Genomic DNA, 57,671 nt, shown 5'->3' with positions numbered 1-57,671 from the left:
GGGCACGGGCTCAGGGTCGAGTGCCGGGGCAGGGGCAGGGGCTGGCACCTCCTCCGCTGCGGGAATGTCCTCCGAAGCCGCTGCCGGCGCGGGCCCGGAGCCGGCCTCCCCGTCGGGCGACGCCTGCTCTCCTCCCCCGGGTGCGACGCTGCCCCCCGGCTCCACGGCCGGGCCGAGGCCTGCGTCCGGGGCCACCGTCGTGCCGGTGTCGCCCACCACGGCCGCAGTCGGCCCGGGGGCGGGCTCGGGGGTGGGCTCAGGGACGGGAGGGGAAGCGGGGCGTTCCCCGGGCTCTCCGCCGAAGACCCCCATCGTGGCCATGGGGACCGGTACGGCCACCGGATCCGTCTCGATCCCGGCCTCCGTCTCCGTCTCCGTCCCAATCCCGGCCTCGGCCTCAGCCGAGGCCTCTGTCCCGGTCTCCGCCCCGGTCCCGACCTCCGTCTCGATCTCGAACACCGGACCGGTCACGGCCACCGGACCGGTCGCGGCCACCGGCTCCGGCGCCCCGGGCTCGGTCGACACCGGTAGCGGCGCCGGGTCCGCCTCCGCCGACGCTCCGAGCTCCACCGACGCGGGCTCAGGTACCGCTACGGGCTCCGCCGCAACCGCGGGCGCCGCCTCCGGGCCGGGCGCCGCCACGGCAGCCGACGCAGCGGCGGGTCCGACCCAGTCGAGCCCGTACAGCCGCGCGCAAAAACGCCCGACCGCCCCGGATTCGACGTCCAGCGTCCCGGCGACGGTGAGGGCGAGGCGCGCGGGCGCCGGCGGGAGCGAGCCGAGGACGGCCCCGAGGTGGTCCCAGAGTGTCTCGGGGACGGGGCGTCCCGGGGACCCGACGACCAGGGCGGGGCCGGCCGGGTCGGGCCGCCTAAGTCGGGGGCCGCGGTCCCCGGTGGCAGCCGGGCGGAGCCAGAGTCCGGCCGCGACGGCTTCCAGTTCCCAGCCGGGGAAGGCCGGGTAGCGCGCGGGCCCGGGGGCGGCGGGCAGGTCGGGCCGGCTGCGCCAGCCGACGGCCGTGACGGTGCGCTCGGTCGGGCAGGCGACCAGTTCGGTGAGGTAGGGCTCCCACCCTTCGGTGCCGTCCGTGGCGAGGTGGACGTGGCGCAGCCCGGCCGCGCCCCGTACCGGCAGGCCGACCGCCGCCCGGACCTCCCGCCCCAGCGAGGCCGCCGCGACCGCAGCGAGTTCGATCAGCTCGACCGGCGCGGCCCACGGCGCGCTCAGGGTGAGGCGCGCGTCCTCCGCGACCGTCCCGAGCAGCAGCGAGGCGGCGTTGGCGAGTTGCGCCCCGGTGGGCAGCCGCCCGGCCGGTTCGCCGAGGACGAGCAGCAGTCCGCCGTCGGTCGCGGCCGCGTGGTCCAGCGCCGCGGGCCGCGCCCGGCCCGCGATTTCGGTGACCCAGTACGCATCGCGCGTCAGCGGGGTGATGGCGGCCGCGGCGGGCCACCGCGCGCCGAGCGGTTCGGCCCGGAGCTGGGCGCCGCCCGGCGGGCAGCGCCACCAGGAGCCGTCCGGGGCCGACAGCGTTCCGTCCGGCTCGATGCTGACCATCGCGTCGGGCGCGACGATCGTCAGCCCGGAGCGGGCGGCGAGCAGTTCGGCGGGCCGCCTTCCGTCCGGCCCGATCGCGGCGAGTCCCGAGGCGGCGAGCACCAGCACGTCGGCGTCGCGCTCACCCGCCGCCCGTACGAGGTCGTCGAGCGAGGCGAGCAGGACGGGCGCGGCGTCCGCGGCGGCGGCCAGCAGCAGCAGCGAGCGGGGTTCGGCCCGGACGGGCGCGAGGGCTTCGGCCAGTCCGGCGGCCTCCGCGCCGGGCGGCGCGATGACGTAGTGCGGGCCGAGCGCCCGCAGCGTGGAGGCGGTCACCGGCCGGCCTCCGGTTCGTCCGCCACGTGCCCGGTCTGCACCTGGACGGTGCGTCGCCGGGTGATGTAGAGGCCGCGCCCGGCGGGGAACTGCCGGGGCTTGACGTTGCCGAACAGGTACCCCTCCGAGGGCGGGCAGGAGAGCAGCAGGGAGGGCGAGTTGACCTCCTGGAGCTTGCGCATCAGCGGGTCGCCGAGGGCTCGCCCGACACCGTTGGCGCCGCGCGCGACGACCAGGTGCAGGCCGATCTCGGCACCCTGGGCGAGGTCTTCGAGCAGGGCCGCGAAGGGGTGGGCGCCGCTGGTGGAGCCGACCAGGTCGTAGTCGTCGACGAGGATGAACAGTTCGGGCCCGGTCCACCAGTCGCGCAGCCTGAGCCGGGCGGGGGTGATGTCCGCGGGCGGGATGCGGTTCTTCATGGCGCGCGAGGCGCCGTCGACGATCTGACGGAGCTTGTCGACGGCCACCGCGTAACCGAGCTGGTACTCCTGGGGCACCGCGTCGAACAGGCCGCGCCGGTAGTCGACCAGCATGATCCGCGCCTCGGCGGGGGTGTAGGCGGAGGTGATGGCGTTGATCATGAGCCGCAGCAGGTTGGTCTTGCCGGATTCGCTGTCGCCGACGACCAGCAAGTGCGGGTTCTCCTCGAAGTCGTGCCACAGCGGCGAGACCTCGGTGTCCTCCAGGCCGATCGGGACGCGCAGCCGGCCCTCGGGGGCGGGGAGTCCGGCGGCGTCGAGGGTGAGCGGGAGCATCCGGACCTCGGGGGCCCGTGGGCCGGTCCAGTGGGCGGCGACCGCGTCGACCAGGTCGGCGACACCGTCGCCGAGGTCGTCGGTGTTGCCGGAGCCGTCGATCCGGGGCAGGGCGGTGAGGAAGTGCAGCTGCTCGTCGGTGAGGCCGCGGCCGGGCAGCTTGGGGACCTTGGCGGCCGCGCGCATGTTGATGACGGAGTCGACGGAGTCGCCGAGCCGCAGTTCGAAGCGGGTCTGGAGCTGGTCGCGCAGGCCGCCGCTGATCTCGCCCCAGCGGGTGGTGGCGACGACCAGGTGGACGCCGTAGTTGAGGCCGCGCTGGGAGATCAGGGTGAGCGGCTGGAGGAGGTCGCTGAACTCCTGGCGCAGGGTGTTCCAGCCGTCGATGACGAGGAAGACGTCGCCGTGCGGGTCGTCGGGCAGTTCCCCGGCGGCCTTGCGGCGGCGGAAGGACCCGATGGAGTCGATGCCGAGTTCGGCGAAGTACTGCTCGCGGCGGGTGATGATGCCGTTGACCTCGGCGACGGTGCGCAGCACCCGTTCGCCGTCGTGCCGACCGGTGACGCCGCCGAGGTGCGGCAGCCCGCGCAGGGCGGAGAGCGTGCCGCCGCCGAAGTCCAGGCAGTAGAACTGGACTTCGCGCGGGGTGTGGGTGAGGGCGAGGCCGGTGATCAGGGTGCGCAGCATGGTGCTCTTGCCGCTCTGCGGGGCACCGGCGATGCCGACGTGCCCGCCGGCGCCGGCCAGGTCGGCGGTGAGCAGGTCGCGCAGTTGCTGGAAGGGGCGGTCGACGATGCCGACCGGCAGGCCGAGCGAGCCGTGGGAGCGCTCGTCCTCGGTGGTGAGGCCGCGGTCGGGGTGCGGGACGAGCGGCGGCAGCAACTCGTCGAGGGTGGGCGGGACGTCCAGGGGCGGCAGCCAGACCCGGTGGGCGGGCGGTCCGGCGTCGCGCAGCCGGCCGGCGGCGACCTCCAGCAGCGAGCCGTCGGACGCCTGCTCCTCCTCGGGCTCGGCCGCGGCCACCGGGAGGTGACGCGGCAGCACGTAGTCGGTGCCGTAGGAGACGACCTGCCCGGCGAGGGCGGCCTGCTGGGAGGACCGGCGCTTGGGCCGGTACGGCCCGGAGACGTAGGCGGCCTTGAACCGGGTGAGGGTGGAGATGTCGCTGCGCAGGAAGCCGTTGCCGGGCTGGGAGGGCAGCTGGTAGGCGTCGGGGACGCCGAGGACGCCGCGGCTCTCCATCGCGGAGAAGGTGCGCAGGCCGATCCGGTAGGACAGGTGGGACTCCAGCGCGCTCATCCGGCCCTCGTCGAGGCGCTGGGAGGCGAGCAGCAGGTGGACGCCGAGCGAGCGGCCGAGCCGGCCGATCATCACGAAGAGTTCCATGAAGTCCCGGTGCGCGGACAGCAGTTCGCTGAACTCGTCGACGACGACGAAGAGCGTGGGCATCGGGCGCAGCGCGGCGCCGCCGGCGCGCGCCGTCTCGTAGTCCAGCAGCGAGGCGTAGCCGGCCTCGCGCAGCAGCTCCTGGCGGCGGATGAGTTCGCCGTGCAGGGCGTCGCGCATGCGGTCGACCAGCGCGGCCTCGTCGGCCAGGTTGGTGATCACGGCGGATGTGTGCGGCAGGCCGTCCAGGCCGAGGAAGGTCGCGCCGCCCTTGAAGTCGACCAGGACGAAGTTGAGCACCTCGGAGGAGTGGGTGACGGCGAGCGCCATCACCAGGGTGCGCAGCAGTTCGGACTTGCCGGAGCCGGTGGCGCCGATCAGCATGCCGTGCGGGCCCATGCCGCCCTGCGCGGACTCCTTCAGGTCGAGGTCGACCGGGCGGCCGTCCGGGCCGAGCCCGAGCGGGACGCGCAGCCGCTGGGCGATGCCGCGCTGGCCCCAGAGCGCCTCGACGTCCAGGGTGTTCAGGTCGGGGATGCCGAGCAGGGCGGTCAGGTCGAAGTCCGTGGCGAGCGGCTCGGCGACGTCCACGCCGTCGGCGATGCGGTAGCGGGCGAGCAACGCGGCGAGGCGGGTCGCGGCGGGCACGGCGAGCGAGTCGGGGCGGCCGAGGTCGGTGACGACGTCCTTGCGGTTGCGGTCGGCGCCGATCATCGCGAGCCGTCCGTCGTCGATCCGCAGCCGCAGGGTGGTGCGGGCGGCGCGCCACTCCAGGCTGTCGGACAGGTCGATCAGGACGGCGTTGCGGTAGCCGGTGAGCGCGGCACGGCTGCCGGTGTGGGCGCCGGGGCCGTCGAGCACCAGGACGGTGAAGGGCTCGTCCCGGTTGGGCACGGCGTCCGGTTCGAAGCCCGGGCGGCTGGTGAACTCCTCGCCCAGCAGCTGCTCGACCTCGCCGAGGCTGCCGGCGACCAGCCGGACCGGACCGGCGCCGTCGGTGTCGGTCGGGTGCAGGGCGTGCGGCAGCCACTTGGCCCAGTCCCAGGAGGTGCGCCGCTCGGCGTCGGTGACGACGGCGATGCGCAGCTCGTCCGGGCCGTGCACGACGGCGAGTTGGGCGAGCACGGCCCGCACCAGGGCGCGGGCGGCCTCCGGGTCCTCGGCCCGCAGCAGCAGTTGGGCGAAGCCGCGCAGGTGGATCGCCATCGGCTGGTCGGCGACGGTTCCGTAGGCGTGGATGAAGCGGCGCAGCGCGTGCGCGCACAGCGGCTCCAGGTCCTCGACCGGCTTGGTGGCCAGCGGGGCGAGCGGGGTGGCCAGGCGCTGGGCGCCGACCGCGATCCGGACGTCGCTGAAGTCCGGGTGGGCGGCCCGTCGCTCCCACAGCCGGGTGGTGCCCACCAGCGACCACAGCTCGTCCGGGGCCGGGTGCCGCCAGGCCAGCGCCTGCCGCTGGGCGTCGACCGAACGCCGCACCTGGCGGCGCACCTGGGAGAGGTAGCGCAGGTAGTCGCGGCGCTCGCCGCGCAGCTGCTGCTTGCGGTCGCTGGAGCCGCGGATCAGCTGGGTGACCAGCATGCCGACGGCGGACAGCGCCATCATCCCCATCGCGAGGTAGCTGAGCGCGCCACCGCCGCCCTCACCGCCGCCCGGGTGCAGGAACATGAAGACCATCGACAGCGAGCCGAGCGCCATCGGGGCCATGCTGATCACGCTCGCCATGCCGCTCTGCTTCTCCGGCAGACCCGGCGGCTCCTGCAACTGGATCTCGCCGTCCGGCATCTCGGGCCCCGGGCGCCGGGGCGTCCGGGTGACCAGCACAACGCTCACTCAGGGCTCCTCACTGTGACGGGCTCCTCACTGCGACAGCCGTCCCTCTGGCTCACGGACGGCGTGGCACCCGGGGTTCAACCGCGGTTGAACGCGGCGCGCCGAGCCGCCCGTTCAACCGAGCGGAGAACACCACCGAGCCGGAGGACTGGCGTGAGCAGCAGTGTCGTCGCAGGACTGTGCCGATTGAGGTTCCACGCGCCGGAGGTGGTCTTCGAGCTGGCCGTCCCGGCCGACGTACCGCTCGGCGACCTGCTTCCCGCCATCCTCGGCCACGCCGGCCCGGACCTCGCCGAGACCGGGCTGGAGCACGGCGGCTGGGTGCTGCAACGGCTCGGTGAGGACCCGCTCGACGAGGAGCAGAGCACCGAGGCGCTGAAGCTGCACGACGGCGACGCGGTCCACCTGCGCCCGCGCCACCAGGCCCTGCCGCCGGTCCACTTCGACGACCTGGTCGACGGCGTGGCCACCGGCATGAACGAGCGCGGCGACACCTGGCGCCCCGCCCTCACCCGCCGCCTCGCCCTCGCCGTCACCCTCACGGCCCTCGCCGCCGCCTGGGTGCTGCTCGCCCTGCCCGGCCCGGCCGGCCCGCGCCAGGCCGCCGCGGCGGCCGTCGCGGCCCTGCTGCTCCTCGGCGCCGCCAGCGCCTCCCGCGCCATGGCCGACGCCGGCGCGGGCGCCGCGCTCGGCGCCGCCGCCGTCCCGTACCTGGGCCTCGCCGCCCTGCTGCTGCCCAGCGGCCCGGGCGGGGACGACCTGCTCGGCGCCCGGGTGCTGGCGACCGCCTCCGCCGGGGCCGGCGCGGCGGTGCTGGCCCTGGCGGCGGTGGGCGGGGCCGCCCCGCTCTTCCTCGGGCTGGTGCTGGTCGCCGTGCTCGGGGTGCTGGCCGGGGTGCTGGTGCTGGCGGGGCTGACGCTCGGCAAGCTGCTCGCCGTGGTCGCGGTGGTGGCCGTCCTGATCGGCGCCTTCGTGCCGTCCTTCGCCTTCCGGCTCTCCGGGCTGCGGCTGCCGATGCTCCCGCGCAACGCCGAGGAACTGCAGGAGAACATCGAGCCCGTCCCGGCCGCCGCCGTGCTGCCGCGCGCCCTGATCGCCGACGACTACCTGATGGCCCTCTACACGGCGATCGGCGCCGTCTGCGCGGCCTGCCTGACCGTCCTCGCCTTCACCGACGGATGGGCGGGCCCGGCCGAGGCCACGGCGCTCAGCCTGCTGCTCCTGCTGCACGGCCGGGCCGTCGGCAGCATCCGCCAGCGGCTGAGCATCCTGCTGCCCGGGGTCTACGGCGGCCTGGTGCTGGTCTCCCGGGCCGCGGAATCGGCCTCGCCCACCGAGCGGCTAGGCCTGCTGGGCGGCCTGCTGGCGGTGGCCGTCGCCCTGCTGGTCGTCGCCTGGACGGTCCCCGGCCGGCGCCTGCTCCCCTACTGGGGCCGGATCGCCGACATCCTGCACACCCTCAGCGCCCTCTCCCTGCTCCCGCTCGCCCTCCAGGCCTGCGGCGTCTACCACACCCTGCGGGGCCTCGGCGGCTGAGCCGCCAAGACCCCGGGGGCGGGCCCCGACCGGTTCATCCGGTCGGGGCCTCGTCGTCTTCGGCCGGCGTGGGGACGTACCGCTCACGGCAGATCTGGTAGATCCGTCGCAGCTCGAGATCGTTCAACCTACCGACCACAAGACTGGCTTCGGCGATGAGCCTCCCGCGCATCTGCTTGATGGTCTTCCGGCTCGTGATGCCGGGATTCCTGTCTTTCACCATCTGCTCGGCAAGGGCCTCCGCGAGCCCGGTCCTGACCGCCGTGAGGGAGTTCCTGAGGGCGCTCTCCTGGCTGGGGGTCATGACGGCGAGAGGCTCGCCCTCAAGAATCGCCCGCTCGTTGTCGGCCGCCCAGGTGATCCCGAGCGCCTTCAGCTCGAGTTCAAGGAATCGGGGCACCTGCTCCGCACACGCGGCGGCAGCGTCCAACTCGATCTGGTCCGCGCGCTCTTCCGCCGCGGTCAGCCTCTCCTCGACCAACCGCCACACGGCAGGATCGAGCTTTTCCTGGAACTCGCCGAGTTCGCGCAGGTACGGCATGGTCCGCCGGGCCATCTCGAAGCCGGTCATCTGCTCGAGGGGTTTCATCCCCTCCAACGCCGCCTGCACGGACTCCAGCTGGTGCGGATGGGACGCGTGCCTGATTCCCCGGGGCTCGTCGTGTTCCCCGAAATAGAATTCGATCGCACTGCGGATCGCCGCCTCGTCCCGCACGTGGAATTCGCCCTGGAATTCTCCGCTCATCTCCGTGTCCCGGCCTCTCGGCCAAGTGACGAACGCCCGCCCGTAGTTCCGCCCGAAAGCGTTCTCCAGCAGCAGTCCGCGCGTCCACCCCTTCGACTGCTTGATGTTCGGCAGTTGCCCGGAACCGTTGCGGTGCAGGCTGATGTCAATCGAGATGATCTTGATTCCGGCGAAGGAGAGCTCATCCATCACGCCACTGCGCATGCCGACCGCACCGGCGACGTTGTACGTGTCCGAGAGGTATTTGAGGAGCGCGAGCTCCTTGCGGCGATTCCCGACCGACGGCCAGTTCCAGTACTCCCGCAGGGCCGGACCGGCCACGTGCGCAGGCTCCTCGCCCATCGGAACGATGACGACATCGGGCCCGAGCGCGGCCCGGGCCTGCTCGATGATCTGCACCACACCACGGGTACCGGTGTCCAGCGCCGGCGCGTTGGCGCCGGCCCGACCACTGTGTCCGCTGGCACGGTACACCACGAACAAGTGCTTCGGCCCCCCCTGCCGGTCCGCCGGGGCCGGCCCGAAGCCCCCGTACTCCGGGCTCTCCAGGTCCCGCCTGAAGGCCTCGCCCTCTTCCTGGGTGTAGTGCCCGTAGCCGGCGGCGAAGTCCGACACCCGGGCGGCCGCCAAAGTGTGCTCGTCCGCCGGATCCTGGTAGTCCCTGACCCTGCTCTGGATGACCTCCAGTTCCCCCGTCAGTTCATTGATCTGCCGGTTTACCTCCCTGCTCCTCTCGGCCCTCGGCGCGACGCGCTCCGCGAGCGCCACGTGCCCGGGAACGAAGTCCCGCATGAGGTACTTGGCGAGATCCATCGTCGCGCTGGTCTCGTTCCGACCGGACCAGCCCGACAAGCGCGAGGCGGTTGTGTACATGACCCTGCGCCCCGACGCGATCAGGTCGTCGTGCAGATTGATGATCTGTTCGACCTGCGTCTTGGTCGCCTCGGTGACGTTCCAGATCAGCAGGTCGCGATCCGGATAGGCCACCATGGCGGCGCGCATGTGGTACATGTCGCCGGAATTCTCGGCCCTGATGTAGTAGGTGGTGTCCGGAAGTCGCCTCACCTCGTCCAGCGTCAGATGGTCACTGGACGCCGTCACCCACAGGTGGGTGTCGGGCGTGATCGCGGGAACAGGCGTGCTGGCCGACTGTTCCGCGTTCTGCTGTGCTTCCCGGGGCTCCCAGTGCAGGCCGCCTCCCTCCTCCGCGGAGTTCCTGCGGACGGTCCACACCTCAGCGGAGCCGCCCGGCCGGGTGACCGCCACCGTGGCCACGGTGGCGGTGTCCCGCAGCCGCAGCTCCAGCGCGGCGTGGGCCGATTCTCCGGTGCCGTAGTCGTACGCCAGTCGTTCCAGCCTCCTCGACCCGGATGCGCCGCCGCCGTCCGTCGGGCCGTACGCCTCCCCTGCGATCCGGTTCTGCTTCGGCGGTTGGAGCAGTTCCAGGGCGCGGGTGCGCTGAACCGACCACTCGGCCGCCGGGGGCCTCGGCGCGGCCGGGGCCTCCGCCACCGGCAGGGGCACCGACACGTCGAAGGTCATCAGGACCGAGTAGACGGAATCGCTGTCGCTGCTCGAAGATCCGGCGGCGGTCTGGTCCTCATCGTCCGAATGCCCGGCGGCGACCTGATCCTCATCGCCCAGATGTCCGGCGGCAGCCTGTTCCGAGTCGCCCAGAACCACCGGCACGGGCTGGTCCGGGTCGATGGGCTCCTGCTCGGTGGCCTGGGGGACGGGCTCCTCGTCCGGGCGCAGGAGTTCCTGGCCTCGTGCGGTGGACTGGACGGTACCGTGCTCGGTGACCGCCAGGTGGTACCAGTTGCCGGAGCCCTCGACCCTCGGCAGGCCGCCCGCGGTGTAGCCGACGCGCTGGGCGACGACCATGCGGGGCTGGTCCCCACCCGTGACGTGGAGCAGGCCCCCGGCGGCGAAGGCCTCGGGGCGGCCGAGCAGTTCCAGCGCCGGGCTGAGCGGCAGGTTGTTGGCCGCCGCGAAGGCCCGGCGGGCCGCGAGCGCCTCGTGGAGGGCGAGCAGGGTCCGGTCGGCGAAGGAGAGCTGGTGCTCGGGGCCGGCGCCGGGGACGTGCGGGCGGTAACCGGAGTTGCAGGAGAGGAAGCGCAGCGGCTCGCCCTGCCACTGGCCGCCCTCGGCGAGCCGCAGCAGCGCGCCCGCCATCTCCTCCGGGCTCAGCTCCCGATCGAGCCAGGTCGGCGCCCCGTCGGGCCGCCTGGAGTGGTAGGCCACGGTGAAGTAGTTCGGGTCGCGCGGGAGGCGGGCGAGTGCCCTCATGACCTCCCGCGAGCCGGCCTGGTCGCGCTCGTTGAGGTCGGCGAGCAGGTGCACCTGGTTGTCGGTGCCGGGCAGCGGCGTGGCGAGCGCCTCGGCGACGGCGTCGGAGGTGGAGCCGCGGCTGATCGTCTGCCCCTCGGGGTGCAGGACCGAGTACAGCACCCGGTGGTTGCTCACCGACTGGACGACGGTGGTCTCGCTGATCGGGATCTCCATCTCGATCGGGACGAGGCCCTTCACGGTCTCGGTCCGGTCGCCGTCCCGGAAGGTCAGCTGGACCTCGGCCTGGCCGACGTAGCGGGCGGCCGGGGTCGGGATCTTGGCGTTGGCCACGGTCTTGCCGGAGGAACCCGCGGAGGGCCCCTCACGCCACCGGTGGCCGCCCCCGCCGACGACGCCGACGGTGAACTCGGCGGCGCCCTTGGTGCCGAACTTGGCGCCGAGCTGGCCCTGGGCGTTCCACCGCCGCCAGTCGAGGCGGGTGTGCCGCCCGCCGCTGGTGACGTCGTTGGCCGGGCTGAAGGCGGCCGCCTGGTTGTCGCTGTGGTACTCCAGCTGGACGATCGAGATGGTGGCGCTGATGCCGGCGTCGTCGACGAACAGGCGCTTGCCGGCCGACGGGGTGTCGATGGTCCGGCCGTCCTGCACCACCGCGTCGCGGCGCGGGGCGTTCGGGTGCTCCTGCGACGGCGCCAGGATCTCCCGGCCTCGGGCGACCGACCCGAACAGGGCGGACAACTGCGCGTGGCTGTGGGTGTTCCGGGCGACGGACTCCAGCCAGGACCACGTCCCCTCGCGGAAGAAGCGCTCACCGAACACGGTCAGCAGGTCCCGCACGCCGGAGGTGTCGTCGAGCCAGCGCACGATGCCGGTGTCGTGCAATCCGTTGGTGAACACCGATTCCGGCGGCCGCCGGACGACCTGCGTCTCGGACGGCACGGCCGGGGGGATCGGGGGCAACTGCCGGTTCGGATCGTCCGGGCGCGGCGGCCGGACGGGCTCGCCCCGGCCGGACTCCAGCAGCACGTCGGCGTAGATCCGCGTCTCCACGACCGTCCGCCGGTACAGGCCGACGCGGGCGAGCCGGTCCCCCGTCCTGACCAGCTCCCGGTTGAGGGTCTGGAACTTGGACGGGGCGGCGCTGCCGCCGGCTTCCTGGCGCTCCCTGTCCTGCCGCCGGAACATCTGCTCCCGTGCCTCGCGGCTGGGGCGGATCTTGTGCGGGGAGGCCAGGCTCACCGCCGGCTTGCGCTCGAACTCGACCTTCAGCACCACCTCCGCGCGGTAGGACCTGCCGTCCGTCACCTTGCTCTTGACCGCCGTCCCGCTGGCGGCGCCGGCGCTGCCGTGCTCCAGCCGGTCGACGCCCCACGCCCCGGTGAGGCTGCCGCCGGCGACGAGCGCCGCCCCCGTGGCCAGCACGTCGGTGGTGGCGAGCAGGCTGCCGGTGATCGCGTTGCCTTGGCCGCCGCCGGTGTTGGTCCCGCCGTCGGAGCTGGTGAGCGAGGTCTGGGCACCGTGGCCGATGTTGAACTCGACCGTCACCGGCGCCGAGTTGGTCGGGGTCAGCTCCCGCACCTCGGCGGTGATCCACGCCCGGCTGCGGCCGTGCTTCACCTCGATGGGGTGGCCGGCCATCACCGACTTGAGGTCGGTGTGCAGCCGGCCGAAGTCCAGTTCGGCGACCAGCTTCCGCTGCATGCCCGGCCAGTCCTTGCCCAGGAAGCCCGCGGCCGTGCGGCCCAACGCCTGGACGACCTCGTGGGCCGTCCCCTCCCGGACCGTCCCGTCCGGGCCCAGCTCCCGGTAGACGGCGGTGACGACGTCGGAGGAGCCGAGCCGGTGGCTCGGCAGCCGGCGCGCGGGCGCGGCCGGATCGAGGGTGCGGTGCGGCGCGGCCACCACGGCCGACACCGGAACGGTCAGGTCGTCAAGCCTCGCCGACCGCTTCGACGGCTCGAAGGAGACGGTGAACTCGGCCGTGGAGTCGGACAGTCGAGCCGGCTCCGTGGCCTTGGCCCGGCTGTTGGTGCCGCCGGTGCGGTCGATCGAGAGCCCCTTGACGAAGTCACGGGTGTGCGAGGCCTCCCCGGCGAGGTCGACGTGCGGGACGGAGCCCCCGAGCTTGAGCCTGAACCGGAACCGGGTGCGCAGGTCGGAGGTGGTGCCGGTGGTGGTGCGCTGCTGGCTGCCGACCTCGAACTCGAAGCCGGTGACCAGTGCCTCCCTCGGCCGGGGGTTGATCAGCTCGGCCGCGACCACGACCGTGCCCTTCCACCCGTCGAGGTCGACCGGGATCCTGATCCGCTCGCCCCGGCTCAGCCGGGACAGCGCGGCCTTGAGGCCGACCGGGTCGACCTCCCTGGCGAGCCTCGCCAGGACGCGCTCGGGCACCGGGTGGCCGGACTGTCGTTCGAGCGTCTCCCTGATCTGCCTCAGTACGGCGGTGTCGCCCCTGCCGAGGCTCAGCACCACGTCGGACTGGCCGAGCCGGGTGACCGTCCGCTGCGTGGTCGCCTGCTCCGCGACCTCCTGGTGCGGGGCCGAGGGGCCGGTGAAGCCGTTCCGCTCCTGCTCGCCGACCTGGCGCAGTGCGGTGTGCAGCTGCTCCAGGCTCAGTTCGGCGGAGAGCGGGACCGACCCGCGGTGCTCCCCGTTGACCATCAGGTCCAGGGTGATCTCCGTCCGGAACAGCTCCTGCGCACTGCCGTACTTGCCGTTCGCGTAGCTCTTGCTGGACTCCCCGCCGCGCCACCCGTCCCGGACCCGCGACTCCGCGGAGGCCGTGACGTTGCCCTGCATGCTGTCCTTGAAGGGTTTGCCCGCGGAGTCCAGCACGTCCCGGGTGTGCACCGGGCCCTTGCCACCGCCCTGGCCCTGCACGGTCATGGTGTCGGAGCGCAGGTGACGCGACGAGTCGAAGGTGGTGCTCTCGCGGATCGGGTTGAGCTCGGCGTTCCGCTGGGGCCGCACGTGGTCGATCCGGGTGACCCGGGCCGTGACGGCGACGTGCATCTTCGCCAGCGGGCCGAGGGTGACCTCGGGGCCGCGCAGTTCGGATCCGCGCGACATCCCGACCAGGTGGGCGCTGACGGCGGCGTGCGAGTAGGCCTGCAGGACGTCCTCGCGCACCGCCGACCAGCCCTGTTCACCGCCGAACACCTCCCGTCCGATCCGGTCGAGTGCGGCGTGCAACGGGGCGACGCTGCGCAGGTCCCGGACGGTGGTGGTGTCGGGCAGCCCCCGCCAGAACTCGTCCCGGGGAGCCAGGACCTGGTCTCCCACCGCATGGGCGTGCTCGGGGGGCGTGAGCTGCTGGGCGGCGGTGAACACGGGCGGCTGCGTGCCGAGCACGACCTCCTCGACCGGGGTGACGAGAATCGCCTCGGCCTGGTCGATCACCGTCCGGAAACCCAGGGCGACGTGGGCGTCCTGGTTGGCGGGCTGGGACAGCCTGCTGCGCCAGCCGAAGGTGACGACCAGGTCGGCCGTCCCCTCGAAGAGCACCGCCGGGTTCTTGACCTTGGTGCCGAGCCCCAGGTCGTCGCCGGAGCCGTGGAGTTCGACGTCGTCCCGGCCGGCCCGGCCGCCGATCCCGCCCCCGGCACCGCCGTTCTTGGCGGCCCAGTTGCCGACCGAGGACGGCAACGTCTGCCAGTCCTTGCTGCCGGTCTTCTGCTCGACGTGCGAACGGGTCGTCGCGGTCGCGATGTTGAGCTCGGTGGTCGGCAGAACGTGGACCTGCTGCATCCGGGAGACGGTCCCGCCGCCGATGGTGAGCACCGCGGCGGGCCCGGTCAGGCTGTCGTCCACGATGGTCAGCTTCTGACCGGACATCACTCCCTTCAGCTCCTGGTGCAGGGTGCCGAGGTCGAGCTCCTCCAGCAGCCTGCGCTTGAGCGCGGGCCAGCGGCCCTCGAAGTACTGCTCGGCCTGGCCCTCGAAGCCCGCCACGAACCTGGCCAGGGCCGCCGCTCCGTTGGCCACGGGCGTGACGGGCTGCTCCCTCACGGCGAGTTCGATGTTGCCCTCGGCGTCCGGCACGGGCGCCGGCGCGCGGTCGACCGGCCAGACATCGGTCACGATGTGCGAGCCGGCCAGCCGCAGGTTCTCGGCGGTCTCCCGCGGCACCGTGTAGTGGGCCTGGGGCACCTGCGGCGCGTTCGCGGTCTCCCGCACCGGCACGGCGACCCGCCCGGTGAAACCGAGGTCGATCGGCTGCGGCACCTTCCACGGCCCAGGTGCGCCCTGGAGGCGGGCGTCCAGGAACTCCACCCGCACGTTGAACGGGGTGTCGAACAGCGCCGCCGGCTCGACGGTCTTGCCCCGGGCCAGTGTCCTGCTGGCCTCCGCGGTGGCACTGCCGTGCAGCCAGCCGTGCTGATAGCCGAGCGTCTCGGTGAGATCCCCCGAGCTGCCGAACTTCGCCTTGAACTGCACACCGAGGTTGGCCTGCGTCAACCCGTCGGAGGTGACGCCGATCATGCTCTGCTGCTCCGAGCCGTACTCGAACTCGAAGCTGGACACCGTCCTGACGTACGTGCCCTCCCTCGCGCTGCCCGTGATCCGGACCTGACCGGACCACTGGCCGGCCTGGAAGTCCACCTCCCGGACGTCGCCCCGGGACAGCGCGGACACCGTCGGCCGCAGCACCTCGCCGCCGAACAGGCTGTTCGCCAGCGTCCGCGCGGCATCCCGGTCCCCGTGCAGCGCCTCGGCGAACCGGTCGGTGAGCTGGTTCAGGATCTGCACGTCGTCGTGGTTCAGAGCGACCAGGACGTCGTACGCGGCCAGCCCGCGCTCGCCGACGCGGGCCGGCGGTAGCGGGTCGGCCGGCGGCTCGACCGTCCCGTCCATGAACTCCTGGAAGCCCTGGTACATCTCCTCGACACGCTGCTCCTCGGACCTCCCCGCCATGAACTCCTGGAAGCCCTCGTACATCTCCTCGACACGCTGCTCCTCGGACCTCCCCGCCATGAACTCGCGGAAGCCCTGGAACAACTCTTCGACGTGCTGCTCTTCGGTCCTCGCTTCCATGAACTCCTGGAAACCCTGGTACATCTCCTCGACACGCTGCTCCTCGGACCTCCCCGCCATGAACTCGCGGAAGCCCTGGAACAACTCTTCTTCACGATGTTCCTCGGTCCTCGCTTCCATGAACTCCTGGAAGCCCTGGTACATCTCCTCCTCGGCCCGGGCCCGGCTGACCTGGTTCGAGGGCCGCGCCTGGACGGACTGCGGATCGGGCCCGTAGAGCTGCTCCAACAACGGCAGCAACTCGGGCTCGTTCTCACGGACCCAGTCAGCACCGTTGTTGCGGGGCTTCCCGGTCTGCGGGTCGTTCCCGTGGTTCGTGCCGAGATACGTGTTGCTCAACTGAGCGAAGAACTCGTGCACATCCGCCGACGAATAGTTGCCGACCAACTCACCCGCAGCATTGCGCCGCGATCCATCGGGCCAGGCCGTGACCGACTCCTCGCCGAACACATCAGCCAGACCATCAGCGAGACGCTTACCCCGGTACGCCTCCTCGACGAGCGCCCTCTGCTCACGGCTCAGCCCGAACTCCAGGATCGCGTGCGCGAGTTCGTGAGTCGCCGAGGAATACCCCTCCGGCTGCGTCGGGTGCTGCCCGACCGTCGTCCGCTCACCGAGCAGGTTCTCCTCGGGAATCGCCACCACAAGCTCGTCGTTCGCCCCCCGCAGCTGCTCGACACTGCGCCCGTTACCCGCATCACCACCGGCCACCAGCCCACGAAGCCGCTCGAAGCCCGCCACACCGGTCAACGGCACGTCACGCGGCACCACCACCACCCGCACACCAGCCGCCACCAACCTGGCCGCGACCTCCTTGTCCTGCAACATCCGCGCCAGCTGCAACTCGGCCTCCCGCCGCGAAGCAACCGGCTGATGCACACGGGAGTCCACGTCGATCACCAACCGCGCCGCCGCCTGCGCAAAGTCCTCCGCCGACAACTCCGACCGCAGACCCTCCACAAAAGCGGTATCGGCCGCGAGCTCCCGCCGCGCCTCCGGACCAAGGTGCTCCAACGCCTGCACCCGCTCATGCAACGGACCCGGCACCGGCATCCCGCCACCATGCTCCACCACCAGCGGATTCACCACCACCGACTCCTCCGACACCCCCGAAGGCGCCGACCGAAGCCTCTTCTCCGCCGGATCCTCCGGCTCCGAGTCACTGTTGTGGTCGAGCTGCCGCTTCTGCCCACCCTCCTCCACCGGAGCACTGACGGGAGCCGGCACGGGAACCAGGGAGGAGTAGTGACTGTCGGAGAGGAACAGGCGGACCTCTCCGTTGGTCGCGGGGGCATCGGCTATCGGCACCACGGGGTGCCAGTTGACCCCGTCGAAGATGTTCAACCGCACCCCCAACGCCGAGGCGACGATCGACGGGATCAGGTCCCCGTTGGACCCCGCCCACCACCCCTGGGACTGGGCCATCCAGCGAAGGTCTCCGAAGGTCGACCCGCGCTCGGCCGCGAAGGCGGTGACCAGCTCCCTGTTCTGGTTGATCCAGTCGGTGACGTGGGCGCGCATCTGCAACGCATCAGTGAACCAGGGCAGTTGCTGGTTGACCGAGTTGTAGAGACAGTCCCCGTCGCGCGGCACGTCCTGGATGTAGTAGCCCTCGCGGGCCGCGAGGGCACTGTTGTGGAAAGCGCGTTGGTACGACCACAGTTCGGGCAGCCTGGGCAACCCGTTGGTGACCATCCACGTGTACATCTCCTCGGGGGAGGCGTTGGCGAACTGCGGGTTGTCCCTGAAGAAGTAGTCCACCCCGCTCAGATACTGCTGCGCCCAGTCTCCGCCGCCCGAGGAGGTCTCGAACTCCTGCCGCAGCTTCTCGTACCGGCGCCGCAGGTGCTGGACGCGGTCGGTGGCGAACTGCCCTGGGTCGACGAGCGGCCGGTCGCCCGGAAGCCCCAGCTGCTTCCGGATGTCGCCCATCGCGTCGTACCGGAAGCCACGTTCCCCGGCGTAGACCTCCACCGGCTTGCGCCCCAGAACGCTCCCGCCCCGCGGCTGGTGACCGCGGTCGACCACGCCCGGCGGCTGAACCTCGCCCCTGCCCGCCGGTGCGTTGCCCATGCCACGCTCGCCCGGCGGCCGGAAGGAGTCGTGTTTCGCGTCGAACTGGGTGGTGTACTTGCCGGACGCGGTGGGCGGGAAGTCGATCGTCACACGCTCGTAGCCCGGCGCCTTGCCTCCTAGCGCGGCCTTGCCGGTGCCGTAGTCCAGGTGCCAACGCTCCATCCGCTTCCGTCCGCTGGCGCCCACCTCTTCCAGGTACGTGACGTCGTGGCCGAGCAGTGCGGAGGCTTCCAGGTTCCCGGAGCGGGCCCCGAGGTGGTTCATGTCGTACTGGCGGTCCAGGAAGTCGTACAGCCTCAGCTGCCCGGTCCTGAGGTTCTCCGTCCACGCGGAGGGGTCCGGTCCGCCGTCCCTCCAGAAGCCGGTGATGTGGTGGATCGTGTCGATCCCGAGCTCCGCGCGCATCTCCGCGACCAGCTCGTCCCACTTCCCGTTCCGGGAGGGGTGGGGGTCACCGGTGATGAGCACCATGCCGTGTTCGCGGGCGAACTCACGCAGGAGCTGGCGCGCCCCCTGGAAGCTCGTGTCGTGCTCCATCCGGCTGCTCAGGTCGTCCCACCGGGTCGCCTTGCCGGTGAAACGGGACCACAGCACCAGGACCTTAGAGCCCGCGGCCGGCAGCGTGATCCCACGGTCCGTCAGCCAGTCGGCGATCCGCTGATCGTGTGCAGGAGTCATCTTCCAGGCTTCGCGGACCCTCAGACGCAGTTCGTCCGAGAAGTCCTTGGAGACCTTCAAGGACGCGAACGTGACGTCCCTGACCATCGCGTCGTGGTCCTCCTGCGAGACGGCACCCCAGCCTTCCGCCATCTGCGCGGCCCTGCCGTCGAGCACCTCGAAGAGTCTGCTCTTGTTCATGCTCGGCACGTCCACCATGTGGATGCGGTCCGCAGAGATCCCGCTGGAGAGGTAGAAGGCCTCGATCTCCCGGGATTTGTCCTTGGGGTCGACGGCGCGACCGTCCGCCGTCTGCGGCCCCCGCGCGATCATGACGTGCAGATGCGGGTCGTTGAGCAGCGCGACCGAGATGCCGAACTGGTCACCGGACGCATAGCCGGGCTGTTTGATGACCCGCCGACTGCCCGGCGGCAGGTGGTCGTCGCCGAGCACCCTCGGCGCGACGTCGAGGGGCCCGCCCTCGTGCGAGCCGGTCCCGTGCGGAGCCGACACCGGGTCCACCCAGACATGCTCACGGTCATGCGGCGACGCCAACGACCAGGCCTCGTCCCAGGTCCGGCCATGCGTAGGAGCCGGGTCCAGGTGCCCCACGACCGACGAGATGAGCTGCAAGTGCCGCTCACGCAAACCACCCTGCCGCAAACCCTCCGGCGCCGGAGCCCGGTGGTCACCCAGCAGACTGCCCTCGACCGCAGGACGATGCGCCAGACCCGAAGCCCGGTACTCGTCCCGCAGACCGATCTGATGGCCCAACTCGTGCGCGTAGTCGATCGGATCCGCGTCCAACCACCAGGACCTCTGATCCATCTCCCGACCCCGCGAGACCAGGTCCACCGTCAGATGCGCCCGCTCACCCAGCCCGGCCCGCAGCACCGTCACATGCATCCGGTCACCATTGGCCAACCGGTAACCAGGCGCGTTGAGATACTCCTCCACACCCTGAACAACCTTGTCCCACACCAGAGCCGTGTTGTGACCCCGGCCACCCTCGACGAAATCGATCCGCACCGTCAGATCGGTCACCGGACCCTCATGATCGAACCGACGCGCCTCGAACGACGACTGCACGACGAAACGCGGCGTCCGATCCACCACCATCCGCGGCGCCGACACCGGCGACTCCACGGACCCATGCACGACCACCGTCTCGTCGGAGGCGTGGACGACCGCCTCGTCGTCGGGCCGGGGCCGCAGCGTGAGGTCGGACGGGGCCTCGGTGTGCGGCGGTACGGGCTGCTCCTCGGGCCGGGTGGTGGCGCCGGTCAGCGCCGTCTCGATGGACTCGGAGAGGTCGTCCTGCCGAGGGCGTTCGTGCGAATCCGTCTCGCGCGAATCCGTGTGGTGGCCCGCCCCCTCCGGGGTGTCGGCCCGGGGGGTGGTCCGGATCAGCGCGAGCTGCTCCTCGCCGGCCGCGGCCTCCTCCTCCCGGCGGCGGGCGAAGGCGTCCTCGTGGCCGCGTTGGTGGGCGCGCCAGCCGGCCGCGTCCAGGTGGGCGAGCTTCCACAGTTCGCGGTACCGCGTGAAGAACTCGTCGCCGTACTCGCGCTTGAGGAAGGCGATCACGTCGTCGGTGAGGACGTGTGGCGCCGCCCGGTCCTCGAAGCCCGCCGCGGCGTCGCGCAGGGCGGGCGCGGCCTCGGCCTCGAAGGCGGCGTGCTCGACCAGTTCCTCGGTGAGCTCCCGGTGCCGCGCGTCCCACTCCTCCTGGCGGACCTTCAGGTCCTCGGGCTTGCCGAACACCTGGTCGAAGGCGGTGGTGATCCGGTCCCGGTGGCCCTCCTTCAGACGGCCGATGCCGTGCCCGGTGAGGCCGCCGTGTTCCTGGGCGGCCTTCTCGGCGGCCTCCTCGGCGGCACGGCGGGCCCCGAGGCGGGCGGCCTGGTGGGTGAGCCGGTCGTGCACGGCACCGGTGCCGGTGAGCTCGTCGAGTTCCCGGCCGAGCGCCTCGGTGTCCTTGGTGCCTCGGTTGAGGTGGTCGGCGACCAGCCGGTCGGCGGCCTTGGCCAGTTCGCGGGTGACGGTGCCACGGGCCTGCTGGACGTCGTGCTCGGTGGCACCGAAGGCGGCGGCCCGGTCCTTGCGCTCGGCGCCGGCGTCCGCGTTCCAGGATTCGGTCGCCTTCTCCGCCTCCGTGGCGGCGCGCCGGATCACCGCCTCGCGGACCGCCTGGACGGCGAACTCGTGCGGCAGGCCCTGGGCGCGGCCGGCCAGCGCCAGGCCGAAGAGGTCCACGGCCTGGGTCCGCTCGCGGCGCGGTCCGGCGGCCGTGTCGACGGGGCCGGCGACCTCCTCGAAGTCGGTGGTGAGGCGGTCCCGCAGCTGTTCCCTGATCAGGGTCACGCTGTCGGGCGACAGCTCGGGGCGCTCCGTCACCCCGGTGGCGGCCAGCAGGTCCCGGTCGGCCTGGGAGAGGCGGCCGTACCAGTCGGTGGTGGCCCGCTCGACGAGGTGCTCGGCCTGGGCGAGCGCGGTCTCGTGGTCGGCGCGGAAGTCGAGTTCACCGCGCAGGTGCTCGGTGAGCCGGTTCAGGGCGTGCTGGGCCTGCGCGTTGCCCGCCCCGGTGAGGTCCTCCGGGCGGGCGTAGATCCGGGCCACCTCGGCCTCGGCCCGGGCGCTGAATCCGCCCCGCGCCTCGCTGCGGATCAGGTCCCGGGTCACCGCCGGGAGGTCGGCGTGCGAAACGGCGGCGGCGCCGTCGCCGAGGGCGCGCGGCGGGGCGCTCCACTCGGTCACCGTCCGGTCGAAGCGCTCCATCGCCACCCGGACGGCCGCCTCGCGGACCGCGGCGAGGTGGGTGATGCCGTCGAGGCCCGCGAGGATCTGCTCGCGGTCCTGCGGCCGGGCCGTCAGCTCCTGGTACATCAGGTCCTTGGCGCGCTTCCACACCGCCGCGGGCAGGCCCGGCGGCGCGTCGTCGGGGAAGCGGACGGGCCCCTCGGTGAAGGCCTCGCGGAGCAGTTCCTCGGCCTGCGCGTCATGGACGTGGCCGCTGCCGTCCGGGTCCTGGCGGAGCTTGTCGGCCGCCTCGGCGAGCTTGGCGTCGTAGGCGTCCTGGAGGTCCCGCTGGGCCTGGCGCCACTGCTCCTCGCGCCGACCGCCCTCCTCGGCGCGGACGTGTTCGGGCGCGTCGGTGTAGTGGTAGGCCGGTGGCGGTTCCTGGCCCGGGGCCGATTGTCCGTGCTCCTGCGCGGATTTCGCCGCGTCGCCGAAGACCGAGGCCTCCGCCATGTCCGTGTGCTTGGAGCCCGACGTGTAGTGCTCCGGCAGCGGCGAGGGGTACGAGCGCACCAACGGCTCACCGGCCTCGATGCGCGCCCTGCCCTCCTCGGAGGCGGGGTTGACGTACTCGTACCAGTTCCCGCCGCTCTCGACGACCGGCCGGCCGGCCGCGTCGAAGCCGACCTTCGCGGCCACCACGACGTGGCCCGTGCCGGGGCCCTCCTTCATCGCGGTCGGGGAGTCGAACCCCGGCACCACCCAGACCGGGCCGTCGGCCGCCACCGCCTTGACGTCGGCGAGCTTCGGGTCCGCCCAGATGTGCTCCATCACCTCCTGGACGTAACGGGCGTTGAGCGGCCCGTTCAGGTCGCAGGCGACGAACTCGATCGTTCGCCGGTCCCCGCCGAGGTGCCCGGTCTGGGCGAGCCCGCGCACGACGGCGGCCAGCTTCTCGGCGGACAGCTCGTGGCCCTTGTGCATCGGCAGCCCGTGCTCGTTGGTGTGGATCACCACGGCGAAGCGGGACGGGTCGAGGGGCAGGCGTTCCAGGGCTTTCAACGTCTCCTGGGACGGCCTGTCACCGAGCACCCAGCCGGGCTGCCGCTCCGGGCCGGCGGACGGCAGGTGGTGGCCGTGCTCCTCCGGGGTTGTGGACTCGTTGATGTCCAGGTACTGAAGTTCCTCGTTGTGGGCACGAGTGTTCTGCTGCTCGGGGGTGTTCTGCTGCTCGGGCGCCTTCTGGTTCTCGTGGGAGTTCTGGCTTTCCCGGCCGTTCTGCTGCTCGGGAGTCTTCTGCTGTTCCCGGGTGTTCCCGTTCTCCCGGCCGTTCTGGTTCTCCCGACCGTTCTGCGGCTCGGGGGTCTTCTGCTGTTCCCGGGTGTGCTCGTTCTCCCGGGTGCCCTGCTGCTCGTGGGGGTTCTGCTGCTCCCGGCTGCCCTGCTGCTCGTGCCCGCCGGTCACCGGGACGTGGGCAGGCGGGGTGGGTTCGGACGTCGTGGCGTGAGCGGGTGCCGGCTGGTGCGCCGGGGGCTCCTCCGTCGGCTTCGGCCCCTGCTCGTGGGAACCGCCGCCGGACGTAGGCACCTTGGCCGGCGGCTCGGGCTTGTTCGACGTCTCCCCGGGGGCCTTGGCCTCCGTCTTGACCGGAGCGTCCTTGGTCTGCCGCTCCCCCGTCGTGGACGACTGCGACCTGGAGCCCTCGGAACTGGTGTGGAAGTCCTTCGGCTGGGTGGCGTGCTCGAAGTTCCCCTCCGCCGCCAGCCGGGCCTCGCGGGCCTTGGGCCCCTCCGGCCGGGGGATCAGCAGCGAGGTCGGGTGCCCCATCAGGGTGGACGCGATGGCCAGCAGGGTGCGCGGGTGACCCAGGCCGTAGTACTTGCCGTCGCTGGTCATCGAGGACTCCGCGTCCCACGCGCGGATCTTGTCCTGGAACCGCAGTCGCGCCGGGCCGGTGAGGGTGTGCCCGGCGTGGCCGATCGCGCCCATGGCGACGCCCGCGAAGAAGGTCTCGGCGGTGACCGAGAACGAGCCGTCGCCGAAGATCGAGTTGTAGGTGCCCTCGGTCAGGATGTTCTGGACGCCGCCCTTGAGGTAGCCGCCGATGCCCTCGCCGAACTTGTAGAGCATCTGCAGTGCGGTCTGCGGCCGCAGACCGTCCATCAGGTGGAGCGTCCGGTCCGCGAGGTCCTTGACCGCCTGGTGCTCGCCGCCCTTGCCCGCGTCCTTGACCGCCGCGTCCAGGAGCTTGCGGACGGTCCCGAGGTCCACGGCGTAGCGGGCGCCGCTGCCGGCGATCGTCTCGGCGACCTTCCGCCCGGCCTCGTTCGCCAGGTCCTTGGAGATGCCCAGGCTCCCGAGCTGCTCCTCGAAGGACTTGCCCATCTCCTGGGTGAACTTCTCGACGTTGGACAGCTTCTTCTCGGCGGCCTTGACCGCGTCCTCCGCCGCGTCCTTGGCCCCGGCCTTGGCCGCACCCTCCGCCGCGTCCTTCGCCCCGGCCTTGGCCGCACCTTCCGCCGCGTCCTTCGCCCCGGCTTTGGCCCCGGCCTTGGCCGCACCCTCCGCCGCATCCTTCGCCCCGGCCTTCGCCCCAGCCTTCGCCGCACCCTCCGCCGCATCCTTCGCCCCGGCCTTGGCCGCACCCTCCGCCGCGCCCTTGGCCGTGGTCTTCGTCGCCCCCTCGACCGCGTCCTTGGCCGTGGTCTTGGCCGCGCCCTTGAGGCCGTCCTTCACCCCGGTTTTGCCGAGGCCCGCCAGCCCGCCTTCCCCGGTCTTCTTGAGGGTGTTGAGTCCCGCGCTCTCCAGCGAGTGGCCTGCGCCCTTCGCGAGTTCGGCTGCGGTCTTCAGCTCGGCGCCGGCCAGGTTCTTGAGGTTGTTCTGCAACTCCTTGCCGATGCCGCCGCCGAACACCTTCCCGAAGAGCTTGCCGAAGCCGAAGGTGAGCAGTTCCAGCGGGCCGGTGAGCAGGCCGTTGATCGCGCCGAACTCGATCGCCTGGAGGAAGGAGTCCTTCTCCCAGTGGTCCTTGTGGCCCTGGCCGATCTGGATGCCCTGGATGATCCCGTCCATGATCATCGAGGTGGTGATGTTCAGGAACTCGTGCAGGGCGATCTGCTTGAACAGCCAGATGAAGACCTGCTTGACCAGTTCCCTGGTGGCCATCTCGGCGGCGAAGATGGTGGCGAGCGAAGCCCCGAAGGTGAGCGGGATGTTGGCGATGGCCCAGGCGATCTGCGCGGCCAGCTGGACCAGCTGGGCGATGATCATCCACTTGGCGTACTCGACCTGGTTGGCGGTCTTGTGGGCGTAGTCGCCGAGTTCTTTCGCCGAGTCCCCGGAGGCCGTCACGTAGTCGGTGCCGCCGTCGGCGCCGATCAGCTGCCCCATCTCCTGGACGAACCGGTCGGCCGCCTCGCCCTCGAACTCGTCCTTGACGTAGTTCACCAACTCCAGCAGATAGGAGCGGAGTTCGGGGACCTTCTTGTAGATCTCCAGGTAGTCGTCACCGGCCGTGCGCAGCCGGTCCTCGTTGGCCTCGGGCCATTTCATGCCGGTCACGAACCCGAACAGCTTGGCCAGGGCCGGGGGAAGCATGATCGACACGGGGGCGTACTCCTGGCGTTCGTCGAGGGTCGGGCGAAGCGGGCCTGAACATGAATCTGACGAATCGTCAGTTCAGGTTCCTGGCCTCCTCGTCGGCGTTCTTCAGCATCTCGGAGGTCCTCTGACCCTTGGTTCCGGCGCCCTCGACCTTGTCCCGCACCTTCTTGAACAGGTCGTCGAGATCGGCGGTCGGCCCGTCCACGTTCTTGTGGTACTCCTTGCCGATGTCGTCGTTGCCCGCCGAGGTCTTGTTGAACTCGTTGATCTCGTCGGTCCACCGGCGGACTTCCTCGATGGTGTCCGAGAGCGGGCCGAACTTGGCGAACTTCTCCTTCAGGTCCGCCATGGCGGTCAGCTGGGGCTTAGCCACGGAACTCCTCCTGCCGGTCGCGCTTGCGACGGTCCGCGGCGGCGGCCTCGTCGGCGTAGCCGGGCCGCATCTCCCGCAACGGCGCGAAGAGGTCGTCGAGTTCGGTCCCGCCGGTCATCGAGGCCCGCAGCGCCTCACCCAGGCCGCTGAACGCGCCCATGGTCTCCGCCACCCGCTCGCCGATGTCGGCCCGCGCGGTGTTCAGCACGTCGGCCAGGACCTGCCCCAGCTGGGCCGGTGCCATCGACCGGTACGCGGTGGTGTGGAAGACCAGGGACACCACCTGCCCCTGCGCCCCGACCGTCGCGGTGACCATCCGGTCCTTGGACGTCACCGAGGCGGTGGCCGCCTGCAACTCCTTGGCGGCCACCGCCATCTTGGCCTGCTGCTCCTCCAGAGCGGCCATGGCCTGTTCGATCTGTTCGGCGTACGACAACGCCATCACCCGCACTTCCGTCTCGTCCCGAATCCCGATGACGCGTCCCGGGCCTACGGGGGTGAGGCCCGGGACGCGTCGGCTCGTGGGGTCGTACGGTTCTCTCTACGGACGGGCGGGGTCCTGCGGTTCGACCGCCGGCGCGAATCGCCCGGTCAGCGGCCGATGACGCCCGTCACGGCGCCCGAGTCGGTGCCCCAGACCTCCTCGTCCTCGGCCAGCCAGGTGGTGCGCTGCCGTTCCTTCTCCCCCTGACCGCCCGCGCCCGCGCCCGCACCGGCGCCCATCGGCGGCATCATGGGGCCGCCGCCACCGGTGGTGGAGACCCCCCGGCCCATCAGCTGGGCCTCCTCGCCGGCCAGCCCGGCCGCTGACGCCCGCTCGGCCGCCATGGTGCGGGAGGCCATGGCCTCCTCGGCGGCCGTCGCCCCCTTGTCGATGCCCAGGGCGGAGGCCAGGCGGTCGCTGACGCCGATGCGCGGCGGCCCCTGAGCGGCGATGCCGCCCATGGTCTTGGGGCCGGAGCCCTGGCCGCTGAAGGGCTCGCCGAACAGGTCGGTGCCGCTCTTGAGGGAGCTCGAACCGCCGGAACCGCCGAAGGAGATTCCGCCGCCGCCGAGCGAGCTCGGCAGGCCGGTCCAGCTGCTGCCACTGCCGCCGCTGCCGCCTCCCCCACCGACGACGAGCCCGCCGCCCCGCCCGGAGAGCGCGTGCTCCTCGTCGGACAGCAGCTGCTCGAACTGCGAGACGGGCCGACCGCTCGCGGTGCGGACGGTGCCGTCCGCGTCGATCTTGTCGTCCTTGCGGAGCACCACCGGGTTGCCGTTGGAGTCCTTCAGCAGGTTGCCCTCGGGGGTGGTGACGGTGCCGTCGTCGTTGATCTTCGACCCCGGCGGCACCTTGAACGCCGTGTTGGAGGTCGATCCGCCCCCCGAACTGCCCGACCCGCCCGACCCGCCCGATCCCGTGGTCGGCTGGCCCACCACGGTGCCCACCGGCACGTGCCGGGGCTTGCCGTCCTTGTCGAGGAGCGGCTTGCCGTCGGGGCCGATGAGTTCGCCCTTGTCGTTGACCTTCGTCCCCGGCGGGACGTACATCGGCTTGCCGTCCTTGTCGAGGAGCGGCTTGCCGTCCTTGTCGAGCAGCGGTGCCTGGCCGTTGCCGCCGCCGATCCCCCCGATGCCACCGATTCCGCCGATGCCACCGGTCCCGGTGCCACCGCCCTTGCCGCCGGTGCCGCCGCCTCCGCCACCGATCCCGCCGGGCTTCGGCGGCGGGGGGCCGGTGTCGATCTTCGGCGGCGGCGGACCGCCGATGCCGCCGTCCTTCGGGCCGTTCTTGTCGTCCTTCGGTCCGTCAGTGCCGCCGGGCCCCTTGTCGGGGCTGTCCTTCGGGGGGTCCACCTTGTCCGGGGCCAGGTCCATGTTCGGGGCCGCGAACGACATCAGGACCTTGGACGCGGCCTCGTAGGCGGTGGCGAGGGCGGTCCCGGCGTCGGTGGCCGCCTTGTCGAGCGTCTTGACCACCTCGTCCGTCCACTGCTTGGTCGCCGCGTTGTTCAGGACCGTGGCGAAGGCGGCGACCGATGCGGTTCCGGTGGAACCGCTCGTCATGCTCGTGGTGCCGCCGCTGACCGTGGCCTCGTACGAGGCCTGGTTGTTGTACGTCGTCGGGTAGCGGACCGCCGTCAGCTTCTGGACTTCCTGCGTGAACGCGTAGTGGATGCACAGGTCCGGCCAGGCGTAGGTGGCGTGCTTGTCCGGGTCGTCGTTCTTCTTGTACGCCCACGAGCCCGTGGGGTCCGTCAAGGCGCTGTACCCGCGCCAGGGGTTGTACCCGTCGTTGTACATGTTCTGCTGGACCTTGACCAGCGCCTCGCCGGCCGCCTTCAGCTTGTCGGCGATGCTGGTGCCCGGGGCCGGCGCGGGGGCGTCGTCCTTGAACGCGTCGAGGTCGCCGCTGAGTCGGTAGTGCAGCGTCCTGAACTCGTTCTGCAGCCCGACCAGGACCTCCTTGAACCGGCCGGCCGCACTGCCCTGGAAGTCGCTGCCCGCGCCGTCCACGGACTCGGCCCACTGGTGGATCTTCGCCCGGTTGTCCGCGAAGAACGTGTCCACCAGGGCGAGGATCCGCGCCGCCTCGATCAGCGTCTTGTAGTTCGTGTTGTCGTTCCCCGGGCCCCCCTGGAAGATGGCCCCGCCCAGGATCTCTCCGGGGTCGGTGTGGAACCGGTGCAGCACGCTCCCCGACGTGCCGGAGGGCGTGTTGTCGAAGAAGGGCCAGTTGTAGGTCACGCCCAGGATCGTGGTGTATTGGGTGGTGCTGCTGCTGGGGTCGCCGTAGTCCCACTCCGCCCACATGTCGTAGCCGGCGTTGTTGGTGGGCAGGCCGTCCTTCTTCTTGCGCAGGTTGTTGTTGTACCGGGAGTCCGTCACCAGCTCCTGCCCGGTGATCCACGGCTGCCCCGTGACGTCCGTCCGTTTCACGATGGCGCTGTGGTCCGACCCCGCGAACGCCTCCAGCATCTGTTCCCAGGTGTACGTGACCTTGGGCGGCTCGTCCGCCATGGTTTCCTCCGAACGCGGTGACACGGGTCAGGACAACGGTGTGCCGTCGGATCGGGCGGACCCACAACCGCCCGATCCGACGACGGGCCCTCACTTGGGCGGGGTGGGAGCTCCGGTGACTCCGCCGAGCACGTCCTTGAGGACGTCCATCATCTGGGCCTCCGACAGGGCTTCGCCGTCACCGAGGTGCAGCTTCTCCCGCGCCTTGATCAGGTCGAGCACGATCTTGTCGACGTCGCCCCGGATGGCCTCGATCGATTCGCCCACGCTCTTGGAGAAGGCCTCGAAGTTGGTCTTCAGGGCCTTCGTCGCGGGGAACGATTCCCGGCCGGGCTTCAGCGCCGGCACCTCGGTCCAGGACGTCTTCTGGCCGTTGACATCCTGTTCGAAGGTGTTCAGATCCTTCACGAAGGTCTCCAGACCTTCGACCGTCACCTTGATCGTCGTTTCACCCATGGTCGCGCGCCCCCGCCCGGACTAGAACTGCTTGCCGGCGTTGTAGTCCGATTCCGTCATGATGTCGTGCATCTTGGTGAGCGTGCCCGCCGCGGCCTCGATGTCCTTGTCCATCTGCGACTCGTTGGCCGCGACGACCCGGGAGAGCTCCTCGAAGGCGGTGGCGGCGACACCCTGGAAGTGCCCGCCGTCGATCACGCCCCTCAGCTTGCCCATGAGTTCTTCCAGGTTGCTGTGCATCAGGTTGCCGGCCTGCCGGAGCTCGGCCGCCGACTGCTCGACCGTCTCGTGGTGGAGCTGGATGTTTCCGAAGTCCATCGGTTCGCTTTCCCTAGTCTTCCTGCTCTTCCGACGGGTCCTCAGGCGCCCTGGAGCCCGTTGTAGATGCCGTCCGCGGCGTGCGCCCGGGCATCGTTCTCGGCCTGGGTGAGGATCTGGTTGGCGCCCTGGGTGGACTGGACGAAGTTCTCGAAGGCACCGATGACCTTCTGGTAGCGCTGCATCCAGTCATCGACCTTCGACTGGAACATGTCGCTAGCGCCGGAGATGTAGCCGGCGGCGAGCTCCTCCTTGATCCGCTCGACCGTGCGGCCGGCGGTCACCATGTTCTCGATCTGCTGCTCCAGGCTCGCAAGAACCTGGCGGATCGCCTCGTCTTCCTTCGTCAACATGGACGGTGTGCCCACGGCATGCTCCCTTCCCTGCACGAGCGGGGCGCGACTGCGACCCCGCACACGTTCCTGACCGACTCAACGGGCTCGCGAGACCGGGTGGTTCAGCTGCACGGGGCCGAACCGGGCGCGACCGTCGCACCAGCCGCCGACGGTGCGGCCGTCGACGTGGCGGCGGCCCCGTCGGCCACCGCCGCCGGATCCAGGAGCGGCCCGGCGGGGAGCAGCCCGACCACCGGGGCGGGCACCGAAACCGGCGTGGCACCCCCGTAGCCGAGCTGTTTGGCGACGGCCGCCGAGGGCAGCGGGTACCGCACCCCCGCCTCGGTGACCAGGTACTCGGTGTTGCCCGTGCCCGCGCCGGAGACCACCTTGACCAGGGCCCCGCGCCCGGGCCGGACGGAGATCCGGTCGGCCACCGCGCAGCCGCTGCCCACCGCGCCCGCCGGAGCGGTCGGCGGGCGGCCGGTGTCCGCCCCGGCCGCGTCCAGGAGGGTGATCGCGGTGACCGGGGAGCCGGCACCGGTGTGCAGGTCGGCGCAGACCCCCTCGCCGTGCAGCGGGGTGACCAGGGTCGGCGGCGTCTCGGGCAGTCCCGCGGCCGGGGCCCCGCCCGGCGCGGTGTGAGCGGCCAGATCGACCGGGCCGATCAGCGCGGGCGCCGGGGCGTTGTTCGCGTACGCCTCCTTCTGGGTGCGCGGATCGCCGCGCAGCAGCTCGTACAGCGTCGTGGTGAGGGGGGCCAGGCCGTCCTTGGTGAGCAGGTAGTGCGCACCGCCGGCGACGTCGAAGAGCTGGCCGATCCGGGTCGGCTTCCCGGCCAGCACCGGGCCGTCGCCGCCGCGCCCGGGCACGGCGGGAGCGGCGAGGTCCGGGCCGGCGGGCAGCGCGTTCAGCACCCCGGCCGGGACGGGGAAGGGCGTCGCCCCGCCGTAGCCGAGCGCCTGCAGGGCCTGGTTGGCGGTGTCGACGCGCAGTCGCTGGCCCTGCCAGAGCAGGTGCACCGTCCCGTCCGGGAGGGAGACCAGCACGGCCTGATTCGGGGTCAGCGCCTTGCCCTCCTTGACCGGGTCCATCAGCAGGCCCAGCCGGGGTGCGGGGGCGCCGGTCGGGCCGGGCTGGACGGTCCCGCACACCAGCCAGGTGCCGCCCGAGAGTTCGGCGGCCGGCGGCAGCCCGTCGGGGGCGCCGACGATCCCGACCGGAGCGCCGCGCGGCACGTCCGCGAGCGACGCCCGGCCGACCTGGGCGACCGCCATCTGGTCGCCGGCCACCAGCCGGGCGCTGGTGTCGTTCAGCACCGGGTGCAGCTGCCCGCCCACGAACAGGTAGCGGGCGCCCGTCTCCTCCACCACCACGAGCGTGCCGGGCTTCGTCCAGCCGGCGTCGCCGCCGGGCTTGATGACCCCGTACACCACGACCCCGAGCCCGATCAGGACGGCCACGGCCAGTCCGGTCGTGGTGCCCCGGGTGGTCCGCCCGGTGGGGGTGTCCGGCGCGTCGGGCTCGGCCCGCAGCATGCCGGAGGCCAGCCTGCTCATCACGAACAGGTGCGCCTGCACCTGGTCGCGTCGGGACTGCATCCAGTTCCTCCCCGGGGTCCGGGCGCGCCGCTTCCGCGCCCCCACCCCGGTGCTACGGCCCAAAGGGGCGCGGAAGTTCACCGGACCTCGTCGACCGCGGTTCTCCGTGGCTCGACGTCAAGTCAAGTTGTCTGTACAGCTACGGGCCCCTTGGCGGACATCGGATCGTCATCGAACTCCCCGGCCCCGGTCACCTCGGTCGCTTAGAAACATGACTGGTCCGGGTCGAACCGATGGTCCGGCGCCCGTCAGCAAGGAGCCCCACCCGATGAGTCCGATGCCCGAACTGTCGCGCCGCAGCCTGCTCGGCGGCGCGGCGGCGGCCGCCGTGCTGTCCGCCCTCCCGATCAGCGTCCAGGAGGCGCTCGCCGCGCCGGCCAAGCCCGGGCGGCTGGCGGACATCCAGCACGTCGTGGTGCTGATGCAGGAGAACCGCGCGTTCGACCACTACTTCGGCACCCTGGCGGGCGTCCGCGGCTTCGGCGACCGGACGGCGGTGCGCGGGGTCAACGGGCGCTCGGTGTTCCACCAGCCCGACCCGGGCCGCAAGGAGGGCCACCTGCTGCCCTTCCCGATGAACGCCGCGCACACCAGCGCCTACCAGCAGGGCGCGCCCGCCTTCGGCTTCGTGGACTCGATGAAGGCCTGGAACGACGGCCTCGCCGACGGCTCGGTCACCCGCCGCTCCGGCGGCTGGCTCGGCCAGGGCTACTACGAGAGCGCCGACATGCCCTTCTACCACGCGCTCGCCTCGGTGTTCACCACCTGTGACGCCTACTACGCGTCCGTCCAGTGCAACACCAACACCAACCGCGAACACCTGATGACCGGGACCAGCGGCGGCACCGTGCGGGACACCCCGGTGACCGACAACACCGAGATCCCCGGCGGCTACGAGTGGACCACCTACGCCGAGCGCCTGGAGCGGGCCGGCGTCAGCTGGAAGACCTACCAGGCGCTGGACAACTTCGACGACAACGCGCTCGCCTGGTTCGCCCCCTTCGTCAAGGCCAAGCCCGGCGAGCCGCTGTACGAGCGCGGCATGCGGGCCGTCGGCGACCCGGCGAAGAAGAACGACCCGTTCGCGATGGGCGACGCCCTGGTCGACGCCTTCGCCGCCGACGTCCAGGCCGACCAGCTGCCGCAGGTGTCCTGGATCGTCGCCCCGGCCGCGCTCTCCGAGCACGCCAACTACGCGCCGCCGAACGGCGAGCACCTCACCGCCCGGCTGCTGGCCGCCCTGGCGGCGAAGCCCGAGGTGTGGCAGAAGACCGTCTTCATCCTCAACTACGACGAGCACGGCGGCTTCTTCGACCACCAGCTGCCGCCCGTCCCGCCGCTGGCCACCGGGCGCGGCAAGTCGACCGTGCCGGTGGACGGCGAGGTCGTCGTCCGCGTCAGCAAGGGCTCCGCCACCTACCACCGGGTCGTCGGTCAGGACGGCAGGTACCGGGTCAAGGCCGCGGACGGCTCGCTCACCTGGTCCGACACCCTGCCGGCGGGCGAGACCCTGGTCTCCGGCCCGTACCCGATGGGCCTGGGCGTGCGGGTGCCGATGGTCGTGGTCTCGCCGTGGACCCGCGGCGGGGTCGTCGACTCCACCGTCTACGACCACACCTCGGTGCTGCGCTTCCTGGAGCAGCGCTTCGGCGTCCAGGAGCCCAACATCAGCCCGTGGCGGCGCACCGTCTGCGGCGACCTCACCAACGTCTTCGACTTCTCCGGCCGCAACCCGGCCTGGCCGCAGCTGCCCGACACCAGCGGCAACCGGCAGAAGGTCGTCGACACCGGCAAGCTCCCCGCCCCCACCGTGCCCAGCCCGCAGGCCTTCCCGCAGCAGCAGCGCGGCACCCGGTCGGCCCGCCCGGCGCCCTACGACCTGCTGGTCAAGCCCCGGCTGAAGGGCGGCGAGCTCACCCTCGACCTGGTCAACCAGGGCCGCCAGGGCGCGGTGTTCGCCGTCTACCCGGCACCGGGCGACGCGCCCCGGCACTACACCGTCGGCGCGAAGAGCCGGCTCTCCGACGTCTGGACGGTCGGCCCGGAGGGCTACGACCTGCGCGTGCACGGCCCCAACGGCGCGCTGTGGCACCTGCGCGGCGACGCCGCCGCCACGTACGAGGTGTCGCTGTCGGAGGAGCGCAACGGCAAGGTCCTCGAAGTCGACGTGATCAACCGCTCGCGCACCGCCCAGACCTTCCTGGTCGGCGACCTCGCCTACGGCGACGGGCTGCGCGAGGTGCGGGTCGCGGCCGGCGACGACCGGACCGTCAACGTCGCGGTCCGGCCCGAGGGCTGGTACGACGTCGCGGTGGCCGTCCGCGGGGACCTCACCTTCCGCCGCCGGATCGCCGGCCGCTTCCCCTGGGACGACCGGACGGTCACCGACCCGGCCCTGGGCCTGGCCGACCCGCTCGCCGTGGACGTCGCCCTCGGGGCGGCCTCCGGCACCATCGACGAGCCCGTCCTGCTGCCCGGCCGCCCGGCCCGGGTCTCGGCCGTGCTCACCGCGACCGCCGCGCTCACCGCCGTCGAGGCGCAGCCGGTCGTCCCGCCGGGCTGGACGGTCACCGCCGTCACCGCGCCGCCCGCCGCGCTCGCCGCCGGTGCCACCGCCACCGCCGTCTGGGAGGTCACCCCGCCCGCCCAGCTGCCGGACGGCGCCACCCACCGGATCCTGGTCACCGCCCGGGCGCTGGCCGGCGACCGCTTCGCCATCGCCGACGGCGAACTCGCCGCCCGCCCGGCCCCCGTGATGGCCGGCCACCTGCTGGGCGAGGACTTCGAGTCGCTGGCCGGCGCGCTCCAGCCGCAGGACGGCGTGCTCGGCTGGACGGCACAGGCGCCGCAGGGCTGGTCGGTGGTCAACGCCCCCGGCATGCCGCAGGGCACCGTCCGTCTCCAGGGCTGGACCTTCCACACCAAGCGGGAGTGGTCCACCCCGGCCGGGCAGGACCGCGGCAACTTCACCCGCGGCCTGGGCATCCTCGCCGTCGCCGACCCGGACGACTGGGACGACACCGGCTCCCCCTCCCGCAAGGGCGTCTTCGACTCCACGCTCGTCTCCCCCGCCGTCCGCCTCCCGGCCGGCGCCGACACCCTGTACCTGGCCTTCGACTCGCACTACCGGCAGGAGGCCCCGCAGAAGGCGTCCGTCACCGCCGTGTTCGACAACGGCACGGAGACCCGCCTGGTGTTCTACAGCTCCGACGCCACCGGCAACGACAACGCCGGCAAGGACGTCCAGAACACCCTGGTCACCCGCCGCCTCGCCGTCCCGGCGGGGGCGCAGGCGGTGACGCTGAAGTTCCGGATGTACGACGCGGGCAACAACTGGTACTGGGCGGTCGACCACATCCGCCTGGACAGCCGGCCGATCACGGGCTGACCGTCCGGGAACGGCCCGATCGGCCGTGCCGTGCCGCCCCTGCTCTCGGGGCTCGGCGCGGCGCGGCCGATCGGGCCGCCACATCGGTCCGGCACATCGGTCCGGCCGATCGCTCCGGCAGATCGGTCAGGCCGGGCCCGAGGAGCCGGCGGAGGCCCCGGCGGCCTCGGGCTGCTGCTGGGTCGAGCAGTGGATGCCGCCACCGCCGGCCGCGATGGCGTTGATGCCCACCGGGACGATCTCGCGGCCGGGGTGGAGGTCGGCCAGCACGCCCGCCGCCCGGTCGTCGGAGGCCTTGTCCCCGAACTGGGGCATGATCACGGCCCCGTTGACGACGTAGTAGTTGAGGTAGGTGGCCAGGAAGTCCTTGCCCCGGTCCGGCTGCCCGGTGAGGTCGGGTTCGGCGAGTTCCACGATCCGCGGCTTGCGGCCCTTGGCGTCGGTGGTGGAGCCGAGCACCTGCAAGGCCTGGTCGGAGGCGCGGGACCAGATGTCCGGCGGCGTGTCGGGGCCGGGGCGGTGGATGACGACCACGCCCGGCTCCGCGAACCGGGCCAGGGCGTCGATGTGGCAGTCGGTGATGTCCTGCCCGGCCACGCCGGCGAACCAGATGACCTTCTGGACGCCGAACAGGTCCTTCAGGGCCCCCTCGATCTGGTCGCGGCTCGTGCCCGGGTTGCGGTTCGAGTTGACCCACGAGCTCTCGGTGGCCATCAGGGTGCCCTCGCCGTCGACCTCGATCGCGCCGCCCTCGCCGGTGATCGGTGCCTGGATGCGCCGGATCCCGTAGTGGTCGAGGAGGTTCCGGGCGACCTTCGCGTCGTTGTCGTGGGTCTGCTTGCCGCCCCAGCCGTTGAAGTTGAGGTCGACGCCGGCCAGTCCTGCCGGGCCGGTGACGAAGGTCGGACCGGTGTCGCGGGCCCACAGGTCGTCCACCGCCAGGTCGAGGACCTCGACGCTGGAGCCGCACAGCTGCCGGGCCGCGGCGCTCTGGTCCGGGCGGGCCATCAGCACCACCGGTTCGAACCGGGCGACGGCCTGCGCGATGTGCGCGATGTCCTGGCGGACGGCGGGCAGTTGGTCGCCCCACACCGAATCGAGGGCCGGCCAGGCCATGAACGTCCTGGTGTGGGGGCGCCACTCGGCCGGCATGGCGTACGACGCCGCGGCGCTCGCGGCTCCGCCCGTGCCCGTGCCGGCGGCCGTGGTCGGCTCGTCCTTCGGGGACGAGGCCCCCGACGAACCGCAGCCTTCCACCATCGCGACCAAGGCCGCGACCGCCCCGGAGCGCAGCACGGCCCGGCGGGACAGGGCGGGTTCTCTCATGGCAGGTCCCCTCGTCGACACGGATTCCACCCCGAAGCGGGCGATATCCGACAGTAGGGGTGGCCGGCGGATCCGTCGGCGAGCCCGCGCGGCGCCGATCGGGCGAATCAGGCGATCCGCCGGGGCGGGAGGCCGGTGGATGCCTCTCGGTCTAGACTGAAAGTTCAGTCAACATTTCGAGTACAGTGGACCACCATGCCAGACCGTCGAACAGAGATACTCAGAGCGGCCACAAGGCTCATCGCACGACGCGGCGTACGCGGACTGCGGGTGGGGGAACTGGCGGCCGAGGCCGGGGTGTCGACCTCGCTGATCTACTACCACTTCACCGACCGCGCCGGGATCCTGCGCGAGACCCTGGAGTTCATCGGCGAACGTGCCGACCGCTACACCGCCGAGCCGGAGCCCGGCGCGCCCGCGGACGACCCCTGGAGCGAACTGGCCCAGGCCCTGCTGCTGGAGCTCCAGGACTCCACCGAGGTCCGCGAGAACAGCACCGCCTGGGGCGAGTTGCGGGCGAGCGCGGTCTTCGAGTCCCGCCTCCGCGAGGACCTGGCCAGGGCCACCCACACCTGGGTGCACGAGATCGCCGGCCTGCTCGGCCGCGCCCACCCGTTCGGCACCGCGCCCGCGCACGCCGCCTCCGCCGAACGCCTCACCGCGCTCCTGGAGGGCCTCAGCACCCGGTGGCTGAGCGGCTCCCTGCCGCTCGACCGCGCGCGCAGCCTGCTCGGCGAGGCGATCGGCGCGGAGATCGCGGGCTGGCGCGCCTAGGCGCGCGTCCTCGACCCCCGTCCCGCCCGGGAGCAGCGGTCAGGACTCCGGCGTGCCGGGCTGGTCGTGGGTCGAGCAGTGGATCCCGCCGCCGCCGGAGGCGATGTCGTCGATCCTCACCGGGACGATGTCGCGGCCGGGGAAGTGGTCGCGCAGGATCTGCTGGGCCCGGTCGTCGGCCTTGGCGTCCCCGAAGCGCGGCAGGAACAGCGACTTGTTGGCGACGTAGAAGTTGATGTACGAGGACACGAACGCGTCGCCGCGGCCGGTGATCCGGTCCGGATCGGGCTGCGGGAGGTCGATCACCTGCAACGGCCTGCCGTGGGCGTCGGTGGCGGTCCTGAGGACCTCGCGCGCCTGGGCCGCGGAGCGGGACCAGACGTCGGCGGGCGCGCCGGGGAAGGGCTGGTCCAGCAGGACGACCCCGGGGGCGGCGAAGCGCACCAGGCAGTCCACGTGCGCGTCCGTGATGTCCTGGTCGCGCACGCCGGCGAACCAGATCACCTTGGTCACGCCGAGGGCCGTCTTGAGCTCGGCCTCGATCTCGTCCCGGCTCCTGCCCGGGTTGCGGCGCTGGTTGACCACCGAGCTCTCGGTGACCATCAGCGTCCCCTGCCCGTCCGTCTCGAACGAGCCGCCCTCCGCGACGACCGACGTGCGGATCCGCTCGATCCCGTACCGGCCGAGGACGGCGGCGGCCAGCGCCGTGTCGTTGCCGTGCTCCTTCTGCTTGTTGCCCCAGCCGCTGAAGTTGAAGTCGACGCCCTTCGGCTTTCCGGCCTCCTCGACGAACACCGGCACGGTGTCGCGGGCCCACAGGTCGTCGACGGGCAGCGCGACGACCTCGACGTCCTTGCCGCACGCGCTCTGCGCCGCGTCCACCTGGGCCTGGCGGGCGAACATCACGACCGGTTCGTAGCCCCCGACGGCGCGGGCCAGCCGTGCGATGTCCTGGCGGACGTCCGGGAGCTGGTCGCCCCAGATACCCGTGGACGCCGGCCAGGCCATGAAGGTGCGGGCGTGGCTCTCCCACTCCGCGCCGAACCTGCGCCCCGGCGTCGCGCCCGCCCCGCCGGAGGCGGACGGCTGGGGCGCCTCCGGCGCCGACGGCTGGGACGTGCCCGGCGCGGACGGCTCCGAGGAGCCCGAGGGAGCCGCCGCCCCGGGCCCGTCCGACGGGGCGCAGGCCGCGGCGCCGAGCGTCAGCAGGCCGGCGCCGGCCACGGCGCGCAGCATCGTGCGGCGGGACGGGACGGACGGGCTGGACGGGGTGGACCGGGAGGAGGAAGCGGGCGGGGTCGGGTTGAACACGGAACGCTCCGGCGGGACGAGGGCGCGGGACAGCGCGGGCGGGCGGCGGACAGCGGGCGGCGGACAGCGGACAGCGGACAGCGGGCAGCGGGCAGCGGGGTACGGCTGCGGCTACGGCAGGGGTTCCTGCATCGTGGAGCAGTGGATGCCGCCGCCCCCGGCCATCAGGCGGTCGACGTCGAGCTGGACGACCTCGCGCCCGGGGAAGGCCTCGGCGAGGGTGCGCCGGGCGGCCTCGTCCTTGTACACGTCGCCGAACTGGGCGGCGATCACGCCCCCGTTGACGACGTGGAAGTTCAGGTACGAGTCGACGAACTTCGAGTCGCGCGAGCGGACGGTGTCGGGGCCGTCCACCCGGATCACCTGGAGCCGGCGGCCCCTGGCGTCGGTGGCCCGGGAGAGGATGTCGAACTGCTCCCGGGCGTCCCGGGCCCAGACGTCGTGGCGGTCCGCCGGGGGCAGTTGCACCAGGACGACGCCCGGCCGGACGAACCGGGAGGTGACGTCGATGTGGTCGTCGGTGATGTCCTGGCCCTTGATCCCGGGGACCCAGATCATCTTGTCCGCGCCGTACACCTCCAGGACGGCCTCCTCGATCTCGTCCCGGCTCATGCCCCGGTTGCGGTTCTTGTTGACCAGGCTGCTCTCGGTGGCCATCAGGGTGCCGTCGCCGTCGGTCTCGACCGAGCCGCCCTCACCGACGAACTCCGCGTAGGAGAAGGGGAGTCGGAGCATCCCGGCGATGCCGCGCGCGACCTCGGCGTCGTCCCGGTGGGTCTGCTTGCCGCCCCAGCCGTTGAAGTTGAGGCCGACGGCGTCGAGCCGCCCGTAGCCGTCGCGCCGGAACACCGGGGCGGTGTCCCGCATCCAGAGGTCGTCGGTGGGGACGGCGTCCGTCACGGTGACGGCGGATCCGCACAGGGCCTGGGCCTCCCGGACGCTGTAGTCGTCCGGGGCGCACATGACCACCGGCTCGAAGCGGGCGATGGTCCGGGCGATGAGCGCGATGTCCTGCTGGACACCCGCCAGCTGCCGGCCCCAGACGGACTTGCGGGACGGCCAGGACATCCAGGTGCGGGCGTGCGGGACGTCGTCGCGGTCCACCCACCACTGCGGGAGCCCGGCCTCGCCGGCGTACGGCAGCCCGTGCTCCGCCTGGTGCGGGGGCTGGGGCGGGGCCCCGAAGAGGCGGTCGAACAGGGAGCGGTTGTCACCGTGGATGTTGCTCATGACGGATCTCCAAATCAAGTATTGCCCACCGAGTGACCGGTGGCCCCGCAGTCGCAACTCTGACATTGACTGAATTTTCAGTCAAGCTCCAGATCATGGAACTGCCCCGCCGACCTCGACACGGGGAAAGGCCCTCCCCGGAAAGGGGCCCGACATGCCGGAAGGCCCCGGGCCGCCTCGCCCGGGGCCGGAACACGACGCGCGCTACCCGCGCAGCCGCTCCACCTCGGCCTCGATCGCGCCGGCCATCAGCTCACGCGCGTGCGCCACCGGCAGGCTGCCGCTGAGCCAACGGACACTCAGCCCCTCCAGCAGCGCGGTCAGCCGCTCGGCCGAGGCCGCCAGGGCGGCGGCCCCGTTCATCGGCCGCACCTGCCCGAGCAGCTCCGCGACCTCCTGGACCCAGACGAGGGTGGCCCGGGCCAGGTCCTCCCGCAGCTCGGGGTCGAACACCGCACTCGCCCGCAGCTCGCCCCAGGCCGTGCTGTTCTCCCGCACCTCGGGGGTGTCCTGGAGCTCCAGCAGCAGCGTCTGCTCCAGCTCGCCCCGGGCGTCCAGCGGCGGCGCGTCCGCCGCGCGCTCCGTCGTGTAGCGCTCGGCCCGGTCGTTGATGAACTCCAGCGTCGCGCGGAGGATCCCCGCGCGGTCCTTGAAGTGGTAGTAGATCAGCGCGGTGGACACCCCCGCCTCCGCCGCCAGTTCCTCCACGCGCAGCCCGCGGACGCCGCGCCGGGCGATGACCCGCGCAGCCGCTTCCATGATCAAGGTTCGACGGTCAGCCACAAGGAATCACCTTACCCGGAGGGGGCACCGACCGACCGGAGGACCCCATTCCTGACTGAAATCCCAGTCGGGGTATGATCCGGTGCGCTTCACGACGCCGGCGTCCGCCCGGGCCCCCGGCCCGACCGCGCGCCGCGCCCTCGCCTTGCGCCGTCCCACCCCGTTCCGCCCCGTCCCACCTTGCCCCACCCCGTTCCGCCCCGTCCCACCTTGCCCCACCCCGTCCCACCGTGCCCCGCCTGCTCCGCCACTCCCCCGTCCCACCCGTCCCACCCGCACGACCCGCTGGGAGCCAGCATGACCGCAGAGCCCTTCGGCGCCCCGTCGCCCACGGCGTTCCAGGCGCTGTCCCCGGACGACCCCCGCGAGGTCGGCGGCTACCGCCTCTGCGCGCGGCTCGGCGCGGGCGGCATGGGCCTCGTCTACCTGGCCTACACCCCCGGCGGGCGGCCGGTCGCGCTCAAGGTCGTCCGGCCCGAACTCGCCGAGGACCCCGAGTTCCGGCACCGCTTCGCCCAGGAGGTCGCCAGCGCCCGGCGCATCCACGGCCTCTACACCGCCCAGGTGGTCGACGCGGGCACCGACGCCGCCACTCCCTGGCTGGCCACCACCTTCGTGCCCGGCCCCTCCCTCCAGCAGGTCGTCCAGCACCACGGACCGCTGCCCGAACGGACCGTCCTGCTGCTCCTCGCCGGCATCGCCGAGGCCCTCCAGGCGATCCACGCGGCGGGCGTCGTCCACCGCGACCTCAAGCCCGGCAACGTCCTCGTCGCCGCCGACGGCCCCCGCGTCATCGACTTCGGCATCGCCCGGGCCGCCGACGCCAGCCCGCTCACCGGCATCGGCCTGCGGATCGGCTCGCCCGGCTTCATGGCCCCCGAACAGGCCCTCGGCCTGTCCGCCGCCCCGGCGACCGACGTCTTCGCGCTGGGCGCCCTGATCGCCTACGTCGGCTCCGGCACTCCCCCCTTCGGCGACGGGCCCGAGCCCGCCTCGCTGTACCGGGCGGTGCACGAGGAGCCCGACCTCTCCCAGCTGCCGCCCGGACTGCACGAACTGGTCCGGCTCTGCCTGGCCAAGCGCCCCGAGGACCGGCCGGGCACCGCCGAGCTGATCGAGGCCGCCCGCCGGCACCCCGCCACCGGCGGCGAACTCCGCTTCTCCGACGACTGGCTGCCCCAGCAGGTCAGCAGCGCGATCCGCCGCCACAGCGACCTGCCGACCACGCCCGGCACACCCGCCCCGCCCGCCACCGTCCTCTCCCCGGCCCGGGCCGCGGCCGACGCCCCGACCACGTTCGGCCTCCCCGCCCCGCCGCCCACCCGGCTGCAACCGGCCCCCGCCGGACCCGGGCCCGCCGCCCCCGCGCGCCGGCGCACCCGTACCCGTACCGTGCTCCTGACCACCGCCGCCCTCCTCGTCGGCGCCGCGGCCGCGTTCGTCCTGCTCGATCCCGAGTACCTGGACGACCTCGACGACCAGAACGTCGCCGCCGGCCTCGCCCCGTCCGCCGGCGCCGCCACGACCACCCCGTCCGCCCCGGCCCCGGCCACCACCGCCGCCACGGCGGCCGCCGGGTACACCGCCGTCCACACCGACCTCGAACTCACCTCCCCCGACCCGAGCTACGAGTTCGACCTCAAGGCCGGGAAGGTCACCGCCCAGGACGCCTCCACCTGGTACCTGGGCCGCCACGCCGGCGAGTTCTACCTCCCCGAGGACAGCGACGCCTACGTCGCGCCGACCGGCCGGCTCACCCTCCCCGACTGCGTCAAGGGCGTCGAGACCCAGCCGGTCTCCACCCTGCCCTTCAACGCCCTGCGCACCGACCGCAGCTTCTGCGTCCGCGCCCAGGGCGGCCAGGACATCGCCATCGTCCGCGTCCTCGCCACGGCCGACGACGGCCCGGTGCGGATCTCGCTCACCTCCTACCACCGCTCCGCCTGACGCGGCGCCACCCCCCGGGCGGACGGCCCCGCTCCGCGCGCAGGCGTGGCCGGCCGGGGCCCGGCCGCCGGCCCGGCGGCACTGTCGGTGGCGGCTGGTACGGTCCGCCCATGATGAAGCGCGTACCGTTCACCGGTGCTGAGAAGGAGAGTCTGCACGTCGCCCTCGACCGGCACCGTGACGCGGTGCTGTGGAAGCTCGACGGCCTGGACGACGAGCAGCTGCGGCGGCCGATGACCCCGTCGGGGACGAACCTGCTGGGCCTGGTCAAGCACCTGGGGGGTGCCGAACTGGGCTGGTTCTGCGCGACGTTCGGCCGCGAGACGGGGCCCCTGCCCTTCGACGTGGAGGCCGACGAGACCTCCGACATGAGGGTGGAGCCGCACGAGTCCACCGAGGACGTCCTGGTGTTCTACGCCCGCGCCCGCGCCGCCGCCGACCAGGTGATCGGCGAGCTCGACCTCGACGACCTGGGCACGTCCTGGTTCGGCGACGCCGTGTCGCTGCGCTGGGTGCTCATCCACATGGTCACGGAGACGACGCGGCACGCGGGCCACATGGACATCCTGCGCGAACTCCTCGACGGCGCGGCCGGCGACCACAACCGGGGCTGAGCCGGGCCGGAGCCGCGCCCACGCCATCCCGCGCCGACTCCGGTGAACGCCTGACGTGCCCGCCCGGCGCCTTCACACTGGTGGTGAAGGCGCAGGCCGGCCTGCGACCGCGAAACCCCGAAGGTGCACATGAGTGAGCGATTCGCCGCGTTGGACGACGTGGCCGAGCGGTGGGGCCTGAGCGGCCTGGAACTCGTCGGCAAGGGCCTGGAGTTCTCCGTGTTCCGGGCACAGGGGCGGGACGGCCGGCCCGTCGCGGTGCGGCTCGCGCGCCGGCGGTTCGAGTCGAACGCCAACGACCCCCACGTGGACACCCGCACCCTGCTCCGGCAGGAGTACGCCATCGCGGAGCACCTGGCCGCCCACGGCCTGCCGGTCGCGCAGCCGAGGGAGCTCGTCCTGGCGGACGACCCGGCCGCCCCCGACGTGCTGCTGTCCGCCTACGTCCCCGACGACGGCTCGGACCTCGACTCCTTCGAGCTGGGCCACCTCCTCGCGCGGCTCCACCGGGTGCCGCCGCCGCGGCTGAGGCCCGTCGCGGCGGAGGGTACCGGCACGGCGGCGGCCATCGCCGCACGCATCGGGCGCCGCTGGGCCGAGATCGGCCGCCGCGTCGACGACTGGCCCGAGCCGCCGGCCGCTTCCCTGATCGCCGGGCACCTCGCCGGTTGCACCGAGGACAGCCTGCTGCACCTCGACGTGCGCAGCGCCAACATCCGCCGCCACCAGGGGCGGGCGGTCGCCCTGCTCGACTGGTCGAACGCCCTGCTCGGGCCGCCGGCCCTGGAGTTCGGCCGACTCGTCGAGTACGCCCGGTACCCGGAGAACGGCCTCGACCCGGCGGCGGTCCGCAGCGGGTACGCGAGGACGGCGACCGCCCCGGCCGACGACGATCCGTGCCTGGTCGTGGGCCGGCTGGACGCCGCGCTGATGCTGGCGCTCGTCTTCCTCTCCGAGGCGCCCGACTCCGGCCGGGGCCCGGCGGCGGCCGACCACGCCCGCGAGCTCGCGCTCGGGATGGGCGCGCGCCACGCGTGAGGAAGCCCGGGAGCAGGGCTCTCAGGGCCGGCCGAGGACGCGGTCGACGGCGATCTCGATGACCACCCGGTCCGGGTTCGCCCGGGGCTCGCGGTAGCGCTCGGTGTAGCGCCGCTCGGCGTCGGAGACCTGCTCCGGCTCGTCCCGGACGACGGCCACGCCCTCCAGGGTCGACCAGCGCGCCCGGTCCACCTGGCAGACCGCGACCCGCAGGCCCTGCGGGCCGGCCGCCGCCACGTTGCGGGCCTTGCGGCTGGTGCGGCTGGTGATCACCCGGGCCGTCCCGGTCTCCGGCTGGTACGTCACGCCGACCGGCACCACGTGCGGCGAGCCGTCCGGGCGGGCGGTGGTCAGGGTGGCGATGTGACGCTCGCGCCAGAAGGCGAGGAAGGCGTCGTCGAGGTCGCGTGGATCATGGGCCATGATCGCGATGCTACGGCCCCCGGAGCGCGCGCCGCGCTCCGGGGGCCGTTCGTCGTCAGTGCCCGCGGGCGATCCACTCCGGCAGGGCCGGGGCCTCGGCGCCGATGGTGGTCGGGTCGCCGTGGCCGGTGCGGACCACCGTCTCGGCCGGGAGCGACAGCAGCCGCTCACGGATCGAGTCGATGATCGTCGGGAAGTGCGAGAACGACCGGCCGGTCGCGCCCGGGCCCCCGTGGAACAGGGTGTCACCGGTGAAGACGGTGCCGAGCTCCGGCGCGTACAGGCAGACCGCGCCCGGGGCGTGGCCCGGGGTGTGCAGGACGGTCAGCTCGGTGCCGGCCACCTCGATCCGCTGCCCGTCGGCGAGTTCGCCGTCCGGGAGGCGCTCGGGGTGGGTGAGCTTCCACAGCGGAAGGTCGTCCGGGTGCAGCAGGATCGGCGCGCCGGTGCGGGCCGCGAGGGCCGGGGCGGCGTCGATGTGGTCGTTGTGCGCGTGGGTGGAGACGATCGCCAGCAGCCGGCGCCCGCCGAGCGCGGCCTCGATCGCGTCGGCGTCGTGCGCGGCGTCGATCACCACCGCCTGCTCGTCGTCGCCGACGATCCAGACGTTGTTCTCCACCTCCCAGCTGCCGCCGTCGAGTTCGAAGGTCCCGGCGGTGACCAGCCGGTCGATGCGCGCGGTCACAGGACCACGACCGAACGGAGCACGTCGCCCTGGTGCATGCGCTCGAACGCCTGCTCCACCGCGTCGAGTTCGATGGTCTCGGTGACGAACGCACCGAGGTCCAGGCGACCCTGGAGGTGGAGGTCGATCAGCATCGGGAAGTCCCGCGAGGGCAGGCAGTCGCCGTACCAGGAGGACTTCAGCGCGCCGCCGCGGCCGAACACGTCGAGCAGCGGCAGCTCCAGCGTCATCTCCGGCGTGGGCACGCCGACCAGGACGACGGTGCCGGCCAGGTCGCGGGCGTAGAAGGCCTGCTTGTAGGTCTCCGGGCGGCCGACCGCCTCGACCACCACGTCCGCGCCGTTGCCGCCGGTCAGCTCCCGGATCGCCTCGACCGGGTCGGTGTTGCGGGAGTTGACGGTGTGGGTGGCGCCGAGCTTGCGGGCCGTCTCCAGCTTGCGGTCGTCGATGTCGACGGCGATGATCTTCGACGCGCCCGCCAGCCGCGAGCCCATCACGGCCGCGCCGCCGACGCCGCCGACGCCGATCACCGCGACCGAGTCGCCGCGGCCGACGCCCCCGGTGTTGATGGCGGCGCCGATGCCCGCCATCACACCGCAGCCCAGCAGGCCGGCGACGGCCGGCGAGGCCGCCGGGTCGACCTTGGTGCACTGGCCGGCCGCGACCAGGGTCTTCTCGGCGAACGCGCCGATCCCCAGCGCCGGGGACAGCTCGGTGCCGTCCAGCAGCGTCATCTTCTGCTTGGCGTTGTGGGTGTTGAAGCAGTACTGCGCGCGGCCGCGCCGGCAGGCGCGACACTGGCCGCACACCGCGCGCCAGTTGAGGACGACGAAGTCGCCCGGCTCGACCTCGGTGACGCCCTCGCCGACCGACTCGACGATGCCCGCCGCCTCGTGCCCGAGGAGGAACGGGAACTCGTCGTTGATGCCGCCCTCGCGGTAATGGAGGTCGGTGTGGCAGACCCCACAGGCCTGGATCTTGACCACCGCCTCGCCCGGCCCCGGGTCCGGCACCACGATCGTGGTCACCTCCACGGGCGCGCCCTTGGCGCGCGCGATGACTGCCTTGACCTGCTGGGCCATCCGATTCCACCTCCGTCGGCCGATGCGGCTCTGCACCGGCGTGACCTGCGACAAACGACTGCCCACGAAGCGTAGCGCCCGTAGCGACGGGCGCCGACGGGGCGGGCCCGGTGATCCGGCTCACCGCACCGGCCGCGAGGGCGTCATATGCCGTCGAGATACCCGCCGGACCCCCGGCGCGGCCCGCAGGGCAGGGCGCGCGGGCGGTGCCGAGCGCCCGTCAGCGTGCCTCGAAGTGCCCGGAAAGGAGCGCCGTTGGCTGGAAGTGCCGCTGACGCGCGCGCCGCCGCCCACGTACGGTCGTAGCAGAGGCGGTCCACGCGACCACGCTCAGCACATCCGCCCCACCCGACGGTGCGCCACCGCGCGCCGTCCGCGCCGAGGCGTACCGACCGTACGCCGTCGCACGATTCGCGCCATCCCCCGTTCCGGTCCGCGTTCGCCTCCGCTTCCGCCTTCGATCCGCCCTTCGCCCCACCCGATCCGCCGTTCGTCCTGATCCGCCGCACCACCCGCTCCGCCGTTCGTCCCGGTCCGCCGATCCCGGCCCGGGCCGAGCCGCCCGCCGGCCCGCCCCACCCGTCCCCGCACCATCCCGGTTCCACCCCCCGTCGGGCCGTCACGCGCGGCCCCCCGCCCTGGAGTCTGGAGTACGGATGTCCGCCGAGAACAGTGCGACCGGTGCCGGAACCGGCACCGTCCCGCTCATCCCGATGCACTGCCTGCGCCGCCTGGAGCCCGGCCCGCCCCGGCTCGCCGCGCTGCCCACCGGCACGCCCGTCTGGCTGGTCAGCCGCCACGCGGACGTGCGGCAGGTGCTGACCGACCCGCGCCTGGGCCGCGCCCCGCTCTACGCTCCGGACGCCCCGCCGATCGCCCTCATCCCGAACATCCTCGACAGCCCGCAGGGGCTGCTGAACATCGACGGCACCGAGCACCAGCGGCTGCGCCGCACCGTGCAGCGGGCCTTCACGCCGCGCGCGATCGCCCGCTGGCGGCCCTGGGTCGCCTCGGTGGTCGAGGCCCTGATCGACGAGATGATCGACCACGGCTCCCCCACCGACATCGTGGCCGGCTACAGCCGCAAGCTGCCCGTCCAGGTGATCACCCGGCTGATGGGGCTCGACAACCTGGACGGCAAGAAGCTGTCGCACTGGAGCGACCACGCGCTCTCCGCCACCGCCTACACGGCCGAGGAGATCGCCACCGCCATGGCCGAGTTCGCCGGCTTCGGCGCCGCGGTGATCGCCGAACGCCGCGCCGACCCCGGCGAGGACCTGGTCAGCAGCCTGCTGGCGGCCGCGGCCGAGGACGGCTCGATCACCGAGGAGCAGTTGGTCACGCTGGTCATCGGCCTCGTCGTGGCCGGCCACGAGACCACCATGACGAGCCTCGGCAACGCGCTGGTCTACCTGCTCACCGAGGACCGCGAGGCCTGGCAGCGGCTCTCCTCCGACGAGGCCAGCGCGACCGCCGCGACCGAGCAGATCCTGCGCGCCGTCCCGCTCGGCGACGGCCAGCACCTGCCCGGCCTGCTGCGCCGCACCATCGAGGACGTCGAGATCGGCGGGGTGGTCATCCCGGCGGGCAGCGTCGTCGCCGCCGACACCGTCGCCGCCAACCAGGACCCGACGGTCTTCACCGGGGACCTGCTCACCGAGCTGTTCTCCCCGCTGGCCGCGCCGATGCTGACCTTCGGCGCCGGGCCGCACCACTGCCTGGGCGCCTGGCTGGCCCGGATGGAGCTCGAACTCGCCCTGCACCGCCTGGCCCGCCGGCTGCCCTCGCTGCGCCTGACCGGGCCGGTCGAGGAGATCGACTGGCGGCGGGGCCTGCTCACCCGCAGCCCCGATTCCCTCCAGGTCGCCTGGTGACGGCCACCCCGGGGACGGGCGCCGACGCGGTGGTCGTCCGGGTCGACCGGGACCGCTGCATCGGCTCCGGGATGTGCGCCCTGAGCGCCCCCGGCTCGCTGGCGCTCGGCGCCGACGGGCTGGCCGAGCCGGTGGCCGACTACGCGGCCGACGGCGCCGAGCTGACGGAGGCACTGGCCGACGCGGTCGACTTCTGCCCGGTCGAGGCGCTGACCCTCTACTCGGCCGCGGGCGGCTACCGGATCGCCCCGGCGGAGTGACCGCGCCCCGGCGCCGTCCGCCGCACCATGGCGGACGGCGCCGGGGGTGTTCCCGGATCGATGAGCCTGGCTAATCGACGGATGAGCTCATCGATCTTGTTCCGCCCTCGGCGCGGCTGATGGGCTGGCCCCATGACCGACGCCGACACCCTCGCTCCCCCGGCCGCCCCCGGCAGCCCGCCCCGCTGGGCACCGATCACCGCCGTGGCCCTCGCCACCTTCACCGTGGTCTCCGCCGAGATGATGCCCGTGGGACTGCTGACCCCCGTCTCGAAGACCCTCGGCGTCTCCGACGGCGTCACCGGGCTCTCCCTGACCATCACCGGGCTCCTCGCCGCCGCCCTGTCCCCGTTCGTTCCCGCGCTCATCGGGCTCCGGGACCGCAAGCACGTGCTGGTCGCCTTCATGCTGCTGCTGTCGCTGGCCAACGCGCTCACCGCACTCGCCCCCAGCTACCCCGTGCTGGCCGCCGGCCGCGTCCTGCTCGGCCTCGCGATGGGCGTCGTGTGGGGCATCACCGCGGGGCTCGGCCCACGCCTCGCCGACGGGCCCCGGATCGCGCTCGCCACCACGCTGATCTTCTCCGGCGTCTCCATCGCCTCGGTGCTCGGCGTCCCCCTGGGCACCTACCTCGCGGCGCTGCTCGGCTGGCGCTCCGCGTTCTGGGCCCTCGCCCTGCTCGGCGCGGTGTCCGCCGCCGTCCTCGCCCGCACGCTCCCCGCCCTCCCCGTCCACGAGCGCGGCCGGCTCGACGGGATCGCGGACGCGCTGCGCAGCCGGGGCGTCGCCGCCGGACTCGCCGTCACGGCGCTGGTCGTGCTCGGCCACTTCACCGGCTACACGTACGTACGGCCGGTGCTCGAACTCGACGCCGGCCTGAGCAGCGGCGTCATCGCCGCCTGCCTGCTGGTCTACGGACTGGCCGGCGTCGCCGGGAACTTCACCCTCGGCCCGGCGGCCGGCCGGCACCCCAAGGCGGCCGTGACCACCGCCCTCGCGGGCGTCGCGCTCGCCACCGCCCTCCTGCCGCTCCTCACCTGGAGCGTGGTGGCGGTGCTGATCGCGCTCGTCGTCTGGGGCGCCTCGTACGGCGGGGTCTCGATCTCCACCCAGACCTGGGTCCGGATCGCCGACCCCGCCCGGATCGAGGCCTCGGCGGCGCTGTGGGCGGGCGTGTTCAACGCGAGCATCGCGCTGGGCTCGCTCGCCGGCGGGCTGGTCATCGACCGGGCCGGGACCCACGCCGTGCTCCTCACGGCGGCGCTGGTCACGGCGGCCGGACTGCTGCTCGCCGCCGTCACGCGCCCACGGCGGTGAGCGCCCGCACGAAGGCCCCGGCCAGCGGGTGCGGCGGGCGCTCGCCCTGCACCACCAGCAGCGTGGACGGCTCCAGGTCCGGCACCGGCAGATAGCGGATGTCCGGCCGCTGGACGTACGCCGTGCTCGCCTCGCACAGCAGCAGCCCCAGGCGGGTGCTGGCCACCGTCGACAGCCCCTCCTGGAGCGTGGCCGCACCCGCCGGGTAGGCCAGCTCCCGCCCGTCCGGCGTCCGCCGCGGGGCGTTCGCCCGGCGCCAGTAGTCCGGGGCGGGCCCACGCGGTTCGATCAGCGCCAGCCCGGCCAGTTCGTCCGCGGAGACGCTCGCCGCCCCGACCAGCCGGTGCCCGGCGGAGAGGGCGACGTACATCGGCTGCCGCGAGAACTCCAGCAGCACCCGCAGGCCGTCCTCCCGGCACGGGGACAGCACGATGGCCAGGTCGATCTCGCCCCGGCCCAGGTGGGAGAACGGATCGCCCCAGGACAGTTCGACGAGCTGGGCCGCCCCCTCCGCGAGGCCCGCGATCGCCCTGGCCACCGGCTCGTACACGGCGCACTGGAACCCCAGGCGCAGCGGCCGGTCCGTCGAGGCGGCCCGGGCGCGGGCCGCCTCGAAGCCCGCCCGGAGCCGGTCGACGGCGGGCACCACCTGCTCGGCCAGCTCGCGCCCCAGCTCGGTCAACTCGACCCGTCGGCTGGTCCGTTCGAACACCGGGGCGCCGACCCGGCCCTCCAGCCGCTTGATCAGCTGGGAGACCCGGCCCTGCGAGACTCCCAGCAGCTGCGCCGTCCGCCCGAAGTGCAACTGGCGCACCAGGACGGAGAAGCACTCCAGCTCCTGGAGCGGCAGCTCCGGGAGCACGGGGCCTGGCGTCGTCCGATCCACCCCGGCAGTCTAGGTGTTCCGACCTGTGAGGTCGGGAACGCCGCAGGCCAGTGCCGCGCGCAGCTCGGCGGCCGGGTCGCCCGCGTGGTACGGGCGTTCGCTCTCCTCGATGTGGTCCAGGAACTCCTGGTAGCGCAGCGCGTAGGACAGGTGGTACAGCGGCTCGACCAGCTTCAGCGCGCGCCACGGCCGGGATCCGGGCGCGTGCTCGCTCCAGGCCTTCAGCCAGACCTCGACGAAGTGCTGCCAGCGCTCCGGCGCGAGGTAGGCGCGCGGGCGCAGCCCGTCCAGGGCGGGGTGGCCGAGGCAGGAGTCGGCGTAGTCGACGACCACCGGACGCTCGCCGTCGGAGCGCCAGTTGCCGGGGTGGAAGTCGCCGTGCACCAGGGTCTCGGGGAGGCCGCAGGCCGCCAACTCCTCCAGCAGTGCCGGCAGTTCGGCGACCAGTCGGCGGACGTCGGCCAGTTCCCCGGGCGTCAGGTCGGTCTCGCCGGGGAGCCGGTCGAGCAGCGCCTGTGCCTGGGCGAGCACGGTGCGGGGCGTCCGGTCGCGCAGCCCGGCCTTCACCGCTCGCCCGTCGGCGGCCAGCGCCGCCTGGGCGGCGACCAGCCGGGGCACCACCTCCTCGACGGTGTCGAGGGACGGCGACCAGCAGTCCTCGCCGGGCACGTGGTCCAGCAGCAGCCGCCCGCCCGCCGGGTCGGCGGCCAGCACCGGCGGCACGAGGCCCGGGTCGACGCCGCCGAGCAGCGCGATCACCTCGTCCTCCCGGGCGTTGAAGGCGGGCGTCGTGGTCTTCAGCCAGGCGTCGCGGCCGGTGGCCGTCGGGAGGCGGAGGAGGCCCGACAGGTTCCAGGTCCGGATCTGCCGCGCCGGGCCGGCGACCGGACGGCCGGCCCCGGCCAGCTCCGCCTCCGCCCAGGCCAGCGCCTCCCCCAGCCCGGCCGGCGTGGCCCAGGCCGCGCGGCGCTCGGCGGGGCCGAGCAGCGCGGCCGTCCCGGCGTCCAGCGGCCGGGCCTCGACGGCCGTCGGCCGCTCCAGCGCCTCGGCGTGGTACCACACCCGGCCGCCGTGCCCGCCGTGCCCGCCCTGCTCGCTCCGCCCCTCCACCAGCCGCAGCACCAGCACCGGCACCCCGGCGAGTTCGGCCACCCGCGCGCCCACCCCGTCCACCGACGACCACCACCCGCCCGCCGCCTGGAACGGGCCCACGGGTCCGAAGTACTCGGCCCCGTGGGTGAGATGGACCGTGACGGTGCGTTCGCTCGCTCGCTGCATCCGGGCAGCTTCGCCCACCCGGGCCCGGTGTGCGAGCGAATTTCCGGACGCCCCGGGCCGGGACCGGGACGATCGCGTTCGCGCTACGGGATCGCCACCGCCGCGCCGGACACCCTGATCCGGGCGTCCCCCGTCCGCAGTTCGACGTGGAGCACGCCCGGGCGGCCCAGGTCCTCGCCCTGATGGAGGGTCAGCACCGCCGGGGCCGCCGCCGCGCCCTGCTCCCGCAGGTAGGCGCCGAAGGCGGCCGCGGCGGCGCCGGTGGCCGGGTCCTCGACGACGCCGCCGACCGGGAAGGGGTTGCGGACGTGGAAGACGTCCCGGGCCTCGCGCCAGACGAGTTGGAGGGTCACCAGGTCGCGGGCCCGGGTGTAGGCGGCGAGGCCGTCGAAGTCGTAGTCGAGGCGGGCCAGGCGGTCGCGGCCGGCGGCGGCGAGGACGAGGTGGCGGGCGCCGGCGTAGGCGATCCGGGGCGGCAGGGTCGGGTCGAGGTCGGTGCGGGCCCAGCCGAGCAGGGCGAGGACCTCGTCGACGTCGGCCTCGGTCACGTCCTCCACCTGCGGCTCGACGCTGGTCAGGGTGGCGCGCAGCACGCCCTCCGCGTCCTGGTCGACCTGGACGGGGACTTCGCCCGCGGCCGTCGTGAAGACGTACTGCCCGGGGCCGGTGCGGGCGGCGAGCGCGACGGCGGAGGCGACCGTGGCGTGGCCGCAGAACGGCACCTCGGTGAGCGGGCTGAAGTACCGGACTCCGTAGGCGCCTTCGGTCGCTCCCGCGGTCAGGAAGGCCGTCTCGGAGTAGCCGAGCTCGGCGGCGATGGCGAGCATCCGCTCGTCGGTCAGGCCTGCGGCGTCGAGTACGACGCCCGCCGGGTTGCCGCCCTCGGGGCGGGTGGTGAAGGCGGCGTAGCGCAGGATGCGGGGTGAGGCGTCGTCGGTCATGCCCGGACGAACGCGTTCCGCTCCCCCGCTGTTCCCGCTCACCTGTTCCCGGCCCGCCGGTCCGCCGGTCACCACGCCACCGGTCACCGCAGCAACGCCTCCAGGAAGTCCGAGCCGAGCCGGGCGCTGCCGGACAGGTCGAGCTGGTAGAGCATGTACCGCCCGCGCCGCTGGGTGATGAGCAGCCCCGCCTTGCGCAGGACGGTCAGGTGCCGGGACACCTCGGGCGCGCTGAGCTGCCAGGCGGAGGCGAGTTCGCCGGTGGTGTGCGCGCCGCGGGCCATGGTGCGGGCCAGGCGCAGCCGGACGGGGTGGGCGAGGGCTTCCAGCCGCTGCTGGACGAGGGCCAGCGAGACGGGTTCGGGGATGCCCGCCTCGGCGACGGGGTACTGGAGGACGGGACGCCAGCCCGGGGTGTACACCACCACGAGGTGGGGCCGGCCGAAGGCGGTGGGGATGAGGGTGACGCCGCCGCCCTCGGTGCCGCTGGTGGCGTTGTCCTGGAGCTTGTCGATGACGATCCGCCGCCGCCCGTCGGCGCTCTGGTCGAGGGCGACGGAGGGCGAGACCGCGGCCAGCGCCTCGGCGGGGCCGCGCCGGGCCAGCAGGTCGGCCTTGCGCCGGGCGTCGGCGGCGAGGGCGGGCAGGACGCGCTGCCAGGCGTCGGCGAAGAACGCGGACTCGCAGTCCTCCAGCATCCGCCGGACGAGGGCCCGGACGGCGGGCGGGTCGGCGAGCAGCCGGTCCGCGAAGGCGGCCTGCCGGGGGCCCCGGGCGAGCGCGAGTTCGCGGGCCCGCTCGTTGGCCACCGGGTCGGTGAGCGGGGAGGGCGCCCGGCGGGCCGGCCGGGCGGAGCCGCAGGTGCTGGCGAGGGCGGCGGCGACGTACAGCTCGTCGTCCATCCGGTCGACGGCGTCGAGCTCGGCGGCCAGGGTGGCGCCGGGCAGGCCGGGGACGAGGAAGTCGGCGCGGGAGGAGCGCCAGAGGAAGTCGGCCTCCAGCAGCCGCTCGGACAGCTCCGGCGGGATCGTCGCGGCGGTGCTGGACGCCCAGCCGTGCAGCGCGGGGTGGTGCGCGGGCTCGGCGAGGACGTCCAGCATCGCGGTCAGCTCGCCCAGCGGGGACGGCGTGAAGAGCAGGCGCTCGTCGGGCAGGCCGGTGATGTCGATGGTCACGCTCATGCGTCCGCCGTGCTCCTCCCGGCAGGGGCGTTCGCCCACCCGCGCCTCTTGATGATCGGTTCGCCCACGACGGCGATCCTGCCACCCGCCCGGATCCGCTCCCGCGCCGATTGACGGTTAGCGTCAATCGACGTGCCCGGCGGGCCGGGCAGGGCGGACGGTACCGGCCATGAGCCTGATCCAGGAGAAGTCCGTCCATGACCACGCCGCCGTCCGCGACGGCCTGCCGCCGGCCCCGCCGATCGGTACGAGCCCCGGGGGCCCGTCCACGCTGCTGCGGCTGCTGACCGCCGCGGGCGGGCCCCGGTACGCGGCCGCGCTGGTGGTGGACGCGGTGGGCTCCGGCCTGCTGCGGCCGTTCCTGCTGCTGTACGGGATCGGGGTGCTGCACCTGGGCGCGGCGGCGGCGGGGCTGGCGATGTCGGCGGGGATGGTGGCGGGCCTGCTGGCGGTGCCGCTGACCGGCCGGTGGATCGACCGCGGCGCCCTGACCCTGCCGGCGGCGGCCACGTTGGCGGTGCGGGCGGCGGGCGCGCTGGCGCTGCTGGTCGCGGACGGCCTGCCGGGGTTCGTGGCGGCGTCGGTGCTGATCGGGGTGGGCAGCCAGTCCTGGCCGACCACGCACGCGGCGGTGGTCAGCACGCTGACCGAGGGCCGGCTGCGGGACGCCGCGCTGGCGGCCGGGCGGTCGCTGCGCAACGCGGGACTGGGCGCGGGGGCGCTGCTGGCCACGCTGGTGGTGACCGGCGGGGCGGGCGCGATCCGGGTGCTGGCCGGGGCGACGGGTGCGGCCTGCCTGGCCGCCGCCGCGCTGGTGCTGTCGCTGCGGGTGCGCGCGCCGCAGCGGGCCGCCGACCGGGCGGTGGACGTGCGGGAGCAGGGCGAGTCGCTGCGGCGGATCAGCCTGCTGAGCCTCGCCAACCTGCCGTACGCGTTCTGCTTCGACGTGCTGGAGGTGGCGCTGCCGGCGCTGCTGGTGCTGCACCTGCACGCCTCCCCGGCGTGGTCGTCGGGGGTGTTCGTGGGCAACACGGTGCTGGTGATCGCGCTGCAGCTGGTGCTGGTGCTGCGGCTCGCGGACCGTTCGCGGCGGGCGGTGCTGGCCGCCTCGGGGGTGACGCTGGCGCTGGCCTACCTGGGGTACTGGGCGGCCGGGTCGCTGGGCGGCACGGCGGGTGCGGCGGGCGTCGCGGCGGTCTCGGTGGTGTTCACGCTGGGCGAGATCCTCTACACCGGTGCGGGGACGGCCCTGGTGACGGCCGCCGCCCCGCCGCACCTGCTGGGGCGGGCGCTGGCGCGCTGGGAGCTGTCCTCGGGCGTGGGCCGGGCGGCGGCGCCGGCGGCACTGACGGCGCTGCTGGCGGCCGGCCCGGAGGTGCTGTGGCCGGTGCTGGCCGGGGCCACCCTGCTGGGGGCGCTGGCGGTGCTGCGACTGGCCCCGAAGGCGTGACGGCCCCGGCGCGGGTCGGATCGGGCCGGCCCGCCCCTCCTCCGGATGCGGAGCGCACCCGCAAGGCCGATGCTGGCCGCGAGGCGTGCCCGGCAGCAGGAAGGACAACAGACCCATGAGTGCTCTCGACTTCGAGATCATCGACAGCCCCGACAGCTCGCTCAACAAGACCTCCGTCCTGGTCACCGGCCCGAAGGACGCCCTGCTGGTGGACGCCGGGTTCACCCGCTCCGACGGTCGCCGGCTGGTGGAGCGCATCCGCGCCACCGGCAAGCGGCTGGCCGCGGTCTTCGTCAGCCACGGGGACCCGGACTTCTACTTCGGCGCCCAGGAGGTCCAGGACGCCTTCCCCCAGGCACGGTTCCTGGCCACCGCCTCCACCGTCGAGCACATCCAGGAGACGTTCGAGGGCAAGCTCAAGGCCTGGGCCCACCTCGGCCCCGAGCTGCCCACCCGGCTGGTCCGGCCCGAGGTGCTGCACGGCGACGAACTCGTCTTCGAGGGGCACCGGTTCGAGCTGCGCGGCGCCGACTTCCACCTGCCCGACCGGCACTACCTCTGGCAGCACCACCACCACGCGGTGCTCGGCGGCGTGCTGCTCTTCGAGGGCCTGCACGTGTGGACCGCCGACACCCCCGAACCGCCCCAACGCGCCGCCTGGATCGACCTGTTGGACGGGATCGAGGCGCTCGAACCGCAGTTCGTCGCGGCCGGCCACCGCACCGCCGGCGCGGCCACCGACCTCACCTCCGTCCGCCACACCCGGGACTACCTGCGCGCCTTCGAGACCGAGATCGGCCGGGCCACGGACGCGACCGCCGCGAAGGAGGCGCTGGAACGGCGCTTCCCCGACCTGGGGCTGAAGATCGCCGTCGACCTCGGCACCAAGGTCGCCATGGGCGAGATGGCCTGGGGCTGAGCGACGATGATCGAGATCCCGAGGGACACCGCCTCGTTCGCCGAGTCCTCCGCCCCGGCCGACGTGGTCCGCCGCCAGTACCTGGCCTCCGCCCACGGCGACCTGGCCGCGCTTCGCGCCACGCTCGCCGACGACGTGGAGTGGACCGAGATGGCCGGCTTCCCGCTGGCCGGCACCTACCGCACCCCGAAGGGCGTCACCGCCAACGTGATGGAGCGCCTGGCCGCCGCCTGGGAGAACTGGACGGCGCACGACGACACCTACGTGGTCGACGGCGAGAACGTGGTGGTGCTGGCCCGCTACACGGCCGTCCACAAGATCACCGGAAAGCCGCTCGCGGTCCGGGTCGCCCACCACTTCACGGTGCGCGGCGGCCGGATCGTCCGCTTCGAGCAGTTCGCCGACACCGCGCTGGTCCGGGAGGCGATGACCCCGTAGCGGCTTCTTTGACCGCCCCCGCGCACCGGATCGCGTTCACCCGTACGGGGGAGCATGGCGCGGCGCGCCCGGCACGGCCTCGACACGCCACCCGGACGGCGGCAGGCTGGCCCCTGATTCCGGCCGGAGAGCGAGGAGTTCAGCATGGGCACGGGCACGGCGGGAACGACGGAGAACGACGGGCGCGAGCGGCCGATCGTGATCGTCGGGGCGTCCCTGGGCGGCGCGAAGGCCGCACAGGCGCTGCGCGAGGCCGGGTACCGGGGCGGCATCGTCCTGATCGGCGACGAACACGACCGCCCGTACGAGCGGCCGCCGCTGTCGAAGGGGTACCTGCTCGGCAAGACGCCCCGGGAGAAGATCTACGTCCACCCGCCGCAGTGGTACGGGGAGCAGGACGTCACGCTGCGGCTGGGCACGGCGGTGGCCGCGATCGACCCGGCCGGGCACACCGTGACGCTCGCCGACGACGGCCGGATCGAGTACGCCAAGCTGCTGCTCACCACCGGCTCGACCCCGCGCCGCCTGCCGGTGCCGGGCGCCGACCAGGACGGCGTGCTCTACCTGCGCCGGGTCGAGGACAGCGACCGGATCAAGGCCGTGCTGCGCCCGGGCGCCCGGGTCGCGGTGATCGGCGCGGGCTGGATCGGCCTGGAGGTGGCGGCCGCGGCCCGGGAGGCCGGCGCCGAGGTGACGGTGCTGGAGGCCGCCGAACTGCCGCTGCTGCGGGTGCTGGGCCGGGAGGTGGCGCAGGTCTTCGCCGACCTGCACCGCGACCACGGCGTCCAGCTGCGGTTCGGCGTCGAGGTCACCGAACTCACCGGCTCCGACGGCACGGTGAGCGGCGTGCGGCTGGGCGACGGCACGACCGTGCCGGCCGACGCGGTGGTGGTCGGCATCGGCATCACCCCCACGACCGGCCTGGCCGAGGCCGCCGGGCTGGAGATCGACAACGGCGTCAGGACCGACCAGCAGCTACGCACCTCCGACCCGGACGTCTACGCGGCCGGCGACGTCGCCAACGCCTACCACCCGCTCTTCGACACGCACCTGCGGGTCGAACACTGGGCCAACGCCGTCAACCAGCCGCAGACCGCCGCCCGCGCGATGCTCGGCCACCCGGACGCGGTGTACGACCGGATCCCGTACTTCTTCAGCGACCAGTACGACCTCGGCCTGGAGTACGTCGGCTACGTCGAGCCGGACGGCTACGACCAGGTGGTGTTCCGGGGCGACCCGGCCACCCGCGAGTTCATCGCCTTCTGGCTGACCGGCGGCCGGGTGCTGGCGGGCATGAACGTCAACGTCTGGGACGTCACCGACCCGATCCGCGAACTGATCGTCTCCAAGCGCGCGGTGGACGCCGACCGCCTGACGAACCCGAACGTCGCCCTCGGCGAAGTCTGAGACACGGCAAGGGCCCTGGTCGGCGAGCAGCCGACCAAGGCCCCGTCCGTTCACCGCTGAGGGATGCACACGGACGGGGCCGGTTCGGTGGTCAGGGCTCCATCCGGCAGGCGTACACACCCTCGGCGAGCCGGGAGAAACCGTGCCGTTCCCAGGCCTGGCGAAGCCGTCTGTGCACTCGCTCGCGCACCCGCCGCGCGGCGGACAACGGGCGCGGTCTCGCGGCGGCGAGTACGAGGGGCCGGGGCCCGCCTCTCCGATCCATCCGGCGTCGGCCTGGGGCGGGACGGTGTAGCCCAGGTGCTGGAGGCTGTAGAGGACGTTCACGGCGCAGTACTTGACGCCGTCCTCGTTGCCGGTGATCAGGCAGCCGCCTACGCGGCCGTAATAAGCGTACCGAGGAGGACGACGGCGGGTGACGGTGCCCGGGCCGTGGCGGGACGGGACGCGGGTCACATGACGCACCGGCCGTAGCCGCCCCGCAGGAAGACCAGCGGCGGGCCGGTCCGCTGCA

Annotated in this window: 35 protein-coding genes and 1 pseudogene (2 of these 36 only partly in view); 13 read left to right on the top strand and 23 right to left on the bottom strand. The window is 73.2% G+C overall.

Annotation, left to right across the window (positions count from 1 at the left end; all coding sequences use genetic code 11):
• On the bottom strand, positions 1-1,869 hold the 5' portion of the coding sequence (locus ACFVTF_RS19380; protein ID WP_387814923.1) for a hypothetical protein. It extends 927 nt beyond the left edge of the window; the window shows 1,869 of its 2,796 coding nt (coding positions 1-1,869); its start codon is at positions 1,867-1,869; the stop codon falls past the left edge of the window.
• A complete protein-coding gene (eccCa, locus tag ACFVTF_RS19375) occupies positions 1,866-5,792 on the bottom strand; it encodes a type VII secretion protein EccCa (protein ID WP_387814942.1) in 3,927 nt (1,308 codons plus the stop codon). Before eccCa ends, ACFVTF_RS19380 begins: the two co-directional genes overlap by 4 nt.
• 234 nt (positions 5,793-6,026) lie before the next feature.
• On the opposite strand from eccCa, the gene eccD reads away from it, so the two are divergent.
• Positions 6,027-7,376: a type VII secretion integral membrane protein EccD gene (eccD, locus tag ACFVTF_RS19370; RefSeq protein ID WP_387814921.1), complete on the top strand. Its 1,350-nt coding sequence runs from the start codon at positions 6,027-6,029 to the stop codon at positions 7,374-7,376.
• Between the two features lie 34 nt (positions 7,377-7,410).
• On the opposite strand, the gene ACFVTF_RS19365 is transcribed toward eccD, so the two are convergent.
• The 8 genes from ACFVTF_RS19365 to eccB form a co-directional block, all read right to left on the bottom strand.
• Positions 7,411-24,522, bottom strand: coding sequence for a hypothetical protein (locus ACFVTF_RS19365; protein ID WP_387814919.1), 17,112 nt, complete (start codon positions 24,520-24,522; stop codon positions 7,411-7,413).
• Between the two features lie 67 nt (positions 24,523-24,589).
• The gene (locus ACFVTF_RS19360) at positions 24,590-24,892 is read right to left on the bottom strand and encodes a hypothetical protein (protein WP_387814917.1); all 303 of its coding nucleotides are present in this window, start codon (positions 24,890-24,892) and stop codon (positions 24,590-24,592) included.
• Complete coding sequence (locus ACFVTF_RS19355) at positions 24,885-25,334, bottom strand: YbaB/EbfC family nucleoid-associated protein (RefSeq protein ID WP_350879529.1); 450 nt, start codon at positions 25,332-25,334, stop codon at positions 24,885-24,887. Before ACFVTF_RS19355 ends, ACFVTF_RS19360 begins: the two co-directional genes overlap by 8 nt.
• Before the next feature lie 149 nt (positions 25,335-25,483).
• Positions 25,484-27,895, bottom strand: a complete 2,412-nt coding sequence (locus tag ACFVTF_RS19350; protein WP_387814915.1) for a hypothetical protein — start codon at positions 27,893-27,895, stop codon at positions 25,484-25,486.
• Between the two features lie 90 nt (positions 27,896-27,985).
• Entirely contained in the window at positions 27,986-28,351 is a 366-nt protein-coding gene (locus tag ACFVTF_RS19345; protein ID WP_387814913.1) for a hypothetical protein, read from the bottom strand.
• Positions 28,352-28,372: 21 nt separating this feature from the next.
• Complete coding sequence (locus ACFVTF_RS19340; RefSeq protein WP_387814911.1) at positions 28,373-28,669, bottom strand: WXG100 family type VII secretion target; 297 nt, start codon at positions 28,667-28,669, stop codon at positions 28,373-28,375.
• A 41-nt stretch (positions 28,670-28,710) separates the two neighbouring features.
• Entirely contained in the window at positions 28,711-29,022 is a 312-nt protein-coding gene (locus tag ACFVTF_RS19335; RefSeq protein ID WP_387814909.1) for a hypothetical protein, read from the bottom strand.
• Between the two features lie 104 nt (positions 29,023-29,126).
• A complete protein-coding gene (gene eccB / locus ACFVTF_RS19330) occupies positions 29,127-30,605 on the bottom strand; it encodes a type VII secretion protein EccB (protein ID WP_387814907.1) in 1,479 nt (492 codons plus the stop codon).
• Between the two features lie 268 nt (positions 30,606-30,873).
• On the opposite strand from eccB, the gene ACFVTF_RS19325 reads away from it, so the two are divergent.
• Positions 30,874-33,993: a phosphocholine-specific phospholipase C gene (locus tag ACFVTF_RS19325; protein ID WP_387814905.1), complete on the top strand. Its 3,120-nt coding sequence runs from the start codon at positions 30,874-30,876 to the stop codon at positions 33,991-33,993.
• Between the two features lie 126 nt (positions 33,994-34,119).
• Here ACFVTF_RS19325 and ACFVTF_RS19320 read toward each other — a convergent pair whose 3' ends face one another.
• The gene (locus tag ACFVTF_RS19320) at positions 34,120-35,319 is read right to left on the bottom strand and encodes an agmatine deiminase family protein (RefSeq protein ID WP_387814903.1); all 1,200 of its coding nucleotides are present in this window, start codon (positions 35,317-35,319) and stop codon (positions 34,120-34,122) included.
• Between the two features lie 195 nt (positions 35,320-35,514).
• On the opposite strand from ACFVTF_RS19320, the gene ACFVTF_RS19315 reads away from it, so the two are divergent.
• Complete coding sequence (locus ACFVTF_RS19315; protein WP_371521960.1) at positions 35,515-36,093, top strand: TetR/AcrR family transcriptional regulator; 579 nt, start codon at positions 35,515-35,517, stop codon at positions 36,091-36,093.
• A 39-nt stretch (positions 36,094-36,132) separates the two neighbouring features.
• Here the strand turns inward: ACFVTF_RS19315 and ACFVTF_RS19310 are convergent, their stop codons facing one another.
• From ACFVTF_RS19310 to ACFVTF_RS19300, 3 genes are all read right to left on the bottom strand, one after another.
• The gene (locus ACFVTF_RS19310) at positions 36,133-37,329 is read right to left on the bottom strand and encodes an agmatine/peptidylarginine deiminase (protein ID WP_387814940.1); all 1,197 of its coding nucleotides are present in this window, start codon (positions 37,327-37,329) and stop codon (positions 36,133-36,135) included.
• Between the two features lie 186 nt (positions 37,330-37,515).
• Positions 37,516-38,634, bottom strand: coding sequence for an agmatine/peptidylarginine deiminase (locus tag ACFVTF_RS19305; RefSeq protein ID WP_387814901.1), 1,119 nt, complete (start codon positions 38,632-38,634; stop codon positions 37,516-37,518).
• A 204-nt stretch (positions 38,635-38,838) separates the two neighbouring features.
• Positions 38,839-39,393: a TetR/AcrR family transcriptional regulator gene (locus tag ACFVTF_RS19300; protein ID WP_063350538.1), complete on the bottom strand. Its 555-nt coding sequence runs from the start codon at positions 39,391-39,393 to the stop codon at positions 38,839-38,841.
• 321 nt (positions 39,394-39,714) lie between these two features.
• Here ACFVTF_RS19300 and ACFVTF_RS19295 point away from each other — a divergent pair, with 321 nt between their 5' ends.
• The 3 genes from ACFVTF_RS19295 to ACFVTF_RS19285 all read left to right on the top strand — a co-directional run bounded on the left by ACFVTF_RS19295 (position 39,715) and on the right by ACFVTF_RS19285 (position 43,016).
• Complete coding sequence (locus tag ACFVTF_RS19295; protein ID WP_387814899.1) at positions 39,715-41,364, top strand: serine/threonine-protein kinase; 1,650 nt, start codon at positions 39,715-39,717, stop codon at positions 41,362-41,364.
• Between the two features lie 110 nt (positions 41,365-41,474).
• Positions 41,475-41,978: a DinB family protein gene (locus tag ACFVTF_RS19290; protein WP_387814897.1), complete on the top strand. Its 504-nt coding sequence runs from the start codon at positions 41,475-41,477 to the stop codon at positions 41,976-41,978.
• Positions 41,979-42,107: 129 nt separating this feature from the next.
• Complete coding sequence (locus ACFVTF_RS19285) at positions 42,108-43,016, top strand: phosphotransferase family protein (protein ID WP_387814895.1); 909 nt, start codon at positions 42,108-42,110, stop codon at positions 43,014-43,016.
• 21 nt (positions 43,017-43,037) lie between these two features.
• Here the strand turns inward: ACFVTF_RS19285 and ACFVTF_RS19280 are convergent, their stop codons facing one another.
• Genes ACFVTF_RS19280 through ACFVTF_RS19270 form a run of 3 tightly spaced genes read right to left on the bottom strand, consistent with a single transcriptional unit; the run spans position 43,038 to position 45,206 of the window.
• Positions 43,038-43,439, bottom strand: coding sequence for a pyridoxamine 5'-phosphate oxidase family protein (locus ACFVTF_RS19280; protein WP_387814893.1), 402 nt, complete (start codon positions 43,437-43,439; stop codon positions 43,038-43,040).
• A gap of 55 nt (positions 43,440-43,494) precedes the next feature.
• A complete protein-coding gene (locus ACFVTF_RS19275; RefSeq protein WP_371521948.1) occupies positions 43,495-44,124 on the bottom strand; it encodes an MBL fold metallo-hydrolase in 630 nt (209 codons plus the stop codon).
• The gene (locus ACFVTF_RS19270) at positions 44,121-45,206 is read right to left on the bottom strand and encodes an S-(hydroxymethyl)mycothiol dehydrogenase (RefSeq protein ID WP_387814890.1); all 1,086 of its coding nucleotides are present in this window, start codon (positions 45,204-45,206) and stop codon (positions 44,121-44,123) included. The genes ACFVTF_RS19275 and ACFVTF_RS19270 overlap by 4 nt, the downstream gene beginning before the upstream one ends.
• 656 nt (positions 45,207-45,862) lie before the next feature.
• Here ACFVTF_RS19270 and ACFVTF_RS19265 point away from each other — a divergent pair.
• From ACFVTF_RS19265 to ACFVTF_RS19255, 3 genes are all read left to right on the top strand, one after another.
• Complete coding sequence (locus ACFVTF_RS19265) at positions 45,863-47,080, top strand: cytochrome P450 (protein ID WP_387814888.1); 1,218 nt, start codon at positions 45,863-45,865, stop codon at positions 47,078-47,080.
• Positions 47,077-47,340 (top strand): ferredoxin, encoded by a 264-nt coding sequence (locus ACFVTF_RS19260; RefSeq protein WP_079136117.1) that lies wholly within the window; start codon positions 47,077-47,079, stop codon positions 47,338-47,340. Before ACFVTF_RS19265 ends, ACFVTF_RS19260 begins: the two co-directional genes overlap by 4 nt.
• Positions 47,341-47,472: 132 nt before the next feature.
• Positions 47,473-48,657: an MFS transporter gene (locus ACFVTF_RS19255; protein ID WP_387814886.1), complete on the top strand. Its 1,185-nt coding sequence runs from the start codon at positions 47,473-47,475 to the stop codon at positions 48,655-48,657.
• Here ACFVTF_RS19255 and ACFVTF_RS19250 read toward each other — a convergent pair.
• The 4 genes from ACFVTF_RS19250 to ACFVTF_RS19235 form a co-directional block, all read right to left on the bottom strand.
• Complete coding sequence (locus ACFVTF_RS19250) at positions 48,638-49,543, bottom strand: LysR family transcriptional regulator (RefSeq protein WP_387814884.1); 906 nt, start codon at positions 49,541-49,543, stop codon at positions 48,638-48,640. The genes ACFVTF_RS19255 and ACFVTF_RS19250 overlap by 20 nt on opposite strands.
• 9 nt (positions 49,544-49,552) lie before the next feature.
• Complete coding sequence (locus tag ACFVTF_RS19245; RefSeq protein WP_387814882.1) at positions 49,553-50,821, bottom strand: phosphotransferase family protein; 1,269 nt, start codon at positions 50,819-50,821, stop codon at positions 49,553-49,555.
• A gap of 83 nt (positions 50,822-50,904) precedes the next feature.
• Positions 50,905-51,762 (bottom strand): PhzF family phenazine biosynthesis protein, encoded by an 858-nt coding sequence (locus ACFVTF_RS19240; protein ID WP_371521934.1) that lies wholly within the window; start codon positions 51,760-51,762, stop codon positions 50,905-50,907.
• A gap of 83 nt (positions 51,763-51,845) precedes the next feature.
• Positions 51,846-52,943, bottom strand: coding sequence for a DUF5937 family protein (locus ACFVTF_RS19235; protein WP_387814879.1), 1,098 nt, complete (start codon positions 52,941-52,943; stop codon positions 51,846-51,848).
• Between the two features lie 169 nt (positions 52,944-53,112).
• On the opposite strand from ACFVTF_RS19235, the gene ACFVTF_RS19230 reads away from it, so the two are divergent.
• From ACFVTF_RS19230 to ACFVTF_RS19215, 4 genes are all read left to right on the top strand, one after another.
• A complete protein-coding gene (locus ACFVTF_RS19230; protein ID WP_387814877.1) occupies positions 53,113-54,393 on the top strand; it encodes an MFS transporter in 1,281 nt (426 codons plus the stop codon).
• Positions 54,394-54,508: 115 nt separating this feature from the next.
• Positions 54,509-55,312: an MBL fold metallo-hydrolase gene (locus ACFVTF_RS19225; RefSeq protein ID WP_387814875.1), complete on the top strand. Its 804-nt coding sequence runs from the start codon at positions 54,509-54,511 to the stop codon at positions 55,310-55,312.
• Between the two features lie 6 nt (positions 55,313-55,318).
• Positions 55,319-55,750: a nuclear transport factor 2 family protein gene (locus ACFVTF_RS19220; RefSeq protein WP_363587527.1), complete on the top strand. Its 432-nt coding sequence runs from the start codon at positions 55,319-55,321 to the stop codon at positions 55,748-55,750.
• Positions 55,751-55,894: 144 nt separating this feature from the next.
• Positions 55,895-57,157 (top strand): NAD(P)/FAD-dependent oxidoreductase, encoded by a 1,263-nt coding sequence (locus tag ACFVTF_RS19215; protein WP_387814873.1) that lies wholly within the window; start codon positions 55,895-55,897, stop codon positions 57,155-57,157.
• Positions 57,158-57,379: 222 nt separating this feature from the next.
• On the opposite strand, the pseudogene ACFVTF_RS19210 reads toward ACFVTF_RS19215, so the two are convergent.
• A pseudogene (locus ACFVTF_RS19210) lies at positions 57,380-57,556 on the bottom strand (flavodoxin family protein); the annotation flags it as partial.
• Between the two features lie 53 nt (positions 57,557-57,609).
• A protein-coding gene (locus ACFVTF_RS19205; RefSeq protein ID WP_387814871.1) for a flavin reductase family protein crosses the window boundary here: on the bottom strand, positions 57,610-57,671 show its 3' portion. Its footprint extends 445 nt past the window's final position; 62 of the gene's 507 nt are visible here — the last part of the coding sequence; its start codon lies off the right edge, out of view; the stop codon is at positions 57,610-57,612.

Origin of the sequence: Kitasatospora sp. NPDC057940 (genome assembly GCF_042887425.1) — a bacterium.
Classification (GTDB): domain Bacteria; phylum Actinomycetota; class Actinomycetes; order Streptomycetales; family Streptomycetaceae; genus Kitasatospora.
The sequence above is the reverse complement of the archived record's forward strand: the minus strand, read 5'-3'. Positions and strand labels throughout refer to the sequence as shown.

Excerpts from the sequence above, each read along its gene's own strand:
- eccCa (WP_387814942.1), bottom strand. The coding sequence starts at position 5,792 with ATGCCGGACGGCGAGATCCAGTTGCAGGAGCCGCCGGGTCTGCCGGAG.
- ACFVTF_RS19355 (WP_350879529.1), bottom strand. The coding sequence starts at position 25,334 with ATGGCGTTGTCGTACGCCGAACAGATCGAACAGGCCATGGCCGCTCTG.
- ACFVTF_RS19350 (WP_387814915.1), bottom strand. The coding sequence starts at position 27,895 with ATGGCGGACGAGCCGCCCAAGGTCACGTACACCTGGGAACAGATGCTG.
- ACFVTF_RS19345 (WP_387814913.1), bottom strand. The coding sequence starts at position 28,351 with ATGGGTGAAACGACGATCAAGGTGACGGTCGAAGGTCTGGAGACCTTC.
- ACFVTF_RS19340 (WP_387814911.1), bottom strand. The coding sequence starts at position 28,669 with ATGGACTTCGGAAACATCCAGCTCCACCACGAGACGGTCGAGCAGTCG.
- ACFVTF_RS19335 (WP_387814909.1), bottom strand. The coding sequence starts at position 29,022 with ATGTTGACGAAGGAAGACGAGGCGATCCGCCAGGTTCTTGCGAGCCTG.
- eccB (WP_387814907.1), bottom strand. The coding sequence starts at position 30,605 with ATGCAGTCCCGACGCGACCAGGTGCAGGCGCACCTGTTCGTGATGAGC.
- ACFVTF_RS19325 (WP_387814905.1), top strand. The coding sequence starts at position 30,874 with ATGAGTCCGATGCCCGAACTGTCGCGCCGCAGCCTGCTCGGCGGCGCG.
- ACFVTF_RS19320 (WP_387814903.1), bottom strand. The coding sequence starts at position 35,319 with ATGAGAGAACCCGCCCTGTCCCGCCGGGCCGTGCTGCGCTCCGGGGCG.
- ACFVTF_RS19315 (WP_371521960.1), top strand. The coding sequence starts at position 35,515 with ATGCCAGACCGTCGAACAGAGATACTCAGAGCGGCCACAAGGCTCATC.
- ACFVTF_RS19310 (WP_387814940.1), bottom strand. The coding sequence starts at position 37,329 with ATGCTGCGCGCCGTGGCCGGCGCCGGCCTGCTGACGCTCGGCGCCGCG.
- ACFVTF_RS19305 (WP_387814901.1), bottom strand. The coding sequence starts at position 38,634 with ATGAGCAACATCCACGGTGACAACCGCTCCCTGTTCGACCGCCTCTTC.
- ACFVTF_RS19300 (WP_063350538.1), bottom strand. The coding sequence starts at position 39,393 with ATGGAAGCGGCTGCGCGGGTCATCGCCCGGCGCGGCGTCCGCGGGCTG.
- ACFVTF_RS19295 (WP_387814899.1), top strand. The coding sequence starts at position 39,715 with ATGACCGCAGAGCCCTTCGGCGCCCCGTCGCCCACGGCGTTCCAGGCG.
- ACFVTF_RS19290 (WP_387814897.1), top strand. The coding sequence starts at position 41,475 with ATGATGAAGCGCGTACCGTTCACCGGTGCTGAGAAGGAGAGTCTGCAC.
- ACFVTF_RS19285 (WP_387814895.1), top strand. The coding sequence starts at position 42,108 with ATGAGTGAGCGATTCGCCGCGTTGGACGACGTGGCCGAGCGGTGGGGC.
- ACFVTF_RS19280 (WP_387814893.1), bottom strand. The coding sequence starts at position 43,439 with ATGGCCCATGATCCACGCGACCTCGACGACGCCTTCCTCGCCTTCTGG.
- ACFVTF_RS19270 (WP_387814890.1), bottom strand. The coding sequence starts at position 45,206 with ATGGCCCAGCAGGTCAAGGCAGTCATCGCGCGCGCCAAGGGCGCGCCC.
- ACFVTF_RS19265 (WP_387814888.1), top strand. The coding sequence starts at position 45,863 with ATGTCCGCCGAGAACAGTGCGACCGGTGCCGGAACCGGCACCGTCCCG.
- ACFVTF_RS19255 (WP_387814886.1), top strand. The coding sequence starts at position 47,473 with ATGACCGACGCCGACACCCTCGCTCCCCCGGCCGCCCCCGGCAGCCCG.
- ACFVTF_RS19245 (WP_387814882.1), bottom strand. The coding sequence starts at position 50,821 with ATGCAGCGAGCGAGCGAACGCACCGTCACGGTCCATCTCACCCACGGG.
- ACFVTF_RS19240 (WP_371521934.1), bottom strand. The coding sequence starts at position 51,762 with ATGACCGACGACGCCTCACCCCGCATCCTGCGCTACGCCGCCTTCACC.
- ACFVTF_RS19235 (WP_387814879.1), bottom strand. The coding sequence starts at position 52,943 with ATGAGCGTGACCATCGACATCACCGGCCTGCCCGACGAGCGCCTGCTC.
- ACFVTF_RS19230 (WP_387814877.1), top strand. The coding sequence starts at position 53,113 with ATGAGCCTGATCCAGGAGAAGTCCGTCCATGACCACGCCGCCGTCCGC.
- ACFVTF_RS19225 (WP_387814875.1), top strand. The coding sequence starts at position 54,509 with ATGAGTGCTCTCGACTTCGAGATCATCGACAGCCCCGACAGCTCGCTC.
- ACFVTF_RS19220 (WP_363587527.1), top strand. The coding sequence starts at position 55,319 with ATGATCGAGATCCCGAGGGACACCGCCTCGTTCGCCGAGTCCTCCGCC.
- ACFVTF_RS19215 (WP_387814873.1), top strand. The coding sequence starts at position 55,895 with ATGGGCACGGGCACGGCGGGAACGACGGAGAACGACGGGCGCGAGCGG.